Genomic DNA, 41,785 nt, shown 5'->3' on the forward strand with positions numbered 1-41,785 from the left:
TGCGCGCCGCCAGAAGCAAATAGTCCGAGCGCTCGTATCATATCGGCTGCCGTAGACTGCTCGTCAACCGTCAGGCCTTCCATTACCTGCGTCAGCAGCGCGGCGTGCTCCGGGAAGATCTTCGCGACGAGCGCCGTGCCGGCCGGCGTCAGCGCCGCGTAGCGGGCCCGGCGGTCCTCATGGCAGGTGCGCCGCTCAACCAACCCCTTAACAGTCAGGCGGTCCACGAGGAACGTGATACCGCCGCTCGACACGAGAATACGGCGTTGCACCTCACCCAGCAGCATCGGCCCCCGATGGTAGAGCGCTTCGAGGATGCCGAACTCGGCCAGCGTCAGCCCGTGGCGGGCCACATCGGCCGCCGCATGGGCCGCGATCGCGGCATGTGCGCGCGACATAACAACCCACAGCCGAAGGGCGGCCGAGGACGCCTCGTCGAGCTGCGGCTCGTGCGCTTCGGGGTCTGAGGGGCTGTTACAAGCTACGGAATCACCTCGCATACTAGTTGCCATAGCTTCAAGCCTCTCCACCGTGGGCGCGCCGCGCAAGGGTACCTCGTCACCTTCCCTACGTGAGACCGGTCCACGAGTTTTCGGAATGTCGAGATTTGATCTTCGTACCGCCGTCGTCGGCGACCGGGTACAGCATGAGTTCCTCGTGCGCGATCGCGCCGAGAAGATGACCAAGGCCGGGATGCCGTTTGTGGTGCTCACGCTGGCGAATGGCTCGGGTAGCATTGACACCGCCCCCATCTGGTCCGAGAAGCTGGATTGGTGCTTGGGTGCCGACCGCGGCAAGGTCGTGCAGGTGATCGGCGACATTGGCACCTTCGGCGACAAGGGTGCCGGGAAGCGCCAGCTCACCGTCACGGCGCCGTTGCGGGTGTTGCCGTCCGACCAGTTCGATCCCACGGAGTTTCTCCCACGGATCGATGTCGAGACGGAACGGGTGTGGGACGCCTTCGACGATCTGCGCGCCAAAATAAGTTCGCCGACAGTGAAGGCGGCAGTCGACCTCTTTTTCGCCGACGACGAATTCCGTGTGCGCTTCGAGCGCACCCCCGGTGCGGTGAACGGGCACCATGCTCAGCTCGGCGGGCTGCTGCTCCACGTGTTCGAGGTGACGAAGATCGCCAAGACGATCGCCACGACGGTGCGGAAAGCGAACGCCGACCTCGCGGTGGCCGGCGCCATGCTCCATGACATCGGTAAGGTCGAGGCGTACTCGACCTCCCCCGAGGGTTTTGCGCATACACCGACGGGCATGCTGCTGGGTCATGTCACGCTGGGCGCGCTGATGTTCGACCGAAAGCTTCGCGACTCGAGGCTGGGCCTGTCGGTCGCCCAGCGCGATGAGCTCCTGCACTTCATCCTCTCACACCACGGCGCGCTCGAGTTCGGCAGTCCGGTGCAACCGATGACGGTGGAAGCGGAGATCGTGCATTGGGCTGACGAGGCGTCGGCTAAGGCCACCGATATGGTCGACGAACTGGCCGACCCCGAACTGTTTCCCCCGGGCTCCGACATCGAAGTGTCCGTCAAGCGCTCGTGGCGACTGGGCCGCAAGCTGTGGCGTCGACCGGCGCCTTGGGAGTAGCCATCGCCCCTCAAATCGATCGGTCCAATCGATTCGTTCCGAATGAAAAACCGTCATAGTCTACGTAGACGGTTAATCCTGGAGATGAATTGTGGGTGTCCATGGTGCCGAATTTTGCAAGGGTGTTTTACATTTTTCTTGGTCGGCCGCTGGAACATGGCCGGCGCACTTTGCGCAAGGAGGCGAGATGCGTAAGCCACGACCGAACACGTACAACCCAGCGCAGGCGCTGCACTTGATTGCGGCCGACCGTACTGGACTTCCTCTTAGCTGTCCGTCTTGCGAGGGTCACATCGAACGTGATCCCGTATTGCATCCACCGGCCCAGAATTCGCACGTCACGCTGACGTGCGCGAGTTGCGGTCGACTCGCCCGCTACATCGCCGGCGTGAATTGACCTTCACGTTGTCGCTCTTTGAAAACGCCCCGCTCCGGATCTCTCCGGGCGGGGCGTTTCGTTTGCACGTCAATCACGAGCGTTCCACGTCACGGGCTCACCAGTTGATCGTACCCTGCTTGGTGGTGTCGACGTCTTCCGCATCGCCTTTCTTGAAGAGGAAGGCATCCATGTTGCGCGTCAGAAACGTGCGCGCCTGGGGGTCCATGACGTTCAGGCCATAGTGATTGATCAGCATGGTCTGCTGCTTCAGCCACTGTCCCCAGCACTCCTTGCAGATCTCACCCAGGATTCTCGTGCCGACCGCTCCGGGAAACGGCGGTCGTTCAAAGCCCTCGCGGGTTTGACCGCATCGCGAGCAGGATACATCAGCCATACGTAGACTCCGAAACGCGGACGTGGACAACTTCGCGAACTGCACAGATCCTCAAAGCTATAGCTGCTTTACCTCGCTCACCAGCTTCGAAAGGCTTGCCTTCGCATCGCCGAACAGCATGCTCGTCTTCTCGTCGAAAAATAGTTCGTTCTCGATACCGGCGAATCCCGTGTTCATCGAGCGCTTGAGCACGATCACCGACTTTGCCTCGCTCACGCGGAGAATCGGCATGCCGTAGATCGGACTGCCGGGATCCGTCTTCGCGGCCGGATTCACGACATCGTTGGCACCGATCACCATCGCGACGTCGCACTCGGCGCCACCACCCGCCCCGGTCAGCACTGAAATCCGGCAACGGCAGTCAGATCAAGTGTGCGTCCAACCAATCGGCGGTCAATGACGCGACCTCGTCCCGACAAAAATCGGCCGAGATGATGTGCCCGCATCCCGTCACCCACTGTTGGCGCTTGTCCGTGCTGCCGAGCGCCGTGAAATGCGCCTCGGCGTCGCGTGCGGCGATCCGGTTATCCTCGCGCGACTGCAGGTACAACGTCGGCACCCACACCTGCGGCAACGCTGTCTCGGCGTCCTTTGCCACGCGACGCAGTTCGGTGAGTGTTCGTGCGGTGACGATGCCAGGACCGAGGCCTTCGGTGCGGGCCACCGGATCGTGAATCGAGGTTTCGCCACCCACACTGCGCAGATACGGCAGCACCACGTGCGCGATCCAGGCGCCGAGCACCTTCCACTGCAGATGGCGCGGCATGCCGATGTACGGCGCCAGCAGCACCAGCGCGGGGAGCTCCGGTCGTTCAGTGGCCAACAGCAGCGCCAGCGCACCGCCCATACTCTGGCCAACTACCATCACGCTGTCGTAGTCATGGCGGAGCGTGTCGTACTCGGCGAGTACCGCCTCGCGCCAGCGGGTGACTCGCGACTCGCTCTCCATCGTGACCAGTCGCGTCCCATGACCCGGCAGCAGCGGCACGCGCACCGTCCATCCGCGCGCGTGCAGCATGGCCCCGAGATACGCCATCGACTGGGCAGTGTCGTTGAATCCATGCAACAGCAATACCGCGCGTCGCGGAATACCGGTGTCGTGGCGGGCGGGTAGGGTGAAGCCCGCCGCGCCCTGCACGATGCCCTGCCCATCGAAGCGAAAACGACGAGCGTGTGCGTCTTCGAATCGGGCGCGCGCCGCCGCGCGCCAGAAGTGGTTCGCGATCGCACCACCCGCCACGACGAGCGCCGCGCCGAACCCAAGCGCATTCGCGAACACAGCCGACACCGAGGGAATATTCCGGCGCGAGACGTCAGTAGCGCGGCAACGACGAATCCACGTCCATGCTCCACGCGTCGATGCCGCCATCGATGTTGATGAGGCGCGAAAACCCGTGCTGCATCAACCAACTAGCGGCCATCTCACTGCGCATGCCATGATGACAGAGCAGCGCATACGAACGCGACTGGTCCAGATCACTCGCACGGGTCGCCAGCGTGTTGAGCGGGATGAGCGTGCTGATCGGCAGGTGCACCAGATCGTGCTCCCACTGCTCACGCACATCGATGATAGTGGGCGCGTCGTCGCCGGCGAGCAGAGCGGCGACGGCGGCAGGACTGAGATGCTGAATCGACATGGAGGAGAGTGAGGGAGTGCGCACGTCGCCGCAGGCGGGGCAATCGTGACGTCGAGCGACGGTAATGCGTTGCGAATCCTGCGCCAACAGATCCACCAGCAACAGCTGACCTATCAGTGGCGTGCCGATGGCGGTCAGCAGCTTGATCGCTTCGGTGGCCTGATGCAAGCCGATGATGCCGGGCACGACACCCAATACGCCCTCCTCGGCGCAGGTCGGCACCGTGCCCGGCGCGGGCATCACGGGGAACAGACAGCGGTAGCACGGGCCGCCCGACGCCGCAAACACGCTCACTTGCCCGTCGAACCGCGCCACGCTGCCGTACACGAACGGTATGCCGTGCGCGAGACAGGCGTCGTTGATGGCGTAGCGCGTGGGAAAGTTATCCGTGGCATCGATCACGACCTGATGCCCGTCCACCAGCGACGCCGCATTCGTCGCCGTGAGCCGCGTGTCGTGCGTCTCCACCACCACCTGTGGATTGATCGCCTGCAGGCGCTCACGCGCCACGTCGAGCTTGGCCCGTCCCACATCGGGCGTGGTATACAGCAGTTGCCGATGCAGGTTGGTGATGTCAACGACATCGGTATCGACCAAGGCGATCGTGCCCACGCCCGCCGCCGCGAGATAGCTCGCCGCCGGTGATCCGAGACCGCCGACACCCACGATCAACACGCGCCCATTCGCGAGCCGCTCCTGCGCCGCCGGGCCGAAGCCCCGCAGCACCAGCTGCCGTGCATACCGCGGATCGGAGAGATCGTACATGGCCGAACGCTCAGCGCTTGGGCGTGATCGACAGCGCTGCGCGCGCGTCGTCCACCGCGTCGGCCGCCGCGCCAAAGCGTGCGGCCAGGTCATTGATCTCGGCCACCGTTTCCGCCTGCGTGCCGTAGCGAATGGACTCGTTGATGCCGGGGAAGCTCATGGTGGAGTAGCCGTTGTCGACATCCGACGCGTAGATCAACGAGCGATACCACGGACGGCTCTTCAGCCCACTGGGCCGCGCCAGCGCGCGCTCCACGCGCAGCAGGGAGCTGTTGGCCGCCAGCGGCGCCGCCGGCGTGCTGGCGACCGCGATCGCGCCCGCCAGCGCGGCGTCTCGGACCGTCGCGAACATCGTCGCGCTTTTCTCCAGTCGGGCGATGGCGGCGGTCAACGGCGCGACCGCGGCGGCGTTCCATCCCTTCTGCGTGAGCCCACGCTCTACCGGTGCCACATAGCGCGTCATGGTGCGCGCGAACTCAGCGTAGTCGTACGGCAACACCTGTGCATTCGCGAGCCGCAACAGAGTGGCGGCGCCGATACGGGCGGCGGTCGCATGATACTGAAAACCAGGATCACCGAAGCGCTCCATCCAATCGAAGGTGTCGTACGCCGAGTGGTAGATTCCGGACGGACCACCGAAGCCCCAATCGGCCATCGGAATACCGAAATGATTGTAGAAGCCGGCGAAGTCGCTGCCGCCACCGGGATCGCCCATCGGTGGCTCCAGCGTATCAGCACGTGTGCCCGTCGCGGCGCGCCACGTCTCGTACACGGTGCCGCGACCACGTGGATCCTGCACCTGCTTCGTGATGTCACGCAGCACCGCGCGCATGGATGGCGAGCCGCCGCCCCCGAACTGTGACCCCTGCGCCGACACATCCTGATTGAGGTACGCGACCGCGCCCGCTTTGAGCCGCAGCGAGTCGTCTTCGACGTATTCCGTGCTGCCGACCAGGCCCCACTCCTCCGCATCCCACGTGGCAAACACGATCGTCCGCTTGGGCCGGTCACCACGCTTCGCCATATCGGCGAGCGCCTGCGCCGCTTCCAGCACGCTCACGGTACCGGAGATGTTGTCGGCTGCGCCGGGGCCCCATGCATCGCGATGGGAGCCGATGTACACATATTCGTTCGGATACTGACTACCGCGAAGGTACCCCAAGGTGTTGTAAATCTGCTTGGTCCCCGCCGTCGCGGCGTCGGTAGTGACCTCCACGCGCACACGGACCGGACCCGGTCCCACGTGGTAGCGCAGCGAAAGACCACCTTGCCAGTTTCGCGGGATATCGCGGCCGCGGACCTGCGCCAGCAGCGCCTGCGCATTGGCGGCGCTGATCGGCACGACGGGCACCTTCGAGAGCGACGTGTCTTCGGGCTTGAGACGCGGTGCGCCGGGCGTACTGGCGTAGCCCGGCGTGAGCGGGTCGCCGGTCCCGTTGAACACGCTGCCACGCTGCAATCCACGCAACGGGCGCATCGGGCCTTCGGGATAAACATCGCCCTGCACGAAGCCGTCGTCGAGCGGGTCGGTGTAGATGAGGACCGCGACCGCGCCGCGCTTTTCCGCTTCACGCGACTTGATGCCGCGGAAGCTCCGCCCGTAGCGGGCCAGCACGACTTTCCCCTTCACCGAGACACGCATCGAATCGAGCGTCGCGTAGTCTTCGATCAGGCCGTAGTTCACGAACACCAACTCGCCTTCGCCCACTCCTGCGCCGCCGTACCCATTTACGGGGAGATACTGGGGTAGCATGGTCGCCAGATCACTCGGGATCCCCGGTTCCTGCAGATCGAGCACGGCGGTGTCGCGCCCCAGACGCGTGATCTTTACACCGGTCGCGTGCGGCAGATACACGTCGTACGTCCGCAGTTCGGTCTCGAGCCCCATCGCCTTCATTTGTCCGATGACGTAGTCGGCCGTGCGCTTTTGAGCTGGCGTGCCCGCCACGTGTGGTTCTTTCGACAACGCCGCCGAATGCGACCGCGCCCTCATTGCCTGAGGTCCCTGAATGGCCGCCTGCTCGAGTCGACGCTGTATGGCAGCGGCGCTCGGCGAGTATCCGGGCATGGTCGTGGGCTGTGCCGACAGCGTCGACGGCAGCCGCGTCGCGAGCGCGAGGGCAGTAGTCATCGCCAGTACCGTAGTGCGAAAAACGGACACGTCATGAACTCCGGTGGAGTGAAAGCACTAACCCGCTTCGTACTCTTCAGCGGCGCGTAGCAGTGCCTGCTGCAGCACGGCTTCGCGATCGCCGTCGTCAGGAAGCGCCGCACTGAGCGCGGCGAACTGGCGTTGCATTTCGTCTTCGAGCTGGAGCGGCGTTGGCGACTGGATCCCGAGCACGGCGAGCGACATCGCGGAAAGGTCACGCAGCTGACGCACCGTTTCCTCGTCGAGCGCCTGGAGCGAGGGCGGCACCGGATTGGCGATCACCCGTTCCCGCCGGCGCTTCGGCGTTTCGAACAATGCGCGCACCGGCGCGAAGACCACCACGAACGACCCCGGCGTGTGCTCGGCGTATCCGGTAATCACATTCCGACGCCGCAGCGACGGCATCAATTTCACGATCGCCTCACGCACCGGTGAGTAGCCGTCGACGCTGTTGTTGCCACGGCCCGTGATCACCAGCGCCTCATCGGCACCGAGCACCTGCTGCTGCCGGAGCCAGGACTCGGCCAGCGTGGTCGCCTGCGAGGCCGTCGGCTGCATCGCGCGCAGGTTCAATGTGCGCGATGCGCCAAAACGCAGCTCGTCGAAAGCGCGATGGATGCTCATCACGGTCAAAGCTACGGCCGACGTAGTGCTTCGGTGAGTATACGGCCGTCGACTTTCTCCGTCGGCAGAATACCGAGCATCGCGGCCAGCGTTGGCGCGACGTCCACCGAGTACACGGGCTTCGTATACCGTCCCGGCTTCACCATCGGTCCCATGAGCAAGATGGGGATTCGCGCATCGAGCTCGTGCGGCGTACCGTGCGTTGCGTAGCGGGTCATGGACCAATAGAAGCCCGGTTTGAACGTCACCGTGAGCTCGGCTTGAAAGTCGCTGGGAATCGCGTGCAGCCACCGGCGCGCAATCACATCGCCCGTGGCAGCCGCAGCGGCCAGCGAGGACACGCGATCCACCCGCAGCATGCCAGGCAGCTTGAGCAGCTGACCACGCAATGACGTGACCACCGAGTCGGCATTCACCCGCTTCGCCGCCAGTCGACGACGATCGAGGGACACGATCCCCGCCTGCATCAGCAGCGCATCGCCTTCCACGCCGCGAGCGGCCAGCGCGCTACGGGCCGCATCAATGAGCGGCTGTGGATTCACGCGACCGCGGGTGGCATCGACGCCGGGAAACGCGACCTCGGGATACGGCGACACCCCATGGTCGGAGCCTAGGGCGAACACGATACGCGTGGAGTCGCGCAGCGTGTACAGCGAATCGATCAGCCGGCCGAGGAGACGATCTACGCGCAGCACCTGATCGTGCAACTCACGCGAATCAGGGCCGTATCGATGTCCAATGGCATCGGTGGTGGACAGCGACACGGCGAGCACGTCGGCGGTCGGTCCTTTGCCCAGGTCGAGCGCGGTGACGCCGGCCAGCGCCAGGTCCACCGTGACCTCGTCCATCCACGGGAACTCCGTGAAGTTCACGCCGGCCGCGCGCACCTCGGTATCGAGCTTATGCGGAAAGGCGTAGTCCTTGCCTTGGCTCTCGATGGCGACCGAGTCGTTCTCGGGATACTGCGACGCGGCGAGGAGGGTGTTCCACTCAGCCCCGAGGTACGGCTTCAAGAAATTGCGCGCGTTGAACTGCTGCACCCACGCCGGCAACGTGTCGGCATAATACCGGCTGGTGGTGAAACGCCCGTCGAGCGAATACCAGTACACCGACTGCTTGGCCCGACCCAGCGGAAGAATCGCGCCGCGATCCTTTCGCGACACCGAGAGCGCCCGGCTGAACTGATCGCGCGTGCGCATCCAGTCGAACAACGCCGATCCGCGGAACCGATACGGCGACGCGCCACCGCCGCGTCCAAGCAGCAGCGGCGACTGCGGATCGGCCACACCGATCTCGTTCAGCACCACGCCGGTGTGCGACGGGTGGCGTCCCGACCAGAGCGCGGCATGTCCCGGCGCCGTCTCGGTCGTTGCATGATCGTGCGTCGCGTTCCTGAAGAATGCGCCCTGCCTGAGCAGGCGAGCGAGACCGCCGGTGAACTGCGAGGACCACGTGTCGAGGTAATCCGGACGCAGTTGGTCGACCGTGATCAGTACGACCAGCGTGGGCGGTGCGGACTGAGCGGCAACCCGCGAGACGGCGGGAGCCGTAATCAGCATCGACGCGGCAATCGCGGATGCGCGAAGAATCGGTCTGGAGACGAGCATACTGGAAAGTACGCGCAGTGCTCGTGACACGCTGCTGCGTATGACGTGGCGCCCGCACCACCAGCGGCCCTGTCCGGCCTCGAGCACGTCGCCGGATCGACGCGCCAGGACAGGGGCAACACCGCCGGTGGTCGAACCACGCGAGGTCGGTGCGCTTCGCGGATGACGACACGCGAAGGCACCGCGTGAATCTCCCGCACCGTTCACGGAGGCACGTGAAGGCGACGACAATATTGTGCATCCGGCGCGAATGCACTAGGGCACGCGCAAACTTTATCGCGGCGGCGTCGCCGGCCGCGCGCGTTCGCGCATCGCCTCCGCCATCGCGCGATCGTGTGTCGACGCTGAGGAATCGAGTCCCGTGATCACGCCGTGCACGTCAGCGTCGCTTCGATTCTGGCTCAACTTGAACTTCCCTTCGAGCGACGTGATCTCGATCTCGACGCCAACGGTGGCGCGAGCGAGCTGCTCGAGAAAGTCGAGCGGCGCGTCGCGCATCGCCCACGGATGCGACTGCGACGCCTCGTGCCGGTCGGTGAGCCGGTCGAGATGCGCCATCAGGAAATCGCGGTCGTCGATGAAGCGCAGCACGCCGGCGGCGTGCACCGCGATGTAATTCCAAGTCGGCACGACTTTGCCATGCTCCTGCTTCGCCGGGTACCACGACGGCGTGACGTACGCCTCGGGACCACTGAAGATCACAAGTGCCGAATCGCCACTCGCCGCCAAGGCATGATGAGGATTGGCCCGCGCCACATGTCCCTGCAACAGGCCGTACGCGCCACGCTCCCGGTCGAGCAGCAAGGGCAAGTGCGTCGCGTAGAAGCCGTGTTCGCTCGACGCCGTCACCAGCGCGCCGAGTGAATGGCGCTCGATAAACGCGTGCAGGACGTCACGATCCGACTCGGCGAATGAACGGGGGATGTACACGACGATTCAGCCCTGCATCGCCGATTCCAGCATCACGAGTCCTTCGGCGAGTTCGGCCTTGGTGATCACCAGCGGTGGCAGGAAACGCAACGTGTGCTCGCCGGCGCTGACCAACAGCAGTCCCTTTTCGAACGCGCGCCCAATGATCGCCGCCGCCGGCTCATGCACATCCATGCCCCACATGAGCCCTTTCCCGCGAATCGCGCGCACCTGCCCGGTGCGATCGGCGATCCCCTGCAGCTGCTCACCAAACCATGCGCCAGTCTCCCGCACGTGCTGCAGCATGGCCGGATCGGACAGGCGTTGCACGACATGATGCGCAACATGCGCCAGCAGCGGACCGCCGCCGAACGTGGTGCCATGATCACCCGGCTGCATCACGCGCGCAACGGCCTCGTTCACCAGGATCGCACCGATCGGCAGACCGTTGGCCAGCGGCTTGGCGATGGTCAGCATGTCAGGCACGATGCCAAGCTGTTCATACGCGAAGAACGAGCCGGTACGACCCAGTCCGCACTGAATCTCGTCGAGAATCAGCAGGACATTCCGCTCACGCGTGAGGTCGCGCAGGCCGCGCAGGAACTCCGGATCGACCACGCGCACGCCACCTTCGCCCTGAATCGGCTCAACGATCACCGCCGCCGCCGTTTCCGGATCGAGCACCGTGCGCAGCTCATCGAGTTCGCGCTCCACGATCGTCACTCCGGCCATCAGCGGACGGAACGGCAACCGATACGCCGGACGGTCGGTGGCCGCCAACGTGCCTGGCATACGGCCGTGAAAAGCGCCGCGCACCGCGATGATCTCGTGCTTCGCCTGGTGCCCCGTGCTCTTCGCCCACCGACGCGCAAACTTGAACGCGCCTTCATTGGCCTCGGCACCCGAGTTGGCAAAGAACACGCTGCTGGCGAACGAGTGATCCACAAACCACTGCGCCAACGCCTCGCCCGGCGCCGTGCGGTACAGGTTCGAGGTGTGAATGAGTCCGGTCGCTATCGCTTCCTGCAACGCGTTCATCACGCCGGGATCGTTGTGCCCGAGCGACGTGACAGCGATACCGGCTACGAGGTCGAGGTACCGCTTGCCATGCTCGTCGACCATGTACACGCCGTCTCCGCGGACGAACAGCGGCGCCTGTCGCTTGTACGTGCCCAGAATGGCGGGCAAAGCCGAAGTCTGCACCGAAGGGGTTGTGGTCGGAGCGGGCGCGGGCATCGTCGAAGTCATGGGCAGCTACCTGGAAGAGACGGCATCCGTTGCGTCCACGCGCGCAACGATCGCGGTTCCCGCCTCGGGAACAGTGAGTGCGGCGAGATCGCCGATCCGCACTCGGTGTACACCACCGGCCAGCGCCTGCGCGCAGGCATCGAGCTTGGCGGCCATGCCGCCTCCTGCCACACCACGGATCACCAGCGCCTGCGCTTCGTCGAGCGAGAGTCGCGGCACGAGCGCTTTGTCGCCGTCGAGCACGCCGGGCACGTCGGCCATCAAAAACAGTTCATCGGCGCCGAGCGCCGCCGCAATGGCTGCCGCCGCGTCATCACCATTCACGTTGTACGCCCCGACCCCGCTTTCTGCTTCGCGCGCCGCCACCGGCGAGATCACCGGCAGAAAGCCCGTCGCGAGCAGCGCGCGCACCAGACGCGGATCGACCACGGCCGGCGTTCCCGAATGCCCGAACGTGGCCACATCAATCGGCGTCGCCCGCAGCAGCGCGGCATCCTCGCCGGAAATGCCGACCGCCGGCGCACCCGCCGCCACCAACGCCGACACCATCTGCTTGTTGGCCAATCCCGACAGCACCATGCGCACGAGTTCGAGCGCCATATCGGAGGTCACGCGACGACCACCCACGAACACCGGCTCCTCACCACGCAGCCGCTGCAACGCGCTGATCTGGTCGCCACCGCCATGCACGACCACCACGCCGCCATTCGTCGCGCGCCACAGCGCAGCAAGCACCGCCGGCAACGCAGGATCGTTCTGGGTGCGACCACCAAGTTTGACGACAAACATTCGTCTTATGATTGCGAAGTAAGGGGTGAGGGGTCGGATGATAGCTGCGACGTACGGCGTACGGAGTCGGGGGGTAGGGAGTAGAAGGTGCGGAGTGAGGCGTGCCGTTCCATACCCCGTCCTTCCGACTCCCGACTTCGCTTCTATCGAACGAGCCCGGACGTCTCGTCCAGTCCTAACATCAAGTTCGCGTTCTGGATCGCCTGACCCGCCGCGCCTTTCACCAAGTTGTCGATCGCGCTGAACACCAGCAGGGTCGGCGTACGCACGCCGCTGGGGATTCTGGCGCCGATGCGCACCACATTCCGATGCTGGACGTCGGCCAGCGCGGGAAGATCGGTGGTCAACTCCACGAACGGCTCGCCAGCGTACATGTCGCGGAACGGCGCCAGTGCGTCCTCAAGAGGGCGCGTGAGCGGCACCGTCATGGTGGACAGAATTCCGCGGTCGATCGGCAGCAGGTGCGGCGTGAACAGCAAATCGCAATCGGCACCGAGGGCGGCCAGACCGGCACGCATCTCGAACAGGTGGCGATGCGAATTCCCCACCCCGTATGGACGAAAATTCTCCGTCACCTCAGCAAACAGCAGTTCGAGCTTGGGCGACGCGCCGGCACCGCTGACACCGCTGGCCGCCGCGATGCTCACCGTTGCCCCCGGCGCGATCAATCCCGCCTTTGCCAACGGCGCGAGCGCGACGAGAACACTGGTTGCATAACACCCCGGATTGGCGACCACGCGCGCACCATGCAGCGGCGCACGAAAGAGTTCGGGTAGGCCATACGGCGCAGTGGGCGGCACGCCCGCCGGTGCGTGGTCCATTCCACCGTGGCCGGGACGCAGATCGCTCGACAGGTCGACCACGCGCGCACCGGCGTGAATCACCTTCGCCACCCACTCGGCCGACGCCCCATGTGGCAGCGCCGCGAACACCAGATCGGCGCTCGACAGATCGACCTCATCGGCACCCACCATCGGAACAGCGTGTACCTGCCCGCCAGCCCTCACGCGCAGCGTAGTACCGCGCTGCGCATTCGCGGTAGCGAACACGAGGCTGAGACTCGGATGGCCGAGGATCAGGGCGCACAGTTCGCGCCCCGAGTACCCGCTCGCGCCGAGCACGCCCACGCGCGACAGGGGTTGAGTAACGGTTGTCGTCGGGAGTTGCGGGAAGTCCGGTAAAGTATGCACTATTAATGCATAATTTTGCATCGCCGTGCTGTCAATCAGGTGCATGTCACAGCTGTGTGTCACCGCTGAGCGTCGTTGCGTCCCGATCGCGCTTAATTCGGCACCGAACCGATTCGCAGGAGTCCATCTGTTGTCCGACAAGCATCAGCGCCATCAGGTCATCCGCGAGATCGTCACGGCCAAGGCCGTGCCGAGCCAGGAAGAGCTGCGACGGCAGCTTGCCGAACGGGGATGGGACGTGACGCAGTCCACGCTGTCGCGCGATCTGCGAGAACTGCGTCTCGCTCGCATCCCCGACGCGCAGGGGCGTTCACGCTACGCCTTTCCCGACAACGGCGGTGACGATGAGGAGCTCGCGCAGCTCGAGCGCATGCTCCCGCAGCTCCTCACCGACGTGGAGGGCGTGCAGGTCCTCGTGGTGGCGCGCACGATCAAGTCGGGCGCACAGCCCGTGGCCGAGGCGCTCGATCAGCTGAGGTGGCCCGACGTCGCCGGTACAATCGCCGGCGATGACACGGTGCTCATTATCTGCCGCTCCACCGAGGGGCGCGAACGCGTGCTCAAGAAGCTGAGCGCGTACTTGCGCGCCTGATCTACTTGCGATCATCGCCCGATCATCTAGCCTGATGCTGAAAGACTCGAGGCGTGGCGTCAGGCGACGCCATCTCACCGACGTGCCACCATGGGCCGCCCGCCGAGTGATGATTCGAAGGCCCATACGGGCCTGATGGTTTGTGCGTGATCACCCGGACAGCGTGTTTCAGCACCCTGCTAGATTTCCCCACGTCGTCTTTCCTTCGAACTCCGTCGTGAGTATGCCGTGAGCACTTCCGAAGCCGGAACCCATAAACTGTGGGGCGGTCGATTCGCTGGTGGCCCGTCGCCACTCCTCGATGCGATCAATCGCTCCATCGGCACCGACTTCCGACTCTGGCCGCACGACGTGCGCCTCTCCAAGGCGTGGGCGCTTGCGCTCGGTGAAGCCGGCGTGCTCACGCGTGAAGAAAGCGACGCGTTACAACAGGGCCTCGACCGTGTGGGCCGGCGTCTCGCCGACGGCTCGCAGCCAGTCGCCACCGACGAAGATATTCATACCATGATCGACCGGCTGCTGCACGAAGAAGCCGGGACGGTCGCCTCCAAGCTGCACACCGGCCGTTCGCGGAACGACCAGGTGGCCACGGCGTCGCGTCTTTGGACCATGGATGCGTGCCGTCGCGTGGATGTCGCGATCGCCGAGCTGCAGCAGTCGTTGTTGGGGCAGGCGGAGACGCTCACCGAGGCCGTGCTCCCGGCGTACACGCACTTACAGCGCGCCCAGCCGGTGAGCGGAACGCACTGGCTGCTCGCGCACTTTTGGCCGCTATCGCGCGACCGCACGCGCTTTGCCAACGCCGAGCGCGGCACGTCGGTCATGCCATTGGGTTCGGGCGCGATTGCCGGCTCGGCGTTCCCGGTGTCGCGTGTGCTGCTCAAGGAATCGCTAGGCTTTCACACTATCTCGGCCAACAGCATCGACGCCACTGGCGATCGTGATTTCGTAGCGGAAACGTTGTTCGCCTGCGCCATGACCGCGGCGCACTGCTCGCGCTTGGCCGAGGACATGATTCTGTACGGCACGAGCGAGTTCGGCTTCGTGAAGTTCGGCGACGGCTTCTCCACCGGCAGCAGCATGATGCCGCAGAAGCGCAATCCCGATGTGTTCGAACTGGCGCGTGGCTCGGGCGCGCGCGTACTCGGCGATCTCGTGTCGATTCTGGGCACCATCAAGGGACTGCCCAGCGGCTACAGTAAGGATCTGCAAGACGACAAGCGTGCACTGTTCAACGCGATCGACCTCCTCCTGCTGGTGCTGCCATCGATGGCCGGTGCCATTGCCGAGTTGCGATTCGAGCGCGCGCGCATGCGCGCCGCCTGCTCGAGCGCCATGATGGCCACCGACCTTGCTGACTATCTCGTGAAGAAGGGCGCCACCTTCCGTGAAGCGCACGGTGCCGTGGGCTCACTCGTGCGTCAAGCGGAAGAGGGGGGCATCGAACTCGACGCGCTTCCAGTGGAAGCATTCACCGCGGCTCACGCCCTGTTCGGCACCGACACGCGCGATGCGCTCGACGTGGGTGCGTCACTCGCCGCGCGTAATATCGATGGTGGCACTGGCCCCGATGCCGTGCAACGCCAGCTCGAGCAGGCCCGCGCCAGCCTGACGCCCACTGACCCAGCGCTCGGCAATGAAGTTGCGCGCCGCTGAATTGCTCGGCAACGTTGTCGGTGGCGCCATCGATGGCGTGATTTTCGACTGCGACGGCGTACTCGTCGACAGCGAACGCATTTCGAACGGCACGTGGGCGCTGCTGCTCACGGAGATCGGCCTGCCCATGACCATGGAGCAATCGCTCAGCATTTTCATGGGCAACTCGATGCCGCGCTGCGTCGAGATCGTGACCGAGATGATGGGTCACGCGCCGCCGGATGACTTGCTGTCGCGCTTCACCGCACAGGTCACGGTCGCGTTGCAACGCGACCTCGAACCCGTCGACGGCATCGTGGCGCTGCTCGATACCTTCGATGCGGCTGGCATGCGCTACGGTGTCGCGTCGAACGGCGAGCACGAGAAAATGCGCACGACACTCGGCAAAACCGGGCTACTCGACCGCTTCCAAGGCAAGCGCTTTTCAGCGGTCGATGTCGGCAAACCCAAACCCGCGCCCGATCTCTTCCTACATGCCGCGCGGGCACTCGGCTTCGATCCCGCGCGCACCGTGGTCGTGGAAGACAGTCCACTCGGCGTTCAGGCAGCGACCGCCGCCGGCATGACGGTGATCGGTTACGCCGAGATCGTGTCGGCCGAACGACTACGAATTGCCGGTGCCGTGGTCACAGTCGAGCAACTGGCGGAGGTTGCGGCGTTACTGGGCCTCGGCTGAACGTCACGACCACAGCTTCACGGCGGATTTCATGGATGACCGCGGATGGATGCTCGAACAGCCGCGTAGTCTGGACGATTCCTCTGCGCGCGCTGCGACTCCGCGTTCTCTGCGTGATCTGTTCAGCGGCAGACCACTGGCGGCGATGCTCGGGTAGATCGAAAACTGATCACGAGGAGGAACGGAGGACGCAGAGTCGCCGAGGTCTCTGGTCGATAGCTTAAAGCGCGGACCCGATGGTCAGCCGCACGGTGGGCACGACTCGCTCCAGACCAGCCGACTTTTCATCCGACATGAAGAATCGCTTCGCGCTACCACCGATGGCGACGGCGGTCGATCGACTGGCGCCAAGCAACCACTGATGCTGCGCTTCCACCACAAAGGTCGTGGCACTGACCGCAAGGGCGCTGAGCAGCGTAGCGGTAGGAACGAGGATATGTCGCGTTTGGGAGCGGCAGGGTCAGTGAGGCTGCAGTACAGCCCGGGCAGCATCCTGTCCGCCGCGTGCTGCGCCTTCGAGAGAGCTGGAGTGCAAGACTTCACTGGCGCGCCACAGCCCGGGTATACCACACGCAATCGTCGGGCGGTGTTCCCGCCATCCCGGTGGCTGTGCAAACTGAGCGTAGGGCACCCGCCAGACTGCCGCACGCGACAGCGCTGCAGTTTTCGCCTCGGCCGCCGCATCGCCGGCGGCTTTCGCCATGGCGGCCAGTTCACGACGTGCAGCGGACTCGAGATCCGAATCGCTCCGGTCGGCCGCCGCGCCCACGGCGCTCGCCGCAATCAGCGACACACCGCGCGGCGCGTATTCGGCGGCGACATCGGTGATGGTGACGGCGTGGCTGATCACCGCCGTCGCATCGGCATTGAGCCAGAGCGCCCGCCCGGGAATCGGTGACGTCCCGCTTGTGGTGAAATACAGCGTCGTGGTTCCACGCGCACCCGACGGCGTGGCGATCTGCACGCCAGCCGTGGCGGCGAGTCGTGCCGCGGCCGGTGCATCGGTGGCCATGATGACCTGGGCAGCGGGTAGCACGGTGTCACCAACCAACACCACACCAGTCACGCGGCCATCGCTTACGGTGAGTGCCTGCACGCCGACTCCCGTCCGCACCGTTCCCGACGGAAGTCGCGCGGCTAGCTGCTTCGTCAGCGCGCCCATCCCCGACGCCGGCACCACGGTATCACCTTCGGCCAGCATCTTGAACGTGAACAGGAGTACCGACGCACTCGTAGCGAGCGTACGGTCCAGCAGAATGCCGCCGTAAAAGGGGGCGAAGAAACCGTCGATGACCGCCGCGCTGAAGCCGCGCGAGGCGAGGAAGTCGCGCGTACTCACGGCGGCAAAGCGCGCGGTGAAGCATTCGTCGATCGAGAGTTGCTGGGCGAAGCGGCGCAGCGCGAGCAGGCGCAGCTTGTCGCCGAGCGGGACCGCGCGCGCCATGACGGTATCGATGAGCAACGACGGATCGCTGAGCGCGTCGCCGATGAGCGAGGCGCGGCCGCCTTGAACGATGCGGGCCGCCGGCAAAAACTTACGCGGCTCGAGGGCTTCGAGATCGAGATAGCTGCGCAGCGTGGGATACGCCGTGAACAGCACTTGGAAGCCGTGATCGAACACTAGGCCGTCGCGGGTCGTGCTTCGTACTCGCCCGCCCACCTCCGACTCAGCATCAAGCACAAGCACGAGGCCGCCGGCGCGATGGATCTCGATCGCACAGACGAGGCCGGCCACGCCGGCGCCGACAACGATGATGGGAGAGTGTTGGCTAGTCATACTTTCGAAAGCTGGCGGGACGGGCCGCTCAACTCTATCCCCTGACGCACAAAAAGCCCGGTATCCGGGTGGATACCGGGCCTTGTCGTGCGGAACCGCGGACTAGAAGCGGATACCGAACGTGATCGGGATGTATCCCGTGCTGTTGTTCTCCGTGAACACGTTCACATACTTCGCTTCGAGGAATGTCGAGAAGCCTGACAGCTGGAAGTTCAGTCCGCCGCCGATCTGAATGCCGACATTGGTGTCGCTGCTGGACACGTTGACAGAGCCCACCTTCGTGGACGCCTTGGTATTAAATGCACCGAGCCCGCCGAGCACGTACGGCTTCACGCCCCCGTTGGTGGAGAGGTCAAGGAGTGCATTGCCGATGAAGCCGAGGACGCGGGCGTCGCCATCAATGTTGCCCTTGTAGGCGTAGCTGTCGAAACTCACGTCGCCACGAAAACGAAGCGACTTCATCGACGCGGGCTTCAGAAAAACGTGACCAGCGATCGAATAGCCGGCGTCTACCGCATCACCAAAATCTCCGGTCGGAACGGAAAGGCCACCGCTTATACCGAAACCCACGGCGGACGCCTGAGCGCTGAGCATTGATGGGACCACCATCAGGGCGGCGGCCGCAACATACTTCGAAAAACGATTCATCTGGATCTCCACATAGCGTACGGGAAACCGACGGCGCCATCGCTGTCGGAGCGAGCTTCGCGTAACTCTCGCGAATACGCAGGTTACGCGCGATGGTTTCAATCGGGAAGTCTGTCGGGCTCGCTGATACTCGCAGTGGACAACGCCCGTGTTCGCCGTAGGTCGCCCACTAGTTCAGCACGCCTCAAAGCGAAAAGCGTATTAGAGAGAGCAAACACGCTAGAATCGTACGCCGAACGAGATCGGGATCCAGGCGAAGCGGCCGTCGGAAAAGACGTTGACGTACTTCGCTTCCGCGAACGTAGAGAAGCCGGACAGCTGAAACTCAAAGCCGCCACCGACCTGAACGCCGACATCCGTTGCGCTGCCCGTCACGTTGACGTTGGCGACTTCGACCGACGTTTTGTTGTTGTACAGGCCGAGTCCGGCGAGCAGATACGGCTTGACCGTCGAGGTGCCGTTGGTGGCGAAGTCGTAGATCGCATTGGCCACGACACCGACACTGCGCGTGGACGCATCCGCGCCCGCATCGGCATTCTTGATCGACCAGCGGTCAAAGCTCACATCGCCGCGGAAGCGCAGCGCCTGAATCGATGCCGGCTTGTAGTACACGTGGCCGGCAATGACGAAGCCGGCGTCGGCACGGTCACCGAGATCACCCGTCGGCAGCGACAATCCGCCGCTGAGACCAAACGACACGGGGCGCTCCGTGGCCTGCGCGGACGAGACGGCAGGCACGGCAAGACTGAGGGCAACACTGAGAAGTCGAAGTGCATGCTGCATAAAATCTCCGGATTGCGGGGAATGACACGCCGGCCTCGGAGTAGGACGTCGTGCTACTCCGGCAACGCGTTCACACCGGTCACGAAGTACTCCGTATCGCCAAAGCATGACGTCGGCACATAGATGTGCTGCTCGTAGTCCACTGCAACTCTCTTGCCGCTCAGTGTCTCGATCACACGGGCGAGCGAATCGCTGCGCACCGTAAAGGTGAAACTGTCCGATCGGAAGCCACGGGCGATATCCGTGTAGAGCGTGCCTTCCCACGTTTTGCAGACGAAGCCTTTGCGGGACATCTTCTGGACGTAGCCGGCCCGCTTGCCGCTGGAGTAGCTCCAGCTGAGTGCGATCGTGGCCCAAAGAGCAATCCCGAGGGCCGGTAGGCCGAGCACCCCGAACACGCCCGCAGCCAACCAGTGCCGACGCAGGAAGGACTGCCGCGGCTTGGGAGCGGGGGCAACAACTGGGGTGTCGGACGCGCCTGCTGACGCGCCTGCTGACGCACCTACTGACGCACCTTCAGACGTATCGGACGGCGGAGTGGGATCGGACACGGCGGCGACGGGTTGAGTGTGCAACGACGGGCCAACTCGCTGGAGGGTCAGCGTGCTGGGAACTTGGGGAGAACTCCCTCCCCGCGCTACCTTACGGCGGCCACTCTCAACCGGGTTCAATGGTGTCTTCCGTGAACAGCTTCAGCGCTCGTCGTCGTCCCACAGTCACCACCAAGGTGCGCGGTGTCTCTGTCGGCTCTTCGGCACCGATCGTAGTGCAGTCGATGACCAACACCGACACGGCCGACGCCGCCGGCACCGCGGATCAGGTCGCCGCGCTCTTTGAAGCTGGTTCGCAGAAAGTCCGCATTACGGTCAACAACGACGAGGCGGCGCAAGCGGTGCCTGAGATTCGGCAGCGGCTGATCGATCGCGGCTTGGACGTCCCGCTTATCGGCGACTTTCACTACAACGGGCACCTGCTGCTCACGAAGTATCCGGAATGCGCCGCCGCGCTCGACAAGTACCGCATCAATCCGGGCAATGTCGGCACGAAGCGTCGCGACACGAATTTCACAACCATTGTGCAGGCGGCGATCGATCATGACAAGCCGGTGCGCATCGGCGTGAACTGGGGCTCGCTCGATCAGACCCTGCTCACCGACATGATGGACAGCAACGCGAAGTCGGCCGAGCCGCGCGACGCGAAGGATGTCTACATGGACGCGATGCTGGAAAGCGCGCTGCGTTCGGCGGCACTGGCCGAAGAAGTTGGACTCGCTCACGACAAGATCATCGTGAGCGCAAAAATCTCGGTCGTGCCGGATCTGGTGGAGTGCTACCGTCGTCTCGCCAAGCGATGCGACTATCCCTTGCACCTCGGTCTGACCGAAGCGGGCATGGGCACGAAGGGTATAGTGGCCTCGGCGGCGGCCCTTGGCATTCTGCTCAGCGAGGGCATCGGCGACACGATACGCGTGTCATTGACCCCGAAGCCGAATGGCGATCGTCGCGAAGAAGTGTTCGTGGCGCAGCAGATTCTGCAGTCCCTCGGACTGCGGTCGTTCGCACCCCAGGTAACGGCCTGTCCGGGATGCGGTCGCACCACGAGTACGTTCTTCCAGCACATGGCCCAAGACATTCAGGGCTATCTGCGCGAACAGATGCCGGTGTGGCGCGAGTCGCGTCCGGGGGTGGTGGAAATGAAGGTCGCGGTGATGGGCTGCGTGGTAAACGGACCAGGCGAGTCCAAGCACGCGAACATCGGCATCTCGTTGCCTGGCACGTTCGAAGAGCCGAAGGCGCCGGTGTACGTGGACGGCAAACTCTTCACGACGCTCAAGGGCGACAAAATTGTCGAGGAGTTCCTCGTGATTCTCGAGAACTACGTGACCACGAGCTACGGCGCGTCGGTGTAGTGGCCAGTCATTGATATGCGGCTAGCACCAACCATAATCGACGCGGCCACTCTCGCATCGTGGCGTGCACCGGCTTCGATCGGCGTGATGCTGCTGCTCTTTGCCTGGGAAAGTGTCCAGCCGTTCCTTGGCCTCTTTTCGGGAGGCCCGCACCCTTGGCGGGTGCGTCTCCGCCACGCAGCGACCAACCTCGGCATCGGCGTGCTCAACGGTCTAGCCATCCGCTTCGGCTTCCTCACGCTCTGGATTGCAACCATAAACTGGACGGCGGCGCACGGCGTGGGCCTGCTCAACTGGCTCTCGGTGTCCCCGGCGTTGCGCTGGGTGGTGGTGCTTCTTCTGCTCGACGCCTGGACGTACGCGTGGCACCGGTTGAATCACACCGTGGCGTTCTTTTGGCGCTTCCACCGGTTGCACCACTCCGATCGCCAGATGGATGTGACGACGGCGAACCGATTCCACCTCGGTGAGATCACTTTGTCGTCGCTGGCCCGGGTGCCTGTGCTGGCGCTCATCGGCTGTCGGCTGGACGAACTCGCGCTGTACGAAGTGCTGCTCTTCGCCGTGGTGCAGTTTCATCACGCCAACATCGGCTTGCCGGATTGGCTCGATCGCGTACTGCGCACCGTGATCGTCACACCGCATATGCACAAGGTGCATCACTCGGTGGTGCTCGCCGAGCAGAACGCGAATTTCAGTTCGCTCTTTTCGTGGTGGGATCGGATTGCGGAGACGTTCAGGCTGACGCCGAATCTGTCACAGGTGGTGTTCGGTGTCGACGAGGTGGTAGCGGGAGAAGCGCGGCACCGTGCCGGGGCGCCCCCGGCCGGAACACGGCGAGACGGGCACGGCTGAAACTCCAGGCAATCTCCACTCGTGGTGGGTCCGACACTCACCACGAGGTCCGCGCTATGACGATACAATCACGACTTCGCCTGCTGCCCGCAGTCGCACTCGTCTTTGTCCCCCGATTGACCGACGCGCAATCGATGCCGGTTCCCGCACCATCCGTTGCGTCGACGGCACAGGCGAAAGTCGTCGATGCTCTCGACGCATTGGTCCCCGGGTGGCTGACCATGTTTCGCGTACCGAGTATCGCGATCGCACACATCGACAACGGGCGCATCGACTGGACGCGCGTCTACGGCGAACAGTCCGCCGGCGTGCCGGCGACGGAGCGCACGCTGTACAACGTTGCATCACTCACAAAACCGGTGTTCGCGGAAACGATCCTGCGCCTGGCCGCGGCTGGTCGTCTTTCGCTCGACGCCGTGATGGCGCCGGTGTGGGTCGATCCCGACATCGCCGATGACCCGCGGCATCTGCTGCTGACGCCGCGGCTGTCGCTCAGTCATCGAACCGGCTTTCCGAACTGGCGTCGGCAAACGGGAGGGCAGCTCAAATTTCAGAACGACCCCGGCACGACGTACGGCTACTCCGGAGAGGGCTTCGAGTACCTGAAGCAGTATACCCACCGCGTCACGGGACAATCGATCGACGCGTCGGCACAGTCGCTGATTTTTTCGCCGGCCGGACTGCGCCACATCTCTTTCGTTATCACGCCGTGGTTCGCGGGACGTGTGGCGATGCCGTTCGGTCCGAATAACACGTGGGGACCAAGCGATGCCTCTGCCCTTGAACTCGCATCAGACAACCTGCACACCACGGTCGCGGACTATGCGGGTTTCGTGCTCTCCGTGATGCGGCACGATGGGCTGCCGGCCGCACTGATTGCCCAGCGCGACTCGTTGCACACCATCGATGCCCCAGGTGATCAGTGCGATGCGAAGAAAGTCCCGATCTGCCCGACCCGCACCGGCTATGGTCTGGGGTGGCAGATCTTCGAGTACCCTGACGACAGGGTCCTCTGGCACACGGGCAGTGACTGGGGCGAGAAGGCCATGGTACTCTATCGACCCGGCCACCGGGACGGAATGGTCATGCTGACCAATGGTGCGAATGGCTTCGATGTGATGATCGAAGTGGGGACGCGCGTGTTGGAGGGCACACCGTTCGGAACGTTTCTCACCAGCGGTCGCAAGAAGTAGGCGGTTGATGTCTCGACGCCGCGCACCCATTCGTGCAGCGGTCGCATTGCGGCACTCGGTGTCCGATCATCGGCGAGATCATCGCATGGTGTCGTCTTGGACCTAACGATGCCGCGGGCGGCGACGCACTGCTTCCAGCGCGCAAGAAACGCGTCCGTGACCGTAGCGCGCGCCCCGAGCTCGGCATACGACGGTCCGTCCGCCAGCTTAGACGAACGCTGGAGGCTTACCGTAGCACGAAATATTTCCCACAACAGTACAGGAACAAGGCGATCAACATTTCGTTACTGATCCACGAGCGACCCCGACTCCGGCCGGTGATCAGATCCGGCCGAGCTCGGCGGCGGCATGCGCGAGTTCGTCCACGATCGGGGCGTTGAATCCGATCTCGCGGAGTCGCTCGCTCACGCGTGTGTACAGTCGCACCGTGCCTTCGCGTCCAGCGGAGAACCGACCCCACACCGTTTCGGGGAACGACGTGCGGCGCAGATCGGAGAGGATCGAGTTCGCGTTGTGCACCTTGTCGGCGGCGCACACCCAGAGCGCATCGTCGCCGGCCAGCGCCAGTCGAGCCAAGTAGTCATCCTTGCGATCGTCCGAGGCCATGTCGACCCCGTCGTCGTCGGTGCGACGCTCGGTTACGGACAGCAGCATCTCCAGCATGCTGTTGCCGAACTTGGTTCCGATGCGCTCGTCGAGTGTCTCGCGTGTCCATCCATCGCGCACGCAGTCGGCCACGACATCGTGCAGGATGCCCGCCACCACCGTGTCTTCGTTACACCCGTACCGAGTGAGAATCACCGCGACATTCGCCGGATGCGTGAGATACGGAAGCCGCGTGCCTTTGCGGACCTGCTGATCGTGGTGCTTCGCCGCGAAGGCGAACGCGTGGTTGATCCGATCGGAGTAGCCGGTCATCGACGGGGCGACTGAGGAGTCAGACAGGAACGGGAACATACGTGGCGCGGGCGAACCAAGCCACCAGCTTTTCGAGCCCGTCGCGATCGGCCTCACCAAAGGCCGCCGGGACCGACGAATCGATATCGAGCACCGCGATCAACACGCCCGAGGCGTCGAACACCGGTACCACGATTTCGCTCCGCGAGCGCGGATCGCAGCTGATGTGTCCCGTAAAATCGTGCACGTCGGCCACCACCACGGTCCGACGTTCAGACGCCGCCGTACCGCACACGCCGCGCCCGAATGCAATTTCCTGGCAGCCCAACGATCCTTGATACGGGCCGACACGCAGCAGCTGTCCGGGCTCGACCACCCGGTAGAATCCCGTCCACAGATGACCGAAGGCATGGTGCAGCAGCGCGCTCACGGTCGCCATCCCGGCGATCGTGTCGTCGCTGCCGTCGAGCAACAACGCCTGCATCTCGAGCAGCTTCGCGTACGCGAGCGTTCGCGGCGCGGCGCGAAGATCGGGGATGACGGGCTCCATGGGAGAGTAAGGAGTAAGGAGTAAGGAGTAAGGCGTAAGGCGTAAGGAAAAGAAGGTGCAACGTTAGGAAGCGCGGAAACGGATACGCGGTTCCAAACCCCAGACTCCCGACTGCCTACTCTAGTGGCCCGATGGCGAAGATGAGGCGCAGGTCGAGCAACGCGAGGGCCACGCCCTGCACCACCACCCCCAGACCGGCACCGATACCGCCCGCACGTTGTCCCCAGCGCCAAGCGGTCAAGGCTAACGTGACGCCGACCGCCGCGTACCCCACGTCGAGACCGGTGTTCAGCCACAGCACGTTCAACAGGCGCTGCGTGCCCGCGAAATCGCGAAATGTGAGCCCGCGCCAAGCCCACGCCACGATGGCAAGATTCACCGCTCCCCAGGCCGCCGTCTGTACCGCAAAATGCCGCAACAACGGCGCCGTCGTGCGACGCACCAGCAACCAGGCCAGCAGCGATGTCCCGCTCAACACACAGGCGCCGGCCCACAGCGCGAGGCGGATCAGGTGACCACGTTCGAGTGACAACAGCGTATCGGCCCACATGTCTTGGAGACTAGCCGACGACGTCAAAGCGCGCCACGGAGTGTGCGACGAAGTGCGCCGGCGTTCATCCGATAAGCGGGAGGTCGGCCGACCAGAGGACGACCGCACGCACCCGGCGTCCGCGAGCCTCGAGCTGCTGCATGGTGCGCGATAGCCACGCCAGCGTCGTCACGCCGGGACGTGCGCACAGCACCACATCGGTCTCCAACGGCACCTGCTGGTCGAGATCGTGGTCGGTGACATACACGGCGAGATCATGGTGCGACGCCAATCGCTGGAGATCATCCACCATCGACGCCGCATCACGCGGATCGCCGAGATCCCGGCCCGTTTGCCGTGAGCGGACGCGGCGCGGCAACACGATGTCGATGACGGTATCGCGACCGATCGCCAGCGACCGCGGCGCATCCCAGCGTGAGCGAAGCGACGCCTCCGACTCGGCCTCCGACTCGGCCTCCGTCTCGGCCTCCGTCTCGGCCTCCGTCTCGGCCTCCGTCTCGGCCTCCAGTTCGCGCTCGTTCACCAGGCCGGTGTCGGCGCGGCGCGAGGTCCGCGCAATCGTGGCGGTCGCGGTCGCGAGCACCGACATGGGCAACAGCGACAGCAGGGCACTACTGCGCTGCGCGGCATCCACCAGCACCGTGGCTCGCGACTCGTGTGCCGCCACGGCCGATAGATTCAGCGCGACCGCTCCCGCCAGCACGGGCTGGTCGGCCACCACTTCTACGTAGCGCGAGACATCGCCGATGCTGCTGAGTGTGAGGTGCAGCAGCGGCCACGCCGCCTCTGTCGGCTGCATGATAGGTGGCATCTGTTCATCGGCCCGTCGGCGCGCGCGGGTCGCACGGATCGACGCGGTCGCCGCGCGGTGGACAATCACGCGCGTGCGCGTGATCCCTTCGATCTCCTGCGCGTCACCCACGGTGGGACGGCGCATCTCGCGCCACAACACGAACGCGAACCCCAGCACCAACCCCAGCACCAGCGAGGCCAGCAGCATCGCCATGGGTGGGATGTCGAGCGGCATGCGCGCTCGCAGCGCATCCCGCTTGCGTCGAAGGCCGGCATTGAGGCCGGCAACGTCTTGCAGCGCACGCTCGGAGCGGTCCGCCAGATCGACCGCGGCGTCGCGCGAGTGCGCGAGCGCGCTATCGGCCATCGGCTGCTGCACGACTAGCAGCGGCGCGACCGTCGCGCTGTCGGCCACGGATCCCACTTGGTTCCCCGCCACCACCGGCATCTCGTTCGTCGGCGCGTTCTCCGCCGCGCCGGCATACGCCGACTCAGCGAGCAGGGTGAGTCGTTGTCCCAGCTGGGTGAGGCGCGACGTCATCGACGCATAGCGTGCATCGGGTCCGCTCAGCGCCGCGTAGGCTTCACGCTCGGCGTACAGCTGTTCGATGGAGTCAATCAGACTGCGCACCCGCCCATCATCGCGCAGCAGTCGCGTATCGGCGAGCGCGCGGTAGCTCTCCACGAGCGGGGCTTGACGGCTGCGTACGAGCTGTCGCTGCAGATCATTCGCGGCACTGTCCCGCGCCGGAGGCATGGGCGTGACGACGGCGGAGTCGCGGTTCGCGTTCGCCGCCCGCGGCACGGTGACATCGGCCCGCGAGGCAATGGCTGCGACCGCGATTGATGTTTCGATCCGCGTCAATTCGCGGCGAGCCGCGAGCCCTTCGATATACAGCGGCAGCGTGTCGCGTTCCGGCGGAAGCGCGGCTATCTGCGCCGCGAGGGCGCGATCCACCTGTTGCGGTACGAGCACGAACAACAGGAGCGCGGCGATCACGACGATCGCCCCTAGCAACGCGATCAGCAGGCCGTGTCGTGCCGCATTGCGCGTGCGGGCCGCAAGCCATCGCGCGCGCTGACCGACGCGCGGCCGTTGTGACGCGGGTGGCGGCAGCGTGGCGTGATCGGCCACGAGTGGAGACGGTGTGGGCACAGTGGGCAGCATCGACATGAGACGATACAAACGAACGCGGGAGCCGGCGATGTTCGCCAGCCCCCGCGATTTCCTGCCGAACGGAGACCGTTCGAATTACTTGACCGTGATCACACCCTTCATGTTCATGGCAAGGTGCGGCGTGCAGTGGTACGCATACTCGCCAGCGGGGACGCCGGCAAACGAGATCGTGTACGACTCATCGGCGTTCAGCATCATCTTGCCCGACAGCTCACCCGCCTGCTCCGGCATGTTGGCCATGAGTTGCGTCTTCGCGGCGGCCGGAACCACGGCCGGATCGAACGCGACATTGTGCGGGCCACCGCTGATCATGGTGAACTTGACGCCGTCGCCGGCGGCAATCGTGATGTTGGCCGGCTCAAAACGGTATCCTGCACCGTCGCCGATCATCTTCACTTCGTACGTCGTACCCGTGATCGGGGCCATTGCGCCCGCCGCCGGAGCCATATCAGCCGGTGCCGCCGCCGCCGAGGCGCCAGCCGGAGCCATCGCCGAATCCGTGGCAGCACTCTTGTCTCCACCGCAAGCGCCGAGCATAAGCGCAGCGCCAGTTACTACTGCAAAGCCGAGAAACCGCATGTCGAAAGGCCTCCTAGAGCCAGATCGAAAATTTTACCTTACTACAGGAAAAGTCCTGTGCGCGTAGGGCCCTACGAGCATTGTGAACTTATTCACAAGCTCTCGCCGCGCCAAGGGCCGTCGGATTTTTCCTCCTTGACGGGCGTCCAGGCCCCCACTACGCTCCACCTCATCATGCAGAGCTTGCACCACCATCATGCGCATCGCAGCCACGGCCGTACGGGTCGGGGCGCTTCGTGTATGCCACGGTGACCAGCACAGCTCGCTGATCCCGCAGCACCCAAGCGATCCTCGGCCCGTCCCTCTCGGACGGGCCGTTTGTTTTTTTCCAGTCCTGCTCTCTCTCTTTCTCTCTCTCGTCCCAGACCGTCATGCTACGAATCGCGCTACCCAACAAAGGGCGCCTGAGTGAGGACACCCGTGAGCTGTTCAACGACGCCGGACTCGAGGTCCGCTCGTCGGGGGAGCGCGCCCTCACGGCCTCCCTGGGGGGAGAGTTCGAAGCCATCTTCGTCCGTGCCCAAGACATCCCCGAGTTCGTGGCCGACGGCGCCGCCGACGTGGGCGTGACCGGCATGGACCTCGTCAATGAGTCGGGACGCGAGCTTCGCTCACATCTCGATCTGGGCTTTGGCCGCTGCCGCCTGGTAGTGGCCGCCAAGGACGACTCGGGGATCCGGTCGGTCGAGGACATTGGCACCAATGGCAAGCCAGCCCGCGTCGCCACCGTCTTCCCCCGCATCACGCGCACCTTCTTCGAGTCGCGCGGACGCCCGGTGGAAGTCGTGCCGGTTTCGGGGGCGGCGGAGATCGCCCCCCACCTCGGAATTGCCGACATCGTGGTGGACCTTACGTCGACCGGCTCCACGCTCAAGATGAACGGCCTGCGCGAGATCGAGACCGTCATGCTGTCGAGTGCTCACCTCGTGACCGCCACGAATGGCCCCCGCAACGGCGACCCGTCGCGGGTGCAGGAACTCGACGATTTGGTCACCGCGCTTGGCTCGGTGATCCGGGCCCGCGGCCAACGCTATCTCATGGCCAACGTACCGCGCGCCGCCCTCAACGAGGTGCGCGCCGTGCTCCCCGGCCTCAACGGACCAACCGTCATTGAAATCGCCGATCACGGGAAGTACGTGGCTGTCCACGCGGTGGTCAGCGCCGATTCGATCTACCGCACCATCTCCCAACTGCGCACCTTGGGCGGCGAAGGCATTCTCGTGACTCGCATCGAAAGGCTCGTGCCGTGACCGCTCCGCTTCTGCCGACGCTGACGCTGACGCTGACGCTGCGCGCAAGCGGACCGCTCGCCGAGCTCGATGGGCCCACCCGTCGGGCGATCGTGGATCGCTCGTCCACTACCGATACGACTGTTCGGAACCGAACGACAGCGATCATCGCTCGCGTCCGCGCTGAGGGTGACGCTGCGTTGTTTGCCTTCGCCCGGGATTTCGATCGTGTCGAACTGCCCGCCATCGAAGTGCCTCGTTCCGCCTGGAACGCCGCGCTCGCCGCGCTCGATCCCGAGCTGCGCCGGGTGCTCGAACGGTCAGCCCGCAATATCGCCGCGGTTCACGAGGCCTTTCGTCCCGTTGCGACGGAGTGCTCGCCAGAACCCGGCGTCCGCGTTGGGCGACGCCCAGACCCCCTTGCCCGCGTGGGGATCTACGCGCCTGGCGGAAGAGCGTCCTATCCGAGCTCGCTCCTGATGGGGGCCATCCCGGCGCGGGTCGCCGGAGTGGGTGAAGTGATTGTCTGTTCGCCCCCTGGCCCAGACGGCTTGCCGTCGCCGGTGGTCCTCGCCGCGGCCGCCTTGGCCGGCGTCGATCGGGTGTTCGCGTTGGGCGGCGCAGGCGCCATTGCCGCGATGGCCATCGGCACCGCCACGGTGCCTCGCGTGGATCGGATCATGGGACCGGGCAATGCCTTCGTGGCCGAAGCAAAACTGCAGCTGGTGGCCGATGTGGCCATCGACTCGCCGGCCGGTCCCAGCGAACTGCTCATTCTGGCCGATCACACCGCCAACCCAGCGGCCTTGGCGCGCGAACTGATGGCGCAGGCCGAGCATGACCCTGATGCCGCCGTGATCGCAGTGCTGGTGGGTTCGCCCGATCACGTCGGGGCGTTGGCCGGCGCGCTGGAGGTCGAAGTACTCGCGCAGCTCGCGCAGGCACCGCGGGCGCAGATCGTGCGCGAGGCCCTCGCCGCGCGCGGCGCGATCGTATCGGTACGCACGGTCGCCGACGGTGTCGCCTTCGCCAACGAGTGGGCAGCCGAACACCTGCTGCTCGTGGTCGCCGATCCGGTGCGGGCAGCCACGCTCGCAGCCCTGCGTAGCGCCGGCACGATCTTCGTGGGCGAATCGAGCTCCGTGGCATTTGGTGATTACATGACTGGCGCCAACCACGTGCTTCCCACGGCCGGGGCTGGGCGGAGCTACTCAGGCCTATCGACGCTCGACTTCGTGCGATGGACTACGTGGCAGGAAGTGTCACCAACCGCCGCCGACAGCCTGTCGCGCGACGTGGGCCTCTTCGCCGACGCGGAAGGATTGCCTGCCCACGCGGCCGCGGCGCGCGCATGGAGCGTGAGCGCGCGGAATGTGAACGTATGACGGACAATACCCAACGTCTGGCCGTGGCGCGGGCGGCGTACGACGCCGTGCCGTTGTACGATCCGAAGCGCGCGCCGGTGGATCTCGATCTCACCGACAACACGAATCTGTGGGGCATGCCTCCAGTAGCCGAGCGCACGTGGCGCGAGTTGCCGGTGGCGCGCATTACGCGCTATCCCACGCTGTACGCGGCGGAGCTCAAGCAGGCGCTGTCCCAGTTCGTGGGCGTGACGCCCGACATGCTCGTGACCGGCTGCGGCTCCGACGATATTCTCGATAGCGCCATGCGCGCCTTCGGTGAACCGGGCGATCTCGTGGCGGGGCCGGAGCCGTCGTTCGCCATGATTCCGATCTTTGCGCGGATGAACGCGCTCGCGTATGCGGGATGCGTGGAACTGCCGTCACATCAGCCGGACATCGACGCATTGCTCGCCACGCGGCCAAAGTTGTTGTACCTCTGTTCGCCGAACAATCCCACCGGAGCGCTGGTGGCCCGCGACACCATCGAGCGCGCGCTGCGCGACGCGCCCGGGGTCGTATTCGTCGACGAAGCGTATGCCGAATTCGCGGGTGTGTCGGCAGTCGATCTGGTCACGCGGTCGGACCGACTGCTGGTGATTCGCACGATGTCGAAAGCGTTCGGGCTGGCGGGGCTTCGCATCGGCTACGCGATTGGACAGCCGTCGCTGGTGATGGAAGTGGAGAAGTCACGCGGACCGTACAAGCTGAATGCGATGGCCGAACAGACCGCGCTTGCTGCACTGCAGCACGACCTGCCGTGGGTACATGAACACATCGCCCTCGCCGTTTCGCTGCGTGAGCGGTTGGCCGACGCCCTGCGCAGGCGCGGATTCGCACCGCTGGAGTCGCATGCGAACTTCGTATGCCTGCCGGTGACAGATTGCGTACAGGTGGGAATCGCCCTACGCGAACGTGGCGTGGCGGTGCGGCCGTTTCCGGCGTTGCCGCATAGTGGCGACACACTGCGCATCAGCGTCGGTCCCTGGCCGCTGCTCGAGCGCTTTCTCACCGCGTTTGATGAGGTGATGGCTGCCCGGAGGTCGGCATGACGGGCACCCGCGCTTTGAACGTCGCCGTACCAAGAGCGCCGCTGCGCGTCACGGTCTTCGACTACGGGGCCGGCAATTTGCACTCGCTGGTGAAGGCGATCGAAGCCGGGGGAGCCGCGGTTCACGTGGAAACCGACCCGGCACGCGCGGTGCGCGACACCGACGCCTTGATCCTGCCGGGGGTAGGTGCGTTCGCGCCGGCGGCCGAGCGTCTCGCGCCTGGCCGTGAGGTCATGCGTGAGGCCCTCATGGCGGGACTTCCGGCCCTGGGCATCTGTCTCGGCATGCAGCTGCTGTTTAACGGCAGCGATGAAGGGCCGGGTCGAGGACTGGGCGTCGTGGAAGGACAGGTGACGAAGCTCCATGCCACCCAGATTCCGCAGATCGGGTGGAATCGCCTCGAAGAAGTCACCGACGCACTGCTTCTGGCGTCGGGACTCGACGTCGCGTACTACGCCAACAGCTTCGTCTGTCGACCCACGGCCGCGCATGTAGCGTTCGTCAGTGCGTGGAGTGACCATGACGGCGACCGCTTCCCCGCGTCGGTTCGACGCGGCAACATCATCGGCACGCAGTTTCATCCAGAAAAGTCCAGCGCGCCCGGCGTAGCTTTCGTGCGCGAGTTTCTACAGTTCGTCGCTTCCCTCAGGAGTACGTCATGATCGCTGTACCGGCGGTGGATCTGCGTAGTGGCAAGTGCGTCCAACTCGTCGGCGGAGACTACGACGACGAGCGGGTGCGTCTCGACGATCCCGGTGCTGTGGCCGCTGAGTGGGAGCGCATCGGCTTCACGCGGTTACATGTCGTCGATCTCGATGCGGCCACCGGACGCGGACATAATCACGACGTGATTCGCGAGATCCTGCGCGACGCCACGGTGCCCGTGCAGGTCGGCGGTGGCGTGCGTGAGGAATCGCGGATCGAGCGACTGATCGACGAAGGCGCAACGTGGGTGGTGGTCGGCACACGCGCCATCGAAGACGAGGATTGGCGCCGCGAGATGGCGGGGAAATTTCCGGGCCGACTGATCATCGCGGCCGATGTGCGCGAGCGAAAAGTGGTCACGCGCGGCTGGGCCGAAACCTCACAAATCGATGTGATCGATTTCGTGTCCGACCTCGCGCAACTGCCGCTGGCCGGTGTGCTGGTCACAGCGGTACATCTCGAAGGCAAGATGGCCGGTACTGACCTTCCGCTCATGGAAGATGTGACCGAGGCGAGCGCGTGGCCGGTGTTCGCCTCGGGTGGTGTGACCTCGTTGGATGATATGCGCGCGCTCGAACACCGCGGCCTGTCCGGGGCGGTACTCGGCATGGCGCTTTACACGGGCGCGCTCGATGCGCGTCGTCTCGCAGAGGAGTTCGGCGCATGACCGTCGTTATTCGCGAATCGAAGGAAACCCAGATCCGCCTGACGATCACCGCCGGTACGGGTGCGGCGACGGTGTCCACGGGCGATGTCTTTCTCGACCACATGCTGGTCGCCTTTGCGCGCTACGCGGGCGTCGATCTCGACGTCCAGGCCACCGGCGACATGCGCCACCATCTCATCGAAGACGTGGCGATCACACTTGGTCAAGCGGTCGCGAGCTTTGCACCCGCCGGATGCGCGCGCTATGGCGAGCGCACCGTACCGATGGATGATGCCCTGGTGCAGGTCGTGCTCGATATCGGCGGACGCCCGTATTACGAGGGCAAGCTGCCGTCGAATCTCTACGAGCACTTTCTGCGGTCGTTCGCCGACAACGCCAAGGCGACACTGCACGTACGGGTGATCCGAGGTTTCGACAAGCACCACATCATTGAAGCGGCGATCAAGGGGCTGGGCTTTGCGCTGCGCGAAGCGCTCGTGGAAACGGGCGCAGTGTTCAGCACGAAGGGTAGCGTGCGTCTCGCCATCACGGATTCGTGATCGTATGCTGACTCGACGGGTGATCGTGTGCCTTGACGTGAAAGGCGCCCGCGTGGTGAAGGGCGTGCAGTTTGAAGGTCTACGCGACGTCGGTGATCCGATCGCGCTCTCTCAGCGCTACGAGCGCGAAGGCGCCGATGAGATCACGTTCCTTGACATTTCGGCCAGCGCCGAGGAGCGTGCCACGCTCCTCGAGGTGGCGCGTCGCACCGCCGAACGGCTGTTCATTCCGCTTACCATCGGCGGTGGCGTGCGCACGTCGGACGATGTCGCGCGCGCGCTGCGTGCCGGCGCCGACAAGGTGTCGGTGAACTCGGCGATCGTGACGCGGCCGGAGTTGCTCACCGAAGCCGCCGATCGCTTCGGCGCGCAATGCGTGGTGGCCAGTATCGACGCCAAGCGCGACGCGAACGGCGTGTACAAGGTGTGGGTCAAGGGCGGTCGCGAGGAAACGCCGCTTGAGGCCGTGGCGTGGGCCCAGGAGTGCGTGGCGCGCGGCGCCGGCGAGATTCTCCTCACCTCCATCGACCGCGACGGCGCGCGGACGGGATACGATCTGTCCATCACGCGCGCGGTTGCCGACGCGGTGCATGTACCGGTGATCGCGTCGGGTGGCGCCGGCATCGCCCGTCACCTGGTCGATGGCATCGTACACGGCGGCGCCGATGCGGTGTTGGTAGCCGGCATTCTACACGATGGTATCACGACGGTGCAGGCGCTCAAGCACGTGATGCTCGAAGCAGGGCTCCCCGTGCGCATCACGCCCTCCGGCGTGGCGACATGACGCGACCCGAGAGCGCCGCAGTGCTCCTGCAGGCGGCGGCCGAGGTCGCACAGTATGCGGCCGCGATCGCAATGCAGTGGTATCGCACCGACGTGAACGTCGAGATCAAAGGCGATGGTTCACCGGTCACGATCGCCGATCGCGAAGCAGAGCGCGCGGCTCGTGCGTGGCTGGCCGAGCGGTTTCCGAACGACGGCGTGTTCGGTGAGGAGCTCGACGATGAGCGCGTCAGTGCTCCGCGTCGCTGGATTCTCGATCCGATCGATGGCACCAAGGCCTTTGTGCGTGGCGTGCCGCTGTGGGGCACACTTGTGGCATGCTGCGAGGGCGACATCGTGATCGCCGGTGCCGCCTGTTATCCGGCCGTGCAGGAGACGGTAGCGGCGGCCCTCGGTGAGGGATGCTGGTGGAACGGATCCCGGGCGTCGGTTTCGCGCGTCGGGCAGTTGCACGAGGCCACAGTGCTGATCACCGACGATCGGTTCCTCGAGCGTCCGCACCGACGAGCGCCGTGGCACGCCCTGTCGTCGGAGGCGGCCGTGGCGCGCACGTGGGGCGACTGCTACGGCTATCTGCTGGTCGCGACCGGCCGCGCCGAGATCATGGTCGACGATATCGTCAATCCGTGGGATGCCGCTGCGATGTATCCGCTCATTACAGAAGCCGGTGGCCGCTTTACCGACTGGCGGGGTCGCGATACCGCATTCGGTGGCAACGTGATCGCCACCAACGCCGCTCTTGGCGACATCGTTCGGCCGTACTTGGTTGAGCCTTTTGATCCTGATGCTGGAGTATCGAGATGAATGACCATGAGCGCGCCATCACCTTTGATATCGACCAGCTCGACTTCACAAAGGGCGGTGGTCTCGTGACCGTCGTCACGCAGGATGTGGCAACGGGTGCCGTGCTCATGGTGGCGTACGCCGATCGCGAGGCCTTCGAGCACACGCTGCGGACCGGCGAAATGCACTATCGGTCGCGATCGCGCGGCCTCTGGCACAAGGGCGGCACCAGCGGGAATGTGCAGCGGCTGGTGTCACTCACCGCCGATTGCGATGCCGACGCCGTGCTCGCCCGCGTGGTACCGGCCGGTCCGGCCTGCCATGACGGAACGACCTCGTGCTTTCGCGAGGACGCGCTGCAAGCCGACGTGTTCGCCGTTCTTGATGCGACGATCACCTCGCGCATGCAGGATACGAGCGACAGCGCCGAGAGCTACACCCAACGTCTGCTTGGCAACCGGAACCTTCGACTGAAGAAGCTCGGCGAAGAGGCCGTCGAGTTGGCGACGGCGTGTGTGGACGGCGATATCGAACGAGCCACAGAAGAGACCGCTGACTTGCTCTATCACGCGCTGGTGGCGCTTCGTGCCGTGGGCGGGTCGCTGGACGGCGTGCGCGGAGTGCTTTCGTCACGAGCAAAGGAAACGGCACGGCGTATGCAATAACGACGGGTGCGGCGACGGCGACCCACTCGGGGTGGCCCCGACCGCATCCGTCTGGGTCATGCCATGCTCCGTTGGGCACTTGGCTTCCTGATCGCTGCACTGATCGCCGCTGCGTTTGGCGTAAGCGGTGTCGCCACCGCGACGTTCAGCATCGCGAAGATACTAGTTGTGGTCTTCGTGGTCTTGTTCGTCGCGACATTGGTGATGGGACTGATCTCCGGACGGCAATCCTCGCGCTGAAACGCATCGCGACGGATTGTGTCGCAGGGCGGGTATGCCTGCGATCACCATTATTCCGGAGTCCTCAATGCGCACACCTGCTAAAACGCTTCTGCTCCTGTCGCTCGCGAGCGCTTTCACCGCCTGCAAGGGAGACAGTGACGCTGACAAGAGTGCGATCCAGACGACCACGGCCGAAGGGAGCCTCGCCTCGGCGTCCGCTGAATCTGCCGAGAATCGCGACGTTTCGATGGTCCGTATGATCAACGCGCTGCCGAGCGCAAAGGATGCGTCAGTCAGTGCCGATGATCGCGCCATGTTCAGTGGGATCGGTTTCAAGACGGTGACGCCATATACCGAACTCAAGGGTAACGTCACAAAGTTCCGCCTGCAGGCTGGCGACCGCGACACGACGATCGCGTCGAACAACGAAATCATGATGGATGGCTCGCGCTATTCGCTGATCGCGTTGCCAGAAGGCGATGGAAGTGTTCGTCTGCGCGTGCTGAAGGATGAGCTCGCGACCGACAGCACCAAGGCTCGCCTGCGCGTCATTCACGGCGTGAAGGGTGCTGGTGAGGTCGACGTCGTGATGGCCGGCATGACGGAGCCGTTTTTTGACAACGTGAACCTCACGTCGGAAGCCGGCTACAAGGACATCGATCCCGTCAAAACCACGGTCAGCGTCAACATCAATAGCAACGGCAAACAGATCCTCAAGCGGGAAATGGACTTCAAGGCCGGTCACTCGTATAGCGTCGTGCTCACTGGCACGGCTGGTCAGCGCATCGAAGCGATCGTGATCGACGACCAGGCGATCAGCAACGCGAAGATGATGATGATGGATTCGCTCAAAAAGGCTCCTTGACCTGATGAAGACCGAACCGGACGACGGAGGGGTGCAACCGATGGCACGTGAAATTCTCAATTCGATGGAACACAGCGGATCGGATGATCGCCGCCTGCGCCGCGAGACCACGCGGCAGGGTAGATCCGATTACGTGAACGTCAGTGCCACTGAGCGCATCGCCTCCGCAGTCGCGGGTGGGTTTCTCACCACGTTCGGCTTGCGCCGACGTGGCACCGCGGGATACAGCATGGCGCTTTTGGGCGCTGAACTGCTGTACCGCGGTGCGTCCGGGCACTGCAAGGCCTATTCGGTGCTCGGGGTATCCACCAAGGAGCACGTCGAGGCCGGTTTACCGGCCGAGGTCGATCATGCCCGATCGATCCGCGTGCGTCAGAGTGTATACGTTGAACGGCCGCGCGAGGAGTTGTTCGCCATGTGGCGTGACTTCTCAACGCTGCCGCAGTTCATGGATCATCTCGATCGCGTCGACGTCCTGTCGCCGACGCATTCTCATTGGGTAGTCGCCGGACCGGCGGGCTCCACCGTGGAGTGGGACGCCGAGATTGTCGATGAGCGCGAGAACGAGTGGATCGCCTGGCGTACCGTCGAACCGGCTCAGGTGCCGAACAATGGTACGGTGATGTTCTGTGAGATGTCGGATGGCGGCACTGATGTATTCGTCACGCTCGAGGCACAGCCGCCCGCCGGCAAGTTCGGCGATTTGGTGGCGCGAATGTTTGGTCGTGCACCAAATCGGCAAGTCCGTAGGGCGCTCGAACGGTTCAAGGAGATGGCTGAGAGCCGCAACTCGCCCGAGTTGACCGTATGACGCCAACGCGCTCAGATGAATCGGACGGCCAGCCGGCAGTGCCACCCGCCTCGCCCGCGCAGGATGCGGATGTCGTGCGTGACGCCGACGGCTTAGTGGTCGACGAGTACTCCGACGAGACGTTCACCAGCGCAGTCGACATGGATGCGCTGGATCGTCCTCGGATGCTTGGCGATACCGATGCTCTCGCCGAGGTGGCCGACGACAGCGATGGCATTACGGAGAGGGATCTTTCCGTATCGAACCACAATGACATGGGAGATGCCGACATGGGACTCGGCGCGGAGCCGAGGTCGGCAGAAGAGCTCGAGGAGGCGGCGATCGGACACGAGCTGAAGGGACCGGCAGCTGTCACCCGCGACGACGACGTGCATGGCGAGCGGATGTTCGACTCGCCAGACGCTACCCTTCCGCGGTCATAACCTGCGTTCCAATCCATTGTTCGCCTGTCATCAGAAGTACGGGAGGCCGCACCACGGCGGCCTCCACGCACACCATGTGCAGCTCCTCGCCGTCGGCGAAGTCAGCCCGGGTGCGCGTTCCCTCTGCACCCGGATTCCAGACCACCGTTTCCGGAAAGCCACGCTTCTCGATGCGTAATGTCCGATTCGGCTCGCGGAGCTCGATGACATCCGGCGTCGCGTAATACACGCGATCAATGTGTCCTTCAATGGGCAGCGTATCGTTCACGGCATCGAATTCGCCGCCGTCGCGCAGTCCGTCGCGATACCGACAGCCAGCCAGACCTCGTACCGTGGTAGCGTGCGCGTTCTCGACGTAGAAATACGGATGGAGCGCGGCCGTGAAGCTGATGGGCGTTGGGTCGGTGTTGGTGACCGTGAGCTGCACCGTGAGCGTAGCGGCCGCTACATGCACGGCGAGGTCGGCACTGAAGGCAAACGGCCACGTTTTACGCGAAGTATGGGTGTCGGTGAGCCGAAGGATAATACGCGCGCCGGCGTCGACCTCGTCTTGACCCACCATCTTCCAGCGGCTGAGCCGCGCGAATCCGTGGTGCCCGATAGGGCCGAACGGTCCGAACTGCGGAAAACAGACTGGAATGCCGCCCCGAATCGAACAGCCAGTCCCATACTGCGCCCTGCGACTTACAAACAGGCGATCGACCGTCGATTGAGCCGGCATCCACGATGTGACATGCGCACCATCGAAATAGACGCGCGCAAATGCCCCGTCGGGCGCGTGCAACTCGACCGATGGCGCCTCGCTCGCACCGCTCACTTCGCGGTCACGCGCTGCAGCGTGCGGTAGAGAAACTCGGCCGCCCATCCCAACGCCGGTACGGGCACCCGTTCGTTGTCGCCGTGCATGCGCAGTTCGTCCACCATCGCCAATGGCATCGGCAGAATACCGTAGGTCGGGATGCCCTTCGCGCGCAACGCCGCGCCATCGGTGGCTCCGGTGCTCATGAACGGAATGACCGTGGTGTTCGGGTCCATTGCGATCGCCGACGACTCCATCGCCTGATACAGCGCGGCCGTCACCGGCGACACGGGCGGCGACTGGCGTGGCTCGCCCGTGAGTACGAAGGTCACCTGCGGTTCCTTCGACACGCGGTTGAAGGCCGATACCACGGTACGCACATCGTCGTTGGGGAGCACGCGGACGTTGAACGTTGCCGTCCCTTCGCTCGGGATCACATTGGAGCGGATCCCGCCATTCAGCAGTGTGATTGACTGGCCCGTGCGCAACACCGCGTTGTGCAGCGGTTCGCGGGAGAGTATCGCCGCCGCCGCATCGATTTGTCCTTTCGACGCGGTGGGCGAAGACACACGGCGCATCGCCGCTTTCATCACGGGATCCTTCTCGATGCGCGCCAGCCGCGCGAAATAGAGACGCGTGGTCTCATTGAGCTTGACCGGCGACTTCCACTCGTGCACGCGCGACACCGCACGGGCAAGCGTGGCCAGCACATTCTGCGACAGCGGGACTGAAGCGTGTCCGCTAGGCCCTTTCGCCGTCGCCACCACGTTATACGAAATCTTCTCCGTGGTCTGGATATTCACCGACATCACACGGCCATCCGACACGCGCACGCGTCCGCCTTCATTGAGCGCGAACTCGGCATCCTTGATGAGATCGAAATGCTTTTCGATGACCCGGTCGATGCCGATTTCGTCGCCGCCTTCCTCGGCCGCCGTGGCCAGAAAAATGATGTCGCGATCGAGCGACGCGCGTTGCGTCGCCAGCTGCTGCATGGCCGCGGTGGCCGTGGCAAGCATCCCCTTGTCGTCAATCGCACCGCGACCATACAGATACGACACGCCCGCGTCCTCCCGAATGGTCGCGGTAAAAGCCGGCGTGTTCCATTTGGTGGTGTCGGCACCCACGACGTCCATGTGCCCCATGATGAGCACCGCACGCTTGGTTGGATTCACGGCGCGCAATCGCGCGATGAAGTTGGCACGACCATTCCCGGCATCGAGCAGATGGCGCTCGACGCCGGGGATCTGCGCAAAGATGGCATCGAAGTAGCGCGCCGTCAGCATCTCGTGGCCCGGCGGGTTCTGCGTGTTGAGCGCGATGAGCTTGGTGAGATGCTCGAGGGAGGCGCGCTGCGCCAACGCGCGGTCGAAACCGGCCGGCGCCGCGGTGGTCACCACGTACGGCGACCGCGCCTGCGCCTGCAGGGCGGCCGGAGCACTGACGGACAGCGCGGCCACTGTCCCGACTGCCCAGCAGTCGCGAAGGAACAGGCGCACTAGAGCTCCCATCCCTTTCTGTACACCCGCGTGAGATACTGATTCGCGTCGGGCGCGTTGGTGAACGTCATCCCTTCGCTGTCGTAGATCACTTTGCGACCCTGTCCGGCGCGCAACGCTGCCATGCCGAGCAACATCGTTTCGGTGAGCGGCGACGCCTGTGAGAATGGAGAGCTGGACTGGGCCTCGCCCTTCGACGCCTGAATCCAGTTCTGCTCGTGCGACACGGTGATGCGCGGCAGCCTGACCGGCACCTGCTCTGCCTTCTTCGCGATGGCTTCCGGGAAAATGCGTGGCTTATTGCCGTACGTTTCATAGAACATGATGCCCTTCTCGCCAATGAAAACCCCACCACCGCCGTCGCTGCCAGGGTTGTTCATCGGTACTTCGGCGGGCAGCATCTCCGGACGCGGCGGCATGAGGCCGCCGTCGTACCAGTACAACTTGAGTGCGTCGCGTTTCCCCACCTTCGGGAAGTCGTACTGTACCATCGTGGCCATCGGGTACGTGGCTGGATTTTTCTCACCACCGCCCCACGGGGACGATGACGCGGCGATCGACGTCGGATACGTGAGCCCAAGCGCCGTGAACGGCTGGTCAATGAGGTGTGCACCCATGTCGCCCAGTGAGCCAACGCCAAAATCGAGCCACCCACGCCACGCAAACGGATGGTACGCGGGGTGATACGCGATCTCCGGTGCGGGACCGAGATACAGATCCCAGTTCAGCCCCGGTGGCATCGTCGAATCGTTGGCGGCCATGGCCGCGCGCACCGCATTATCAACCGTGCCCATGTTCCACTGCGGGCGCGGATTCGGCAGCGCTGTCGGTGTCGGCGCATTGGCCGCGCGCGGACGTGGAATACCCTGCGCCCAATAGCGCACCGGGCGATCGGTCCACACGTGCACTTCCCGGATCTTGCCGAGCACGCCCGAGGCGATGATCTCGTTGATGCGGTGCGAACCCTCCATCGAGTGGCCCTGATTCCCCATCTGCGTAGCCAGCTTCGGATTGGCGGCCGCCGCCTTTTGCAGTAGTCGCACCTCGTGTACGGAGTACGCGAGCGGCTTCTGCACGTATACATGCTTGCCCAAGGACATTGCGGCCAGCGCGATGGTGGCATGCAGATGATCGGGCGTCGCGATCAGCACCGCGTCAATGTCCTTCTGCTTGTCGAGCATTTCACGGAAGTCCGTGTACTTCCTGGCGTTCTTGTACGCTTCGCCCAGCTGCAGGTTTTCCGGCGTCGGCTCTCCGGTGCGCGGCTTGAGCCGTCCGTTCAGCGAACGCTCCACGTAGGCGTAGTCCACGTCGCAGACCGCCACGATGTTCTCCGTGAGCATCTGCGACATGTTGCTCATGCCCATGCCACCGATACCCACGCAGGCGATGTTGAGCTTGGCGCTGGGCGCTCGAT

43 protein-coding genes and 1 pseudogene are annotated in these 41,785 nt (G+C 64.5%); 20 read left to right on the forward strand and 24 right to left on the reverse strand.

The genetic code is table 11. The features are described from left to right. Positions 1-398: MarR family winged helix-turn-helix transcriptional regulator (locus ACLL97_RS02980; RefSeq protein ID WP_411278992.1), on the reverse strand; the 398-nt coding region annotated here is incomplete at its 3' end. 199 nt (positions 399-597) lie between these two features. Here ACLL97_RS02980 and ACLL97_RS02985 point away from each other — a divergent pair. After that, entirely contained in the window at positions 598-1,596 is a 999-nt protein-coding gene (locus ACLL97_RS02985) for a 3'-5' exoribonuclease YhaM family protein (protein WP_411278993.1), read from the forward strand. 494 nt (positions 1,597-2,090) lie between these two features. Here the strand turns inward: ACLL97_RS02985 and ACLL97_RS02990 are convergent, their stop codons facing one another. From ACLL97_RS02990 to argC, 11 genes and pseudogenes are all read right to left on the reverse strand, one after another. After that, the gene (locus tag ACLL97_RS02990; RefSeq protein ID WP_411278994.1) at positions 2,091-2,369 is read right to left on the reverse strand and encodes an oxidative damage protection protein; all 279 of its coding nucleotides are present in this window, start codon (positions 2,367-2,369) and stop codon (positions 2,091-2,093) included. Between the two features lie 57 nt (positions 2,370-2,426). Continuing rightward, positions 2,427-2,687, reverse strand: a pseudogene (locus tag ACLL97_RS02995) (NAD(P)(+) transhydrogenase (Re/Si-specific) subunit beta); the annotation flags it as partial. Positions 2,688-2,730: 43 nt separating this feature from the next. After that, positions 2,731-3,657, reverse strand: coding sequence for an alpha/beta hydrolase (locus ACLL97_RS03000; protein WP_411278995.1), 927 nt, complete (start codon positions 3,655-3,657; stop codon positions 2,731-2,733). Between the two features lie 25 nt (positions 3,658-3,682). Continuing rightward, positions 3,683-4,771 carry a molybdopterin-synthase adenylyltransferase MoeB gene (gene moeB / locus ACLL97_RS03005; protein WP_411278996.1) on the reverse strand — a complete coding sequence of 363 codons (1,089 nt, stop codon included), beginning with the start codon at positions 4,769-4,771 and terminating at the stop codon, positions 3,683-3,685. A gap of 10 nt (positions 4,772-4,781) precedes the next feature. Then, positions 4,782-6,932 carry a M20/M25/M40 family metallo-hydrolase gene (locus ACLL97_RS03010; RefSeq protein ID WP_411278997.1) on the reverse strand — a complete coding sequence of 717 codons (2,151 nt, stop codon included), beginning with the start codon at positions 6,930-6,932 and terminating at the stop codon, positions 4,782-4,784. 27 nt (positions 6,933-6,959) lie between these two features. Then, positions 6,960-7,547 (reverse strand): hypothetical protein, encoded by a 588-nt coding sequence (locus ACLL97_RS03015; RefSeq protein ID WP_411278998.1) that lies wholly within the window; start codon positions 7,545-7,547, stop codon positions 6,960-6,962. 11 nt (positions 7,548-7,558) lie between these two features. Beyond that, positions 7,559-9,154, reverse strand: a complete 1,596-nt coding sequence (locus ACLL97_RS03020) for an alkaline phosphatase family protein (RefSeq protein WP_411278999.1) — start codon at positions 9,152-9,154, stop codon at positions 7,559-7,561. 273 nt (positions 9,155-9,427) lie between these two features. Beyond that, positions 9,428-10,084, reverse strand: coding sequence for an FMN-binding negative transcriptional regulator (locus ACLL97_RS03025; RefSeq protein WP_411279000.1), 657 nt, complete (start codon positions 10,082-10,084; stop codon positions 9,428-9,430). Between the two features lie 6 nt (positions 10,085-10,090). Beyond that, positions 10,091-11,266: an aspartate aminotransferase family protein gene (locus ACLL97_RS03030; protein ID WP_411279001.1), complete on the reverse strand. Its 1,176-nt coding sequence runs from the start codon at positions 11,264-11,266 to the stop codon at positions 10,091-10,093. 51 nt (positions 11,267-11,317) lie between these two features. Beyond that, positions 11,318-12,100: an acetylglutamate kinase gene (argB, locus tag ACLL97_RS03035; RefSeq protein ID WP_411279002.1), complete on the reverse strand. Its 783-nt coding sequence runs from the start codon at positions 12,098-12,100 to the stop codon at positions 11,318-11,320. Between the two features lie 143 nt (positions 12,101-12,243). Then, a complete protein-coding gene (gene argC / locus ACLL97_RS03040) occupies positions 12,244-13,290 on the reverse strand; it encodes an N-acetyl-gamma-glutamyl-phosphate reductase (RefSeq protein WP_411279003.1) in 1,047 nt (348 codons plus the stop codon). Between the two features lie 130 nt (positions 13,291-13,420). Between argC and argR the strand changes: the two genes are divergently transcribed. The 3 genes from argR to ACLL97_RS03055 all read left to right on the forward strand — a co-directional run bounded on the left by argR (position 13,421) and on the right by ACLL97_RS03055 (position 16,214). Next, positions 13,421-13,882, forward strand: a complete 462-nt coding sequence (gene argR / locus ACLL97_RS03045) for an arginine repressor (RefSeq protein ID WP_411279004.1) — start codon at positions 13,421-13,423, stop codon at positions 13,880-13,882. A 228-nt stretch (positions 13,883-14,110) separates the two neighbouring features. Further along, entirely contained in the window at positions 14,111-15,538 is a 1,428-nt protein-coding gene (gene argH / locus ACLL97_RS03050) for an argininosuccinate lyase (RefSeq protein WP_411279005.1), read from the forward strand. Then, positions 15,519-16,214 carry an HAD family hydrolase gene (locus ACLL97_RS03055; protein ID WP_411279006.1) on the forward strand — a complete coding sequence of 232 codons (696 nt, stop codon included), beginning with the start codon at positions 15,519-15,521 and terminating at the stop codon, positions 16,212-16,214. The genes argH and ACLL97_RS03055 overlap by 20 nt, the downstream gene beginning before the upstream one ends. A 460-nt stretch (positions 16,215-16,674) precedes the next feature. Here ACLL97_RS03055 and ACLL97_RS03060 read toward each other — a convergent pair whose 3' ends face one another. From ACLL97_RS03060 to ACLL97_RS03075, 4 genes are all read right to left on the reverse strand, one after another. Beyond that, on the reverse strand, positions 16,675-17,991 hold the full coding sequence (locus ACLL97_RS03060) for an FAD-dependent oxidoreductase (protein ID WP_411279007.1): 1,317 nt from the start codon (positions 17,989-17,991) through the stop codon (positions 16,675-16,677). Between the two features lie 102 nt (positions 17,992-18,093). Continuing rightward, positions 18,094-18,639 (reverse strand): outer membrane beta-barrel protein, encoded by a 546-nt coding sequence (locus ACLL97_RS03065; protein ID WP_411279008.1) that lies wholly within the window; start codon positions 18,637-18,639, stop codon positions 18,094-18,096. Positions 18,640-18,858: 219 nt separating this feature from the next. Next, positions 18,859-19,422 carry an outer membrane protein gene (locus tag ACLL97_RS03070; RefSeq protein WP_411279009.1) on the reverse strand — a complete coding sequence of 188 codons (564 nt, stop codon included), beginning with the start codon at positions 19,420-19,422 and terminating at the stop codon, positions 18,859-18,861. A 53-nt stretch (positions 19,423-19,475) separates the two neighbouring features. Continuing rightward, positions 19,476-19,973, reverse strand: a complete 498-nt coding sequence (locus tag ACLL97_RS03075) for a hypothetical protein (RefSeq protein ID WP_411279010.1) — start codon at positions 19,971-19,973, stop codon at positions 19,476-19,478. Between the two features lie 119 nt (positions 19,974-20,092). Here ACLL97_RS03075 and ispG point away from each other — a divergent pair, with 119 nt between their 5' ends. The 3 genes from ispG to ACLL97_RS03090 are packed head-to-tail and all read left to right on the forward strand — an operon-like array spanning position 20,093 to position 23,379. Then, positions 20,093-21,331, forward strand: a complete 1,239-nt coding sequence (gene ispG, locus ACLL97_RS03080; RefSeq protein ID WP_411279011.1) for a flavodoxin-dependent (E)-4-hydroxy-3-methylbut-2-enyl-diphosphate synthase — start codon at positions 20,093-20,095, stop codon at positions 21,329-21,331. A 15-nt stretch (positions 21,332-21,346) separates the two neighbouring features. Next, positions 21,347-22,186 (forward strand): sterol desaturase family protein, encoded by an 840-nt coding sequence (locus ACLL97_RS03085; protein ID WP_411279012.1) that lies wholly within the window; start codon positions 21,347-21,349, stop codon positions 22,184-22,186. Positions 22,187-22,242: 56 nt separating this feature from the next. Beyond that, positions 22,243-23,379 (forward strand): serine hydrolase domain-containing protein, encoded by a 1,137-nt coding sequence (locus ACLL97_RS03090; protein ID WP_411279013.1) that lies wholly within the window; start codon positions 22,243-22,245, stop codon positions 23,377-23,379. Between the two features lie 321 nt (positions 23,380-23,700). Here the strand turns inward: ACLL97_RS03090 and ACLL97_RS03095 are convergent, their stop codons facing one another. The 5 genes from ACLL97_RS03095 to ACLL97_RS03115 all read right to left on the reverse strand — a co-directional run bounded on the left by ACLL97_RS03095 (position 23,701) and on the right by ACLL97_RS03115 (position 27,834). Further along, complete coding sequence (locus ACLL97_RS03095) at positions 23,701-24,297, reverse strand: HD domain-containing protein (RefSeq protein WP_411279014.1); 597 nt, start codon at positions 24,295-24,297, stop codon at positions 23,701-23,703. Positions 24,298-24,316: 19 nt separating this feature from the next. Beyond that, positions 24,317-24,826 (reverse strand): GAF domain-containing protein, encoded by a 510-nt coding sequence (locus tag ACLL97_RS03100; RefSeq protein ID WP_411279015.1) that lies wholly within the window; start codon positions 24,824-24,826, stop codon positions 24,317-24,319. Between the two features lie 115 nt (positions 24,827-24,941). Beyond that, positions 24,942-25,376, reverse strand: a complete 435-nt coding sequence (locus ACLL97_RS03105) for a DUF6992 family protein (RefSeq protein ID WP_411279016.1) — start codon at positions 25,374-25,376, stop codon at positions 24,942-24,944. A gap of 64 nt (positions 25,377-25,440) precedes the next feature. Continuing rightward, positions 25,441-27,342, reverse strand: coding sequence for a hypothetical protein (locus ACLL97_RS03110; protein WP_411279017.1), 1,902 nt, complete (start codon positions 27,340-27,342; stop codon positions 25,441-25,443). Positions 27,343-27,420: 78 nt separating this feature from the next. Next, positions 27,421-27,834, reverse strand: a complete 414-nt coding sequence (locus ACLL97_RS03115; protein ID WP_411279018.1) for a plastocyanin/azurin family copper-binding protein — start codon at positions 27,832-27,834, stop codon at positions 27,421-27,423. Positions 27,835-28,295: 461 nt separating this feature from the next. Here ACLL97_RS03115 and hisG point away from each other — a divergent pair, with 461 nt between their 5' ends. From hisG to ACLL97_RS03180, 13 genes are all read left to right on the forward strand, one after another. Then, entirely contained in the window at positions 28,296-29,174 is an 879-nt protein-coding gene (gene hisG, locus ACLL97_RS03120) for an ATP phosphoribosyltransferase (RefSeq protein ID WP_411279019.1), read from the forward strand. Further along, positions 29,171-30,538 (forward strand): histidinol dehydrogenase, encoded by a 1,368-nt coding sequence (gene hisD, locus ACLL97_RS03125; protein ID WP_411279020.1) that lies wholly within the window; start codon positions 29,171-29,173, stop codon positions 30,536-30,538. The genes hisG and hisD overlap by 4 nt, the downstream gene beginning before the upstream one ends. Then, on the forward strand, positions 30,535-31,608 hold the full coding sequence (locus ACLL97_RS03130) for a pyridoxal phosphate-dependent aminotransferase (protein WP_411279021.1): 1,074 nt from the start codon (positions 30,535-30,537) through the stop codon (positions 31,606-31,608). The genes hisD and ACLL97_RS03130 overlap by 4 nt, the downstream gene beginning before the upstream one ends. Further along, positions 31,605-32,270, forward strand: a complete 666-nt coding sequence (hisH, locus tag ACLL97_RS03135) for an imidazole glycerol phosphate synthase subunit HisH (RefSeq protein ID WP_411279022.1) — start codon at positions 31,605-31,607, stop codon at positions 32,268-32,270. Before ACLL97_RS03130 ends, hisH begins: the two co-directional genes overlap by 4 nt. Continuing rightward, on the forward strand, positions 32,267-32,980 hold the full coding sequence (gene hisA / locus ACLL97_RS03140) for a 1-(5-phosphoribosyl)-5-[(5-phosphoribosylamino)methylideneamino]imidazole-4-carboxamide isomerase (protein WP_411279023.1): 714 nt from the start codon (positions 32,267-32,269) through the stop codon (positions 32,978-32,980). Before hisH ends, hisA begins: the two co-directional genes overlap by 4 nt. Next, positions 32,977-33,519 (forward strand): imidazoleglycerol-phosphate dehydratase, encoded by a 543-nt coding sequence (locus ACLL97_RS03145; RefSeq protein ID WP_411279024.1) that lies wholly within the window; start codon positions 32,977-32,979, stop codon positions 33,517-33,519. Before hisA ends, ACLL97_RS03145 begins: the two co-directional genes overlap by 4 nt. Positions 33,520-33,523: 4 nt before the next feature. Beyond that, positions 33,524-34,303 carry an imidazole glycerol phosphate synthase subunit HisF gene (hisF, locus tag ACLL97_RS03150; RefSeq protein ID WP_411279025.1) on the forward strand — a complete coding sequence of 260 codons (780 nt, stop codon included), beginning with the start codon at positions 33,524-33,526 and terminating at the stop codon, positions 34,301-34,303. Beyond that, positions 34,300-35,106, forward strand: coding sequence for a histidinol-phosphatase (hisN, locus tag ACLL97_RS03155; RefSeq protein WP_411279026.1), 807 nt, complete (start codon positions 34,300-34,302; stop codon positions 35,104-35,106). Before hisF ends, hisN begins: the two co-directional genes overlap by 4 nt. Next, positions 35,103-35,750 (forward strand): bifunctional phosphoribosyl-AMP cyclohydrolase/phosphoribosyl-ATP diphosphatase HisIE, encoded by a 648-nt coding sequence (hisIE, locus tag ACLL97_RS03160; protein ID WP_411279027.1) that lies wholly within the window; start codon positions 35,103-35,105, stop codon positions 35,748-35,750. The genes hisN and hisIE overlap by 4 nt, the downstream gene beginning before the upstream one ends. A 63-nt stretch (positions 35,751-35,813) precedes the next feature. Next, positions 35,814-35,990, forward strand: a complete 177-nt coding sequence (locus ACLL97_RS03165; RefSeq protein ID WP_411279028.1) for a DUF1328 family protein — start codon at positions 35,814-35,816, stop codon at positions 35,988-35,990. Between the two features lie 67 nt (positions 35,991-36,057). After that, entirely contained in the window at positions 36,058-36,837 is a 780-nt protein-coding gene (locus ACLL97_RS03170) for a DUF4397 domain-containing protein (RefSeq protein ID WP_411279029.1), read from the forward strand. A gap of 4 nt (positions 36,838-36,841) precedes the next feature. After that, positions 36,842-37,648 (forward strand): SRPBCC family protein, encoded by an 807-nt coding sequence (locus tag ACLL97_RS03175; protein ID WP_411279030.1) that lies wholly within the window; start codon positions 36,842-36,844, stop codon positions 37,646-37,648. Continuing rightward, the gene (locus ACLL97_RS03180; RefSeq protein WP_411279031.1) at positions 37,645-38,070 is read left to right on the forward strand and encodes a hypothetical protein; all 426 of its coding nucleotides are present in this window, start codon (positions 37,645-37,647) and stop codon (positions 38,068-38,070) included. Before ACLL97_RS03175 ends, ACLL97_RS03180 begins: the two co-directional genes overlap by 4 nt. Here the strand turns inward: ACLL97_RS03180 and ACLL97_RS03185 are convergent. The 3 genes from ACLL97_RS03185 to ACLL97_RS03195 form a co-directional block, all read right to left on the reverse strand. After that, positions 38,051-38,887, reverse strand: a complete 837-nt coding sequence (locus tag ACLL97_RS03185; RefSeq protein ID WP_411279032.1) for a D-hexose-6-phosphate mutarotase — start codon at positions 38,885-38,887, stop codon at positions 38,051-38,053. The genes ACLL97_RS03180 and ACLL97_RS03185 overlap by 20 nt on opposite strands. Next, entirely contained in the window at positions 38,884-40,329 is a 1,446-nt protein-coding gene (locus ACLL97_RS03190; RefSeq protein ID WP_411279033.1) for a M20/M25/M40 family metallo-hydrolase, read from the reverse strand. The genes ACLL97_RS03185 and ACLL97_RS03190 overlap by 4 nt, the downstream gene beginning before the upstream one ends. Before the next feature lie 38 nt (positions 40,330-40,367). Continuing rightward, on the reverse strand, positions 40,368-41,785 hold a 1,418-nt coding region (locus ACLL97_RS03195), incomplete at its 5' end, for a Gfo/Idh/MocA family protein (protein WP_411279034.1).

The sequence above is a fragment of the Gemmatimonas sp. genome, assembly GCF_046594945.1.
Lineage (GTDB): Bacteria > Gemmatimonadota > Gemmatimonadetes > Gemmatimonadales > Gemmatimonadaceae > Gemmatimonas.

Excerpts from the sequence above, each read along its gene's own strand:
- ACLL97_RS03020 (WP_411278999.1), bottom strand. The coding sequence starts at position 9,154 with ATGCTCGTCTCCAGACCGATTCTTCGCGCATCCGCGATTGCCGCGTCG.
- ACLL97_RS03015 (WP_411278998.1), bottom strand. The coding sequence starts at position 7,547 with ATGAGCATCCATCGCGCTTTCGACGAGCTGCGTTTTGGCGCATCGCGC.
- hisG (WP_411279019.1), top strand. The coding sequence starts at position 28,296 with ATGCTACGAATCGCGCTACCCAACAAAGGGCGCCTGAGTGAGGACACC.
- moeB (WP_411278996.1), bottom strand. The coding sequence starts at position 4,771 with ATGTACGATCTCTCCGATCCGCGGTATGCACGGCAGCTGGTGCTGCGG.
- ACLL97_RS03115 (WP_411279018.1), bottom strand. The coding sequence starts at position 27,834 with ATGGCTCCGGCTGGCGCCTCGGCGGCGGCGGCACCGGCTGATATGGCT.
- ACLL97_RS03130 (WP_411279021.1), top strand. The coding sequence starts at position 30,535 with ATGACGGACAATACCCAACGTCTGGCCGTGGCGCGGGCGGCGTACGAC.
- ACLL97_RS03100 (WP_411279015.1), bottom strand. The coding sequence starts at position 24,826 with ATGGAGCCCGTCATCCCCGATCTTCGCGCCGCGCCGCGAACGCTCGCG.
- ACLL97_RS03085 (WP_411279012.1), top strand. The coding sequence starts at position 21,347 with ATGCGGCTAGCACCAACCATAATCGACGCGGCCACTCTCGCATCGTGG.
- ACLL97_RS03110 (WP_411279017.1), bottom strand. The coding sequence starts at position 27,342 with ATGTCGATGCTGCCCACTGTGCCCACACCGTCTCCACTCGTGGCCGAT.
- ACLL97_RS03170 (WP_411279029.1), top strand. The coding sequence starts at position 36,058 with ATGCGCACACCTGCTAAAACGCTTCTGCTCCTGTCGCTCGCGAGCGCT.
- ACLL97_RS03180 (WP_411279031.1), top strand. The coding sequence starts at position 37,645 with ATGACGCCAACGCGCTCAGATGAATCGGACGGCCAGCCGGCAGTGCCA.
- hisIE (WP_411279027.1), top strand. The coding sequence starts at position 35,103 with ATGAATGACCATGAGCGCGCCATCACCTTTGATATCGACCAGCTCGAC.
- ACLL97_RS02990 (WP_411278994.1), bottom strand. The coding sequence starts at position 2,369 with ATGGCTGATGTATCCTGCTCGCGATGCGGTCAAACCCGCGAGGGCTTT.
- ACLL97_RS03095 (WP_411279014.1), bottom strand. The coding sequence starts at position 24,297 with ATGACCGGCTACTCCGATCGGATCAACCACGCGTTCGCCTTCGCGGCG.
- ACLL97_RS03055 (WP_411279006.1), top strand. The coding sequence starts at position 15,519 with ATGAAGTTGCGCGCCGCTGAATTGCTCGGCAACGTTGTCGGTGGCGCC.
- hisF (WP_411279025.1), top strand. The coding sequence starts at position 33,524 with ATGCTGACTCGACGGGTGATCGTGTGCCTTGACGTGAAAGGCGCCCGC.
- argB (WP_411279002.1), bottom strand. The coding sequence starts at position 12,100 with ATGTTTGTCGTCAAACTTGGTGGTCGCACCCAGAACGATCCTGCGTTG.
- ACLL97_RS02985 (WP_411278993.1), top strand. The coding sequence starts at position 598 with ATGTCGAGATTTGATCTTCGTACCGCCGTCGTCGGCGACCGGGTACAG.
- ACLL97_RS03105 (WP_411279016.1), bottom strand. The coding sequence starts at position 25,376 with ATGTGGGCCGATACGCTGTTGTCACTCGAACGTGGTCACCTGATCCGC.
- hisA (WP_411279023.1), top strand. The coding sequence starts at position 32,267 with ATGATCGCTGTACCGGCGGTGGATCTGCGTAGTGGCAAGTGCGTCCAA.
- ACLL97_RS03145 (WP_411279024.1), top strand. The coding sequence starts at position 32,977 with ATGACCGTCGTTATTCGCGAATCGAAGGAAACCCAGATCCGCCTGACG.
- ACLL97_RS03060 (WP_411279007.1), bottom strand. The coding sequence starts at position 17,991 with ATGACTAGCCAACACTCTCCCATCATCGTTGTCGGCGCCGGCGTGGCC.
- ispG (WP_411279011.1), top strand. The coding sequence starts at position 20,093 with ATGGTGTCTTCCGTGAACAGCTTCAGCGCTCGTCGTCGTCCCACAGTC.
- ACLL97_RS03070 (WP_411279009.1), bottom strand. The coding sequence starts at position 19,422 with ATGCAGCATGCACTTCGACTTCTCAGTGTTGCCCTCAGTCTTGCCGTG.
- ACLL97_RS03175 (WP_411279030.1), top strand. The coding sequence starts at position 36,842 with ATGAAGACCGAACCGGACGACGGAGGGGTGCAACCGATGGCACGTGAA.
- hisH (WP_411279022.1), top strand. The coding sequence starts at position 31,605 with ATGACGGGCACCCGCGCTTTGAACGTCGCCGTACCAAGAGCGCCGCTG.
- hisN (WP_411279026.1), top strand. The coding sequence starts at position 34,300 with ATGACGCGACCCGAGAGCGCCGCAGTGCTCCTGCAGGCGGCGGCCGAG.
- ACLL97_RS03065 (WP_411279008.1), bottom strand. The coding sequence starts at position 18,639 with ATGAATCGTTTTTCGAAGTATGTTGCGGCCGCCGCCCTGATGGTGGTC.
- ACLL97_RS03090 (WP_411279013.1), top strand. The coding sequence starts at position 22,243 with ATGACGATACAATCACGACTTCGCCTGCTGCCCGCAGTCGCACTCGTC.
- ACLL97_RS03165 (WP_411279028.1), top strand. The coding sequence starts at position 35,814 with ATGCTCCGTTGGGCACTTGGCTTCCTGATCGCTGCACTGATCGCCGCT.